General features: G+C 67.5%; 47 protein-coding genes and 1 pseudogene (1 of these 48 running past the window's edge). 25 read left to right on the top strand and 23 right to left on the bottom strand.

The genetic code is table 11. The annotated features are described in order from the left end of the window. The 7 genes from ACE3Q2_RS03365 to ACE3Q2_RS03335 form a co-directional block, all read right to left on the bottom strand. On the bottom strand, window positions 1-792 hold the 5' portion of the coding sequence (locus tag ACE3Q2_RS03365) for a TonB-dependent receptor plug domain-containing protein (protein ID WP_374472768.1). 1,863 nt of this gene lie to the left of the window's left edge; 792 of the gene's 2,655 nt are visible here — the first part of the coding sequence; its start codon is at window positions 790-792; its stop codon lies beyond the left edge, outside the window. Between the two features lie 222 nt (window positions 793-1,014). Beyond that, on the bottom strand, window positions 1,015-1,932 hold the full coding sequence (locus ACE3Q2_RS03360) for a DUF4097 domain-containing protein (RefSeq protein WP_374472766.1): 918 nt from the start codon (window positions 1,930-1,932) through the stop codon (window positions 1,015-1,017). Window positions 1,933-1,971: 39 nt separating this feature from the next. Next, window positions 1,972-2,430, bottom strand: coding sequence for a hypothetical protein (locus ACE3Q2_RS03355; RefSeq protein WP_374472764.1), 459 nt, complete (start codon window positions 2,428-2,430; stop codon window positions 1,972-1,974). After that, a complete protein-coding gene (locus ACE3Q2_RS03350) occupies window positions 2,423-3,001 on the bottom strand; it encodes an RNA polymerase sigma factor (RefSeq protein ID WP_374472762.1) in 579 nt (192 codons plus the stop codon). Before ACE3Q2_RS03350 ends, ACE3Q2_RS03355 begins: the two co-directional genes overlap by 8 nt. Before the next feature lie 47 nt (window positions 3,002-3,048). Beyond that, window positions 3,049-3,948, bottom strand: a complete 900-nt coding sequence (locus ACE3Q2_RS03345) for a histone deacetylase (RefSeq protein ID WP_374472760.1) — start codon at window positions 3,946-3,948, stop codon at window positions 3,049-3,051. Between the two features lie 23 nt (window positions 3,949-3,971). After that, window positions 3,972-5,717: a phosphoenolpyruvate carboxykinase (GTP) gene (locus ACE3Q2_RS03340; protein WP_374472758.1), complete on the bottom strand. Its 1,746-nt coding sequence runs from the start codon at window positions 5,715-5,717 to the stop codon at window positions 3,972-3,974. Window positions 5,718-5,843: 126 nt separating this feature from the next. Beyond that, window positions 5,844-6,428 carry a TetR/AcrR family transcriptional regulator gene (locus ACE3Q2_RS03335; protein ID WP_231696698.1) on the bottom strand — a complete coding sequence of 195 codons (585 nt, stop codon included), beginning with the start codon at window positions 6,426-6,428 and terminating at the stop codon, window positions 5,844-5,846. An 88-nt stretch (window positions 6,429-6,516) separates the two neighbouring features. Between ACE3Q2_RS03335 and ACE3Q2_RS03330 the strand changes: the two genes are divergently transcribed. The 3 genes from ACE3Q2_RS03330 to ACE3Q2_RS03320 are packed head-to-tail and all read left to right on the top strand — an operon-like array spanning window position 6,517 to window position 10,429. Then, complete coding sequence (locus ACE3Q2_RS03330; protein WP_231696699.1) at window positions 6,517-7,416, top strand: alpha/beta fold hydrolase; 900 nt, start codon at window positions 6,517-6,519, stop codon at window positions 7,414-7,416. Continuing rightward, a complete protein-coding gene (locus ACE3Q2_RS03325) occupies window positions 7,413-9,890 on the top strand; it encodes an acyl-CoA dehydrogenase (protein ID WP_374472755.1) in 2,478 nt (825 codons plus the stop codon). The genes ACE3Q2_RS03330 and ACE3Q2_RS03325 overlap by 4 nt, the downstream gene beginning before the upstream one ends. 53 nt (window positions 9,891-9,943) lie before the next feature. After that, on the top strand, window positions 9,944-10,429 hold the full coding sequence (locus ACE3Q2_RS03320; RefSeq protein WP_231696701.1) for a hotdog fold domain-containing protein: 486 nt from the start codon (window positions 9,944-9,946) through the stop codon (window positions 10,427-10,429). Here the strand turns inward: ACE3Q2_RS03320 and ACE3Q2_RS03315 are convergent. From ACE3Q2_RS03315 to ACE3Q2_RS03300, 4 genes are all read right to left on the bottom strand, one after another. After that, the gene (locus ACE3Q2_RS03315) at window positions 10,420-10,770 is read right to left on the bottom strand and encodes a DUF1304 domain-containing protein (RefSeq protein WP_374472752.1); all 351 of its coding nucleotides are present in this window, start codon (window positions 10,768-10,770) and stop codon (window positions 10,420-10,422) included. The genes ACE3Q2_RS03320 and ACE3Q2_RS03315 overlap by 10 nt on opposite strands. 10 nt (window positions 10,771-10,780) lie before the next feature. After that, window positions 10,781-11,617 (bottom strand): S-formylglutathione hydrolase, encoded by an 837-nt coding sequence (gene fghA, locus ACE3Q2_RS03310; protein ID WP_374472818.1) that lies wholly within the window; start codon window positions 11,615-11,617, stop codon window positions 10,781-10,783. A 5-nt stretch (window positions 11,618-11,622) separates the two neighbouring features. Continuing rightward, the gene (locus ACE3Q2_RS03305) at window positions 11,623-12,732 is read right to left on the bottom strand and encodes an S-(hydroxymethyl)glutathione dehydrogenase/class III alcohol dehydrogenase (protein ID WP_231696703.1); all 1,110 of its coding nucleotides are present in this window, start codon (window positions 12,730-12,732) and stop codon (window positions 11,623-11,625) included. 94 nt (window positions 12,733-12,826) lie between these two features. Beyond that, on the bottom strand, window positions 12,827-14,161 hold the full coding sequence (locus tag ACE3Q2_RS03300) for an NTP/NDP exchange transporter (protein ID WP_374472750.1): 1,335 nt from the start codon (window positions 14,159-14,161) through the stop codon (window positions 12,827-12,829). A 166-nt stretch (window positions 14,162-14,327) separates the two neighbouring features. Between ACE3Q2_RS03300 and ACE3Q2_RS03295 the strand changes: the two genes are divergently transcribed. After that, entirely contained in the window at window positions 14,328-15,923 is a 1,596-nt protein-coding gene (locus tag ACE3Q2_RS03295) for a GMC family oxidoreductase (RefSeq protein ID WP_231696706.1), read from the top strand. Window positions 15,924-15,935: 12 nt separating this feature from the next. Here ACE3Q2_RS03295 and ACE3Q2_RS03290 read toward each other — a convergent pair whose 3' ends face one another. Together ACE3Q2_RS03290 and ACE3Q2_RS03285 are read right to left on the bottom strand one after the other, a co-directional pair. Continuing rightward, window positions 15,936-17,852: a M48 family metallopeptidase gene (locus ACE3Q2_RS03290; RefSeq protein ID WP_374472747.1), complete on the bottom strand. Its 1,917-nt coding sequence runs from the start codon at window positions 17,850-17,852 to the stop codon at window positions 15,936-15,938. 2 nt (window positions 17,853-17,854) lie between these two features. Further along, window positions 17,855-18,439 carry a LemA family protein gene (locus ACE3Q2_RS03285; RefSeq protein ID WP_374472745.1) on the bottom strand — a complete coding sequence of 195 codons (585 nt, stop codon included), beginning with the start codon at window positions 18,437-18,439 and terminating at the stop codon, window positions 17,855-17,857. 82 nt (window positions 18,440-18,521) lie between these two features. Here ACE3Q2_RS03285 and ACE3Q2_RS03280 point away from each other — a divergent pair, with 82 nt between their 5' ends. After that, window positions 18,522-19,736, top strand: a complete 1,215-nt coding sequence (locus ACE3Q2_RS03280) for a serine hydrolase domain-containing protein (protein ID WP_374472743.1) — start codon at window positions 18,522-18,524, stop codon at window positions 19,734-19,736. 144 nt (window positions 19,737-19,880) lie between these two features. On the opposite strand, the gene ACE3Q2_RS03275 is transcribed toward ACE3Q2_RS03280, so the two are convergent. From ACE3Q2_RS03275 to ACE3Q2_RS03245, 7 genes are all read right to left on the bottom strand, one after another. Further along, complete coding sequence (locus tag ACE3Q2_RS03275) at window positions 19,881-20,216, bottom strand: hypothetical protein (protein ID WP_374472820.1); 336 nt, start codon at window positions 20,214-20,216, stop codon at window positions 19,881-19,883. 818 nt (window positions 20,217-21,034) lie between these two features. After that, complete coding sequence (gcvH, locus tag ACE3Q2_RS03270) at window positions 21,035-21,430, bottom strand: glycine cleavage system protein GcvH (protein ID WP_231696710.1); 396 nt, start codon at window positions 21,428-21,430, stop codon at window positions 21,035-21,037. 84 nt (window positions 21,431-21,514) lie between these two features. Next, window positions 21,515-22,606, bottom strand: coding sequence for a glycine cleavage system aminomethyltransferase GcvT (gcvT, locus tag ACE3Q2_RS03265; RefSeq protein ID WP_231696711.1), 1,092 nt, complete (start codon window positions 22,604-22,606; stop codon window positions 21,515-21,517). Between the two features lie 98 nt (window positions 22,607-22,704). After that, complete coding sequence (locus ACE3Q2_RS03260) at window positions 22,705-24,309, bottom strand: ABC transporter permease (RefSeq protein ID WP_374472740.1); 1,605 nt, start codon at window positions 24,307-24,309, stop codon at window positions 22,705-22,707. Between the two features lie 5 nt (window positions 24,310-24,314). Next, window positions 24,315-25,307 carry an extracellular solute-binding protein gene (locus tag ACE3Q2_RS03255; RefSeq protein ID WP_231696713.1) on the bottom strand — a complete coding sequence of 331 codons (993 nt, stop codon included), beginning with the start codon at window positions 25,305-25,307 and terminating at the stop codon, window positions 24,315-24,317. Window positions 25,308-25,391: 84 nt separating this feature from the next. Continuing rightward, window positions 25,392-25,823: an NfeD family protein gene (locus ACE3Q2_RS03250; protein WP_231696714.1), complete on the bottom strand. Its 432-nt coding sequence runs from the start codon at window positions 25,821-25,823 to the stop codon at window positions 25,392-25,394. A gap of 3 nt (window positions 25,824-25,826) precedes the next feature. Then, complete coding sequence (locus ACE3Q2_RS03245; protein ID WP_231696715.1) at window positions 25,827-26,786, bottom strand: SPFH domain-containing protein; 960 nt, start codon at window positions 26,784-26,786, stop codon at window positions 25,827-25,829. Window positions 26,787-26,929: 143 nt separating this feature from the next. Between ACE3Q2_RS03245 and ACE3Q2_RS03240 the strand changes: the two genes are divergently transcribed. The 19 genes and pseudogenes from ACE3Q2_RS03240 (at window position 26,930) to ACE3Q2_RS03150 (ending at window position 49,191) form a co-directional block, all read left to right on the top strand. Next, window positions 26,930-29,131 carry a TonB-dependent receptor family protein gene (locus ACE3Q2_RS03240; protein ID WP_374472737.1) on the top strand — a complete coding sequence of 734 codons (2,202 nt, stop codon included), beginning with the start codon at window positions 26,930-26,932 and terminating at the stop codon, window positions 29,129-29,131. 92 nt (window positions 29,132-29,223) lie between these two features. After that, the gene (locus ACE3Q2_RS03235) at window positions 29,224-29,796 is read left to right on the top strand and encodes an RNA polymerase sigma factor (protein WP_374472735.1); all 573 of its coding nucleotides are present in this window, start codon (window positions 29,224-29,226) and stop codon (window positions 29,794-29,796) included. Continuing rightward, window positions 29,789-30,352 carry a hypothetical protein gene (locus tag ACE3Q2_RS03230; RefSeq protein ID WP_374472733.1) on the top strand — a complete coding sequence of 188 codons (564 nt, stop codon included), beginning with the start codon at window positions 29,789-29,791 and terminating at the stop codon, window positions 30,350-30,352. The genes ACE3Q2_RS03235 and ACE3Q2_RS03230 overlap by 8 nt, the downstream gene beginning before the upstream one ends. A 23-nt stretch (window positions 30,353-30,375) precedes the next feature. Further along, window positions 30,376-31,617 carry a PDZ domain-containing protein gene (locus tag ACE3Q2_RS03225; RefSeq protein ID WP_231696719.1) on the top strand — a complete coding sequence of 414 codons (1,242 nt, stop codon included), beginning with the start codon at window positions 30,376-30,378 and terminating at the stop codon, window positions 31,615-31,617. Window positions 31,618-31,691: 74 nt separating this feature from the next. Further along, window positions 31,692-32,711, top strand: a complete 1,020-nt coding sequence (locus tag ACE3Q2_RS03220) for a hypothetical protein (protein WP_231696720.1) — start codon at window positions 31,692-31,694, stop codon at window positions 32,709-32,711. Next, window positions 32,708-33,688 carry a hypothetical protein gene (locus tag ACE3Q2_RS03215; RefSeq protein ID WP_374472731.1) on the top strand — a complete coding sequence of 327 codons (981 nt, stop codon included), beginning with the start codon at window positions 32,708-32,710 and terminating at the stop codon, window positions 33,686-33,688. Before ACE3Q2_RS03220 ends, ACE3Q2_RS03215 begins: the two co-directional genes overlap by 4 nt. A gap of 23 nt (window positions 33,689-33,711) precedes the next feature. After that, window positions 33,712-34,581, top strand: coding sequence for a hypothetical protein (locus ACE3Q2_RS03210; protein WP_231696722.1), 870 nt, complete (start codon window positions 33,712-33,714; stop codon window positions 34,579-34,581). Then, complete coding sequence (locus tag ACE3Q2_RS03205; RefSeq protein ID WP_374472729.1) at window positions 34,578-35,561, top strand: hypothetical protein; 984 nt, start codon at window positions 34,578-34,580, stop codon at window positions 35,559-35,561. The genes ACE3Q2_RS03210 and ACE3Q2_RS03205 overlap by 4 nt, the downstream gene beginning before the upstream one ends. 198 nt (window positions 35,562-35,759) lie before the next feature. Further along, window positions 35,760-36,326 (top strand): TMEM165/GDT1 family protein, encoded by a 567-nt coding sequence (locus tag ACE3Q2_RS03200; RefSeq protein WP_374472727.1) that lies wholly within the window; start codon window positions 35,760-35,762, stop codon window positions 36,324-36,326. A gap of 59 nt (window positions 36,327-36,385) precedes the next feature. Next, window positions 36,386-37,522 (top strand): diguanylate cyclase, encoded by a 1,137-nt coding sequence (locus ACE3Q2_RS03195; protein ID WP_374472725.1) that lies wholly within the window; start codon window positions 36,386-36,388, stop codon window positions 37,520-37,522. A 63-nt stretch (window positions 37,523-37,585) separates the two neighbouring features. Continuing rightward, a complete protein-coding gene (locus ACE3Q2_RS03190) occupies window positions 37,586-38,878 on the top strand; it encodes a NupC/NupG family nucleoside CNT transporter (protein WP_374472723.1) in 1,293 nt (430 codons plus the stop codon). A gap of 91 nt (window positions 38,879-38,969) precedes the next feature. Beyond that, complete coding sequence (locus tag ACE3Q2_RS03185) at window positions 38,970-39,935, top strand: ribokinase (protein ID WP_231696727.1); 966 nt, start codon at window positions 38,970-38,972, stop codon at window positions 39,933-39,935. 67 nt (window positions 39,936-40,002) lie between these two features. Then, window positions 40,003-42,114 carry a TonB-dependent receptor gene (locus ACE3Q2_RS03180; protein ID WP_374472720.1) on the top strand — a complete coding sequence of 704 codons (2,112 nt, stop codon included), beginning with the start codon at window positions 40,003-40,005 and terminating at the stop codon, window positions 42,112-42,114. Between the two features lie 8 nt (window positions 42,115-42,122). Next, complete coding sequence (locus tag ACE3Q2_RS03175; protein ID WP_231696728.1) at window positions 42,123-43,217, top strand: PepSY-associated TM helix domain-containing protein; 1,095 nt, start codon at window positions 42,123-42,125, stop codon at window positions 43,215-43,217. Between the two features lie 32 nt (window positions 43,218-43,249). Further along, window positions 43,250-43,555, top strand: a pseudogene (locus tag ACE3Q2_RS03170) (tRNA-dihydrouridine synthase); the annotation flags it as partial. 157 nt (window positions 43,556-43,712) lie between these two features. After that, complete coding sequence (locus tag ACE3Q2_RS03165) at window positions 43,713-44,999, top strand: site-specific integrase (protein WP_374472718.1); 1,287 nt, start codon at window positions 43,713-43,715, stop codon at window positions 44,997-44,999. Beyond that, a complete protein-coding gene (locus tag ACE3Q2_RS03160; RefSeq protein WP_374472716.1) occupies window positions 44,992-46,710 on the top strand; it encodes a hypothetical protein in 1,719 nt (572 codons plus the stop codon). Before ACE3Q2_RS03165 ends, ACE3Q2_RS03160 begins: the two co-directional genes overlap by 8 nt. After that, a complete protein-coding gene (locus ACE3Q2_RS03155) occupies window positions 46,710-48,767 on the top strand; it encodes a hypothetical protein (protein ID WP_374472714.1) in 2,058 nt (685 codons plus the stop codon). Before ACE3Q2_RS03160 ends, ACE3Q2_RS03155 begins: the two co-directional genes overlap by 1 nt. 1 nt (window position 48,768) lies before the next feature. After that, window positions 48,769-49,191 (top strand): hypothetical protein, encoded by a 423-nt coding sequence (locus ACE3Q2_RS03150; RefSeq protein WP_374472712.1) that lies wholly within the window; start codon window positions 48,769-48,771, stop codon window positions 49,189-49,191. 162 nt (window positions 49,192-49,353) lie between these two features. Here ACE3Q2_RS03150 and dusB read toward each other — a convergent pair whose 3' ends face one another. Further along, the gene (gene dusB / locus ACE3Q2_RS03145) at window positions 49,354-50,352 is read right to left on the bottom strand and encodes a tRNA dihydrouridine synthase DusB (protein ID WP_374472710.1); all 999 of its coding nucleotides are present in this window, start codon (window positions 50,350-50,352) and stop codon (window positions 49,354-49,356) included. A gap of 254 nt (window positions 50,353-50,606) precedes the next feature. Continuing rightward, complete coding sequence (locus ACE3Q2_RS03140) at window positions 50,607-53,273, bottom strand: TrlF family AAA-like ATPase (RefSeq protein WP_374472708.1); 2,667 nt, start codon at window positions 53,271-53,273, stop codon at window positions 50,607-50,609. Window positions 53,274-53,621: 348 nt separating this feature from the next. On the opposite strand from ACE3Q2_RS03140, the gene ACE3Q2_RS03135 reads away from it, so the two are divergent. Then, window positions 53,622-56,270: a hypothetical protein gene (locus ACE3Q2_RS03135; RefSeq protein WP_374472706.1), complete on the top strand. Its 2,649-nt coding sequence runs from the start codon at window positions 53,622-53,624 to the stop codon at window positions 56,268-56,270. A gap of 295 nt (window positions 56,271-56,565) precedes the next feature. On the opposite strand, the gene ACE3Q2_RS03130 is transcribed toward ACE3Q2_RS03135, so the two are convergent. Next, window positions 56,566-56,826, bottom strand: coding sequence for a helix-turn-helix domain-containing protein (locus ACE3Q2_RS03130; RefSeq protein WP_374472704.1), 261 nt, complete (start codon window positions 56,824-56,826; stop codon window positions 56,566-56,568). Window positions 56,827-57,671: the final 845 nt, after the last annotated feature.

The following is a 57,671-nucleotide window of genomic DNA, read 5'->3' as shown; positions in this document are numbered from 1 at the left end:
CACAGCTCCCGTGGTCGGATTCGTGCGAACAGAACCGTCCGGATTGTAGGCCCAACGCAGGTAGTTGTTGCCGTAGGTCGAGATGCCGAGGGTGCCGCCACCGATCTGGTCACGGGTGAACACCATGCCGCGCTTCGAACCCGAGGCGCCACCGATCACGCGGGTGCGGTCGGAGGACGAGCCGAACACGACGGACATGTCTTCCAGGTCGCCGCCCTTGACTTCGGTCGAACCGATGCCGTAGCGGAGCTCGGCGCCGTTGAAGTCCTTGCGGGTGATGACGTTGACCACGCCGCCGATGGCGTCGGAGCCGTACACGGCCGAGGCGCCGTCGGACAGGATCTCGATGCGCTCGACGGCAGCCAGCGGGATGGCGTTGAGGTCGGTGCCCGACGAAGCGGACATCGGGTTGGTCGGGGCGCGGCGGCCGTCGATCAGCACCAGGGTGCGGCCCGAACCCAGGCCACGCAGGTCGATGGTGGCCAGCGACTGGGCCGACGAACCGGACTGCGGGCGGAAGTTACCGAACGACGCGAACGTCGAGTCGCGCAGCACGTCGGCGACGGAAACGTCACCCGAGGCGTCGATCTGGGCGCGGTCGATGACGATGACCGGAACGGCACCCTCGATCTCGGCGCGCTTCAGGCGCGAACCAGTGACCTCGATGGTCTCGAGGGTGGCGGCGTCGTCTTCCGACTCCTGCGCGAAGGCGGGAACCGCCGCGAAGGTGGAAGCGGCGCCGGCGAGGAGCGCGAAACGGATCGCGCCGGACAGCTGATTGAAATTAGACATTTACTCTCTCTCCAACGTCAGAGTGATGGTGACTCTAGAGTTCGGGACATAAAGCCTAGAGGCGACTTTCGTCATTGAAGGACGCCTTGGCTCCCGGAGCATAACGCAATCTTTACGGCCCGCAAACTGGGTTAAGGCGGCGTATAGGCAAAACTGCGACCCAGTAAGCGGAAAGCCCGGGGCGATTGCTCGCCCCGGGCTTGATAAATCTTTTTATTTCAATTACTTGCCGCCGACGCTGATCCTCACGTTGCCGGAGAAGGACTCCAGCTTGACCAGCCCGTCCCCCTGCCCCAACCGTGCCTGGAGGGACTTGCCGGGGCCGTATTTTTCGGTTTTGACCTCCCCGACTGGGCTGCTGATGCCCCCGCTGAAGGTCTCGACCTCGATCCGGGCCGAGGCCTCGGCCGGCAGGGCCACCCGGATGCCGCCACTGACCGAGTCGGCGCGGAGGCTGCCCCCGGGTGCCAGGCCGGCGGCCACCCCCAGGTCGCCCGAGACCGAGCTCAGGGTCAGCGAGCCGACCGGGCCGAGTTCCAGGTCGGCGTCGCCGGAGACCGTGTCGATCCGGACCCGGCCACCCAGGCGCCCCGCCACGCGGATGTCACCGCTGACCGAATCCACGCCGATGTCGTCGCTCTCGACCTCGGCGTCCACCGATCCGCTGACGTTGTCGAAGCGCGCCTCGCCCACCCGGGCGCCGCGCACCCGAACGTCGCCGCTGACGCTGTCCACGGCCAGCCGCGGGCCGCGCACGCCGGTCACGTCGACGCCGGCGCTGACCGTGTCCACCGACACCGAGGCCGAGGCGGGCACGCTGATTTCCAGCAGGGTGGGCTCGGAGCGGTCGCCGCCTCCGAACCAGCCGCCGTTGTTGCTCGGGTACTTCACCTTGATGTCGAGCTCGTCGCCGTCGGCATCGATTGTGAACTTCTCCACGCCCTCGCCCAGGGTGCCGGTGATGCGCACCTCGGGCCGGTCCCAGGCCCGCACGACCACCTCGCCCTTGAGGTTTTCGATGCTGACCTCGCCGCCGGCGGGCAGCGGGCGGGTTTCGTTGATGGGGGTGCCGGCGAAGGCCGGGGCGGAGGCCAGCAGGGTGACCAGCAGGGCGGCCAGCGGGATGGGGCGGGGGAACATGGAAACTCTCCTTATATAAGGACGTCGGGGGCGCCGGCCTCAGCCGAGCACCGCCCGCTGGGTCAGGGCCAGGCGGCGCGTGTAGGTGCGCTTGAGCTGGTCGAGCAGGCGCACCGAACCGGGCTGCTCGGACAGGGCTTCGCGGATCTGTTCGGCGCTGTCGTCGAGCGTGGCCAGCGCGGGCGCCAGCGGCGCCGGCATCGGCGCGCCGTCGAATTCGCGCAGGGCGGCCTGGTATTCGCGGGTGAGCGCTTCGGCCTCCCGCTGCACCAGCTCGGCTTCCAGCCCGGGCGCCGGGGCATCGGGGCCGCGCAGGGTGAAGGCGACGCCCACCGCCAGGCACAGGCAGGCGGCCATCGCCAGCAGCACCGGCCAAGGCCGGCGGCGGCGCGGGGCCGGCGCCTGCAGGCGCGCGGCGATACCGGGCCAGAGGTCGCGCGGCGGGTCGAGTTCGCGGGGCAGCTGGCGCAGCTGCCAGCGCAGTTCGTTCTCATCCATGGTCTTCTCCCAGGCGCGTGCGCAGGAGCTGGCGCGCGCGATGCAGTTGGGCCTTCGAGCTTCCGACCGCCATGCCCAGCTCGGCGGCGATTTCCTCGTGTTTCCAGCCTTCGATGTCGTGCAGCACGAGCACGGCACGGGCCCGCGGCGGCAGCGTGGCCACGGCGCGCTCGAGGTCGAGGCCGAGCGCGGTGCGGTGGCCGGCACTGTCGGGCGTGGAATGGGACTCCAGCGCCTCGTCGTCGGTTTCCAGGGCCTGGCCGCCGCGGCGCGAGCGCAGTTCCATCAGCGCGGTGTTCACCGCCAGCCGGTGCAGCCAGGTGCCGAAGGCGCTTTCGAAGCGGAAGGCCGGCAGCGCCTGCCAGGCGCGCACGAAGGCTTCCTGCAGCAGGTCCTCGGCGCGGGCCTCGTGCCCGCACAGGCGCCAGAGCACGGCGTACACGCGGCGCGAATGCTTGCGGTAGAGCTGCTCGAAGGCGCCGGTGTCGCCGGCGCCGGCGGCGCGCACCAGGGCGTAGTCCTCCTCGCGCGGCGGCGGGGCGGCGACGAGGCTGGCGGTGGGCTCGGACATGGCGAGGGTCAGCATACCCACTGGGATGCCGACGCAGGCCCCGGGGTTTAAAGCGCCGGCGCCCCCGCGGCGCGGCGCCAGTGCGCGGCGGCCTGGCGCACGGTGGCCTCGTGGATGTCCACGATGTCTTCCACGTCCGGGGCGTAGCCGCCGGCCATGCACACCGCCAGCGGCAGGCCGTGCCGGTGGCAGGCCTCGAGCACCTGGCGGTCGCGTTCGGCCAGGCCGGGCTTGCTCAGGGCCAGGTAGCCCAGGCGGTCGCCCTGGAAGGGGTCGGCGCCGGCAAGGTAGACGACGGCGTCGGCGCGGGCGCGCTCGATGGCCTGCGGCAGGTACGCGGCCAGGGCATCAAGGTAGGCGGCGTCGCCGGTGCCGTCGGGCAGGGCCACGTCGAGGTCGGAGGCCGGCTTCACCGCGGGGTAGTTGCGGGCGGCGTGCACCGAGAAGGTGAACACGGACTCGTCGCCGGCGCAGATCTCGGCGGTGCCGTTGCCCTGGTGCACGTCCAGGTCCACCACCAGCACGCGGCGCGCCAGGCCATGCGCCTGCACGTGGCGGGCCGCCACCGCGGCGTCGTTGAACACGCAGTAGCCGCCGCCGCGCGCGGGCCCGGCGTGGTGGGTGCCACCGGCCAGGTTCACCGCCACGCCCTCGCCTTCCAGCGCGGCGCGCAGCGCCATGATCGTGCCGCCGGACGAGCGCCGCGAGCGCTCCACCATGGCCGCCGACCAGGGGAAGCCGATGCGGCGCATCATCGCCGCGTCGGCGCTGCCTTCGGCCATGGCGCGCACGTAGCCGGGCTCATGCGCGCGCAGCAGGTCCTCGTCGGTGGCGGCCGGCGGCTCGCGCAGGCGGATGCCGAGCGCGGGGGCCATCGCCGCCACGCGCTCGTGCAGCCGCGCGTACTTCGCCATCGGGAAGGCGTGGCCTTCCGGCAAGGGCAGCACGAAGTGGTGGCAGTAGAACGCCTTCAGAGCTGGGCGGCGATCCGGGCGCGCTCGGCCTTGAGGACGTCCGGCGTGCGGTCGCCGAATTCCTCGAGGTACTCGCCGATGCTTTCCATCTCGGCCTTCCAGCCGGCGCGGTCGAGCGTGAGCAGCTGCTCGAGCGTGGCGGCGTCCATGCCCAGGCCCTCGGTGTTGAGGTCGGCCGGCAGCGGCAGGTTGCCCACCGGCGTTTCCACCGCGTGCGCCTGGCCGGTGACGCGCTTGAGCATCCACTCGAGCACGCGCATGTTGTCGCCGAAGCCGGGCCACATGAACTTGCCGTCGGCGTCCTTGCGGAACCAGTTCACCTGGAAGATCTTCGGCAGCTTCGCGCCCGGCTTGTCGAACGACAGCCAGTGCGCGAAGTAGTCGCCGAAGTTGTAGCCGGCAAAGGGCTTCATGGCCATGGAGTCGCGGCGCACCACGCCGACGGCGCCGGTGGCGGCGGCGGTGGTTTCCGAGGCCATGGAGGCGCCGACCAGCACGCCGTGGGTCCAGTCGCGCGCCTCGAGCACCAGCGGCACCAGCGAGGCGCGGCGGCCGCCGAAGATGATGGCGCTCAGCGGCACGCCCTGCGGGTCCTCGGCCTTGGCGGTGTAGCTCGGGCACTGCCTGGCGCTCACGGTGAAGCGCGAGTTCGGGTGCGCGGCGGGGCCCACGGCCTTGTCGTAGTCGCGGCCCTGCCAGTCCTTGGCCGGCGTGCCCGAGGTCATGCCTTCCCACCACGGCTGGCCGTCGGCGGTGACGCCGGTGTTGGTGAAGATGGCATCGTGGTCGAGCATGGCCATCGCGTTGGCGTTGGTCTTCTCGCTGGTGCCCGGGGCCACGCCGAAGAAGCCGGCCTCCGGGTTGATGGCGTACAGGCGGCCGTCGGCGCCCGGGTGCATCCAGCAGATGTCGTCGCCCACGGTCCACACCTTCCAGCCGTCGCGGCGGTAGCCTTCCGGCGGGATCAGCATGGCCAGGTTGGTCTTGCCGCAGGCGCTGGGGAAGGCCGCGGCGACGTAGTGGGTTTCGCCCTGCGGGTTCTCGATGCCCACGATGAGCATGTGCTCGGCCAGCCAGCCCTCGGTGCGCGCCTGGTAGCTGGCGATGCGCAGCGCGTGGCACTTCTTGCCCAGCAGCGCGTTGCCGCCGTAGCCCGAGCCGTAGCTCTGGATCGAGAGCTCTTCCGGGAAATGCATGATGAAGCGGCGGTTCGGGTCGAGCTCGCCGATCGAGTGCAGGCCCTTCACGAACGAACCCTCGCGCTCGATGCGCGCCAACGCGCCGGCGCCCATGCGGGTCATGATGCGCATGTTGGCCACCACGTACGGGCTGTCGGTGATCTCGACGCCGCAGCGCGACAGCGGCGAATCGATGGGGCCCATGCAGTAGGGCACCACGTACATCGTGCGGCCACGCATGCAGCCGGCGTAGAGCGCGTCCATCTCGCGGTGCGCTTCCACCGGGTCCATCCAGTTGTTGTTCGGGCCGGCGTCGGCCGGGTGGCGCGTGCACACGAAGGTGAGGTGCTCGACGCGCGCCACGTCCGACGGGCTGGAGCGGTGCAGGTAGCAGTTCGGGTGGGTCTGCTCGTTGAGCTTGACCAGGTCGCCGGTGGCGAGCATCAGTTCGACGAGGCGGGCGTTCTCGGCGTCGGAGCCATCGCACCAGTGGATCGCGTCGGGCTGGGTGAGCTGGGCGACCGAGGCGACCCAATCATTGAGGCTGGCAAGCTGGCTGGACATGGCGAACGGGGCTCCTGGCGGGGCCTATCAAGGGAAAACCGGGAGGCGGCGCACGGCGCCGGCCTATGCCTGCGTATTCTAACGGCTTGATGACAGCCTGTCCCCCGAAAAACCCTCGTGAAAGGGCTATTCCGGGATCAGCGTGGCCATCACGTGGCCCACGTACGCCTCGAATTCGTCGTGGTGCAGGCGCGGCTGGCCGAGCTGCAGGGAAAGCTGCAGGAAACCCACGTAGGCCGCGTAGGTGAGGCGCGCGCGGTTCTGCGCGTCCAGGCGCGGCAGGCCGGCCTGGCGGAAGCTGGCCGTAAGGTAGTCGAGGCGGCGCTGCGAGACGCGGTGCAGCACTGGCTGCACGACCGGGTGGTCGAGCGCCTTGAGCAGTTCGCTGTAGATGATGTGCGGCTTGAGCTCGTGCGCCACCAGCTGGAACAGCGCCTTCAGGCGCGCGCGCGGCTCGGGCACGGCCTCGAGCTGGCCGAACACGGTTTCCTGCTCCATCACTTCCCAGCGCTCCAGCGCGGCGACGAGCAGGGCTTCGCGCGAGGGGAAGTGCCAGTAGAAGCTTCCCTTGGTCACGCCGAGCCGGCGCGCCAGCGGCTCCACCGCCACGGCCGCCAGGCCCTGCTCGGCGATCACGTCGAGCGCGGCGAGCGCCCAGTCCTCCGCGCTCAGGCGGGAGGGGCGGTCGTTCTTGGGGGCGGGGTTTACCATACGGTGGGCAAGTCTACGGGATGGAGCGATCATGCACCATACGGATTGGTATTGACAGGGGCGAAAATCGCAGCCCATACTCGGCCGTATGGTCATCCTCGCCCAAGAACGCGCCGTGCCCGCGCCGCAGCCCCTGCCGGTGGAGGCCGCCGACGGCCTGCGCCTGGCCGCGGCGCACATGCCGGGTTCCGGCCCGGGGCTGCTGCTGGCGCATGGCTTCGGCCAGACCCGCCAGGCCTGGGCCGGCACCCAGCGTCGCCTGGCCGAGGCCGGCCACGCCAGCCTGGCCTGGGACGTGCGCGGCCACGGCCAGTCCGGCCGCAACCCGGCACACCTGCCCTACGCCGGCGAGCAGTTCGTGTCCGACGTGGGCACGGTGGCCCGGGTGCTGGGCCCGGCGCCCATCCTGGTCGGCGCCTCCATGGGCGGCCTCACCGGCCTGATGGCGCAGGCGCGCGACCGCGCGTTCTCGGCGCTGGTGCTGGTGGACATCACCCCGCGCTGGGAAGCCGCCGGCGTCGAGCGCATCCTCGGCTTCATGACCGCGCACCCCGACGGCTTCGACTCCTACGAGCACGCCGCGGCCGAAATCGCCGCCTACCTGCCGCACCGCCGCGAGCGCAAGACGCCGGGCCAGCTGGCGCACCTGCTGCAGCGGCGCGACGACGGCCGCCTGGCCTGGCACTGGGACCCGCGCCTGCTGAGCGAATTCATCCCCGGCACCGACGCCCTGCAGGAACCGATCGAACAGGCCTGCCGCGAACTCGACGTGCCGGTGCTGCTGGTCAGCGGCGGCCGCAGCGACCTGGTCACCGACCGCACGGTCGAACACTTCCTGGAACTGGCGCCGCACGCGCGCCATGTCCGGCTGCCACACGCCACCCACATGGTGGCCGGCGACGACAACGACGCTTTCACCGACACCCTGCTGCAGTTCCTTTGCGACCTGGCCGCCCCCCACGCGGCCGCCCACGGAGACACCCGATGAGCATCCTCGCCCCCTTCCTCGCGCTGCTGCTGGCGACCCTGCTGGTGGCCTACCACCGCTGGAGCCTGGCGGTCTTCACCGCGCTCTCCGCCACGCTGCTGGTGGCCGTCGCGCTGGCCGGCGCCAACATGACCGCCACCACCGTGGCCGCCGTGCTGCTGGCCGTGGTGACGCTGCCGCTGCTCGTCACGCCGCTGCGCCAGGCGGTCATCACCCGCAGCCTGCTGCGCATCTACACCAAGATGCTGCCCAAGCTCTCGGACACCGAGAAGACCGCGCTCGACGCCGGCACGGTGGGCTTCGAGGGCGAACTGTTCTCGGGCATGCCGAAGTGGGAAACCCTGCTGGCCCAGCCCAAGCCGGAACTCACCGCCGAGGAGCAGGCCTTCCTGGACGGCCCGGTCGAGCAGGCCTGCCGCATGACCAACGACTGGGACGTCACCCACGTCCGCAACGACCTGCCGCCGGAACTGTGGGAGTTCCTGAAGAAGAACAAGTTCTTCGGCATGATCATCCCGAAGGAGTACGGCGGCCTGGGCTTCTCGGCGCTGGCGCACCACAAGGTGATCCAGAAGCTGGCCTCGGTCTCGGCCACGCTCAGCTCCACCGTCGGCGTGCCCAACTCGCTGGGCCCCGCCGAGTTGCTGCTGCACTACGGCACCCAGGAACAGAAGGACCACTACCTGCCGCGCCTGGCCGACGGCCGCGAGGTGCCCTGCTTCGCCCTGACCGGCCCCAGCGCCGGCTCCGACGCCACCTCCCTGCCCGACTTCGGCATCGTCTGCGAAGGCGAGTGGAACGGCGCGCGCGTGCTGGGCGTGAAGCTCACCTTCGACAAGCGCTACATCACGCTGGCGCCCGTGGCCACGGTGATCGGCCTGGCCTTCCGCCTGCATGACCCGGACAAGCTGCTGGGCGACCAGAGCGACCGCGGCATCACCCTGGCGCTGATCCCGCGCGACACCCCCGGGCTCGAGATCGGCCGCCGCCACTTCCCGCTCAACTGCGCCTTCCAGAACGGCCCGGTGCGCGGCCAGGAAGTGTTCCTGCCGCTCAGCCAGCTGATCGGCGGCGAGGACTACATCGGCCATGGCTGGCGCATGCTGGTCGAGTGCCTGAGCGTGGGCCGCGCCATCACCCTGCCCTCCACCTCGGCCGGTGCGTCGAAGCTGGCGGCCGTGGTCACCGGCGCGTACGCGCGCATCCGCAAGCAGTTCGGCCTGTCGATCGGCCGCTTCGAGGGCGTCGAGGAAGCGCTGGCGCGCATCGCCGGCAACGCCTATGCCTGCGCCGCGCTGTCGCAGGCCACCGCCGCCGCCGTCGACCGCGGCGAGAAGCCGGCCGTGCCCTCAGCCATCGCCAAGTACCACGCCACCGAACTGGCCCGCGAAGTGGCGCGCGACGCCATGGACATCCACGGCGGCAAGGGCGTCATCCTCGGCCCCATGAACTACCTGGGCCGCGGCTGGCAGGCGGCGCCGATCTCGATCACCGTCGAGGGCGCCAACATCATGACCCGCACCCTGATGATCTTCGGCCAGGGCGCCATCCGCTGCCATCCGTGGGTGCTGAAGGAAATGCAGGCGGCGCAGAACCCCGACCAGGCCGCCGGCCTGCGCGAGTTCGACCACAGCCTGTTCGGCCACATCGGCTTCGCCATCTCCAACGCCGTGCGCAGCTGGGTGCTGGGCCTGGTGGGCGCGCGCATCGGCAACGTGCCGGGCGACGCCTACACCCGCCGTTACTACCGCAAGCTCAACCGCTACTCGGCCAACCTGGCCCTGGTGGCCGACGTCTCCATGCTCACCCTGGGCGGCAAGCTCAAGTTCAAGGAGAAGATCTCGGGCCGCTACGCCGACGTGCTGAGCCAGCTCTACATCGCCAGCGCCATGCTCAAGCGCTACGAGGACGAGGGCCGCCCTGCGGCCGAGCAGCCGCTGCTGGCCTACGCCTTCCACGACGCCGCGCACAAGATCGAACTGGCGCTGTCGGGCGCGCTGCGCAACTTCCCCATCCGCCCGGTGGGCTGGCTGATGTGGATGCTGGTGTTCCCGTGGGGCCGCCGCGCCCAGCTGCCGTCCGACCGCCTGGGCCGCCGCGCCGCCGCGCTGCTGATGTCGCCCTCCGACGCGCGCGACCGCATGGCCTCGGGCGTGTTCCTGACGCCCTGCGAGAACAACCCGGCCGGCCGCATCAACAGCTACCTGCCGAAGGTGATCCTGGCCGAGCCGGTGGAGCGCAAGTTCATCAAGGCGCTCAAGAACAGCGACATCGAGGCGCTCGACTTCGCCTCGCAGCTGGCCGAGGGCGTGGCCGAGGGCTGGATCACCGCCGAAGAGAAGGCCCAGCTCGAGGAGCTGCGCGCCCTCACCTGGGACGCGATCAGCGTGGACGACTTCGACCCGTTCGACCTGCAGGCGGCTTCGCTGCACATGGACAAGCCGAAGTCCGCCCAGGCCACGCGCGCGGCCTGAGCCACACCACCCGCGGGGGGCTTCGGCCCCCCGCCTCGTTTCCGGGAAACCCCATGTCCGACACCCCGCTGCTCCGCCTGTACCGCAAGTTCACCCGCTGGCCCGCGGGGCACTGGCTGTTCAGCCGCGCCGTGTGCTTCAAGGCGCCCTACTTCGGGACCGTTTCGCCGCGCTTCACGGTGCTGGAGAACGGGCGCTGCGAGGCCACCATCCCGCACAGGCGGAGCATGCAGAACCACCTGGGCACGGTGCACGCGATCGCGCTGTGCAACCTGGCCGAGCTGGTGGGCGGCGTGATGACCGACGCCTCGCTGCCCAAGGGCATGCGCTGGATCCCCAAGGGCATGACGGTGCAGTACCTGAAGAAGGCCGTCGGCACGCAGCGTGGCGTGGCCACGCCGCTCGTGCCCATCGTGGCTTCGGAAGCCGGCTACGACCTGCCCGTGAACGTGGACGTGTTCGACCCCGCCGGCGAGAAGGTCTTCAACGCCGTCATCACCATGTGGGTCAGCCCGAAGCCGGGCCGCGATCAGAAATAGTGCACCGCGATGGCGGCGAGGATGGCCGGCAGCGCCTGCACGTACAGGATGCTGCGCTTCACCGTGGCGGCGCCGAACAGGCCCGCCACCACCACGCAGCCCAGGAAGAACAGGCAGATGCCGCGGTCGCCCAGCCACAGGCCCCAGAGCAGGCCGGCGGCCAGGAAGCCGTTGTAGAGGCCCTGGTTCATCGCCAGCTTCGCCGAATCCCTGGCCACCTGCGGGTCGAGCCGGAACACCTTGCGGCCCAGCGGCCGGGTCCAGAAGAACATCTCCAGCACCAGGAAGCCCAGGTGCAGCAGGGCGACCAGGGCGGTCAGCGCGATCGCGACAGGTGACATGGGGCCTCCGTCAGTCGGCCAGCCGCGCGGCGTGGTGCCGCAGGTGGTCCTCGATGAAGCTGGCGATGAAATAGTACCCGTGGTCGTAGCCCGCGTGCCGGCGCAGCACCAGGTCCTGCCCGGCCTCGGCGCAGGCGGCCTCGAAGCGCTCGGGCTGCAGTTGGGTGGCGAGGAATTTGTCGTCCAGGCCCTGGTCCACCAGGATCGTGCCGCCGAAGGGCCGGCGCTTCACCAGCTCGCAGGCGTCGTGCTCGGCCCAGGCGCGGTGGTGTTCGCCCAGGTAGCGCGAGAACGCCTTCTGGCCCCAGGGCACCTGGCTGGGCGCCATGATGGGTGCGAAGGCCGACAGGCTCTGGTAGCGCTCCGGGTGCCGCAGCGCCAGCACCAGCGCGCCGTGGCCGCCCATGGAATGGCCGAAGAGGCCGGCGCGGCCCGGGTCGGCCGGGAAATGCTGCAGGATCACGGCCGGCAGTTCGTGCACCACGTGCGTTTCCATCCGGAAGCGCGAGCTCCACGGCGCCTCGGTGGCGTCGAGGTAGAAGCCCGCCGCCTCGCCGAACTCCCAGTCGCCGGTGGCGCCTTCGATGCCGGTGCCGCGCGGGCTGGTGTCGGGCATCACCAGCATCAGGCCCAGTTCGGCGGCCACGCGCTGGGCGCCGGCCTTCATGGTGGCCGTCTCCTCGCTGCAGGTCAGGCCGGCCAGGAAATACAGCACCGGCACCTTGCGCGAACGCGCCTGCGGCGGCTGGAACACCGCGAAGCGCATGTCGCCGCCGCAGGCCTCCGAGGCCATGCGGTAGAACCCCTGCACGCCGCCGAAGCAGCCGTGCTCGGAGAGCAGCTCGATCGCCATCAGTAAACCACCACGCTGCGGATGGACTCGCCGCGGTGCATCAGGTCGAAGGCGTCGTTGATCTTCTCCAGCGGCATCGTGTGGGTGATCAGCGAATCGATGTCGATCTTGCCCTCCATGTACCAGTCCACGATCTTCGGCACGTCGGTGCGGCCGCGGGCGCCGCCGAAGGCGCTGCCGCGCCAGTTGCGGCCGGTGACCAGCTGGAAGGGCCGCGTGCTGATCTCGGCGCCGGCCGGGGCCACGCCGATGATGACGCTGGTGCCCCAGCCCTTGTGCGCGCATTCGAGCGCCTGGCGCATCACCTGGGTGTTGCCGATGCATTCGAAGGTGTAGTCGGCGCCGCCCTTGGTGAGCGACACCAGGTAGGGCACCAGGTCGCCTTCCACGTCCTTCGGGTTGACGAAGTGGGTCATGCCGAACTTGCGCGCCATGGCCTCGCGGCCGGGGTTGAGGTCGACGCCCACGATCATGTCGGCGCCGGCCAGGCGCGCGCCCTGGATGACGTTCAGGCCGATGCCGCCCAGGCCGAACACCACCACCTTCGAGCCCACTTCCACCTTGGCGGTGAAGATGACCGCGCCGATGCCGGTGGTGACGCCGCAGCCGATGTAGCAGACCTTGTCGAAGGGCGCGTCCTCGCGGATCTTCGCCAGCGCGATCTCCGGCACCACGGTGTAGTTGGCGAAGGTGGAGGTGCCCATGTAGTGCAGCACCGGCTTGCCGTCCAGGCTGAAGCGGCTGGAGCCGTCGGGCATCAGGCCCTGGCCCTGGGTGCTGCGGATGGACTGGCAGAGGTTGGTCTTGGGGTTGAGGCAGTACTCGCACTCGCGGCACTCGGGCGTGTAGAGCGGGATGACGTGGTCGCCCTTCTTCAGCGACTTCACGCCCGGGCCCACGTCCACCACCACGCCGGCGCCCTCGTGGCCCAGGATGGCCGGGAACAGGCCCTCCGGGTCGGCGCCCGAGAGCGTGAACTGGTCGGTGTGGCAGACGCCGGTGGCCTTGATCTCGACCAGCACCTCGCCGAAGCGCGGGCCCTCGAGGTCGACGGTTTCGATGCTCAGCGGCGCTCCGGCCTTGTGCGCGACGGCGGCTTTGACTTTCATGGGGCGAATCTCCCGGGGAACAGGCCCACAGGGTAACGCCAGCGGGCCCGGCCCGCGTGCCCGCCGCGCGAAGGCAGCGTTGCGCCGGCCGGCCTCAGGGCGGCGCGGCGGGCAGCTTGGCCTGTTCGCGGATCAGGCGCCACGCGCCGAAAGTCATGGCCGCGGCCACCAGCATGCCGGCGCCGAACACCACGCTCGAGCCGAAGGCGGCCAGGAACTTGTGCGACCAGACGAAGAACAGGTCGCCGCCGCGGTACACGGCTGTGTCGATGACCGCCTTGCCCTTGTAGCGGATCTCGCGGTCCACCCGCGTGTAGATCGTTTCGCGCGCCGGCTTGGCCAGCGAGAACTCGCCGGCGCGCGTGGCCACCTGCACCACGGCCACCAGCAGCGGCAGCGGCGAGGCGGTGAGCGCCGCGAAGCCCAGCAGGATGGCCACCGCCGGGATCAGCAGCACCGGCGCCACGCCGAAGCGCACCAGCAGCGGGCGGGTCAGGAACACCTGCACCAGGATCGTGACCAGGTTGATGGCCAGGTCGATGTTGGCGTAGTAGGCCGTGCGCGCCTCGTCGCCTGGGTAGAAGGCCCGGGCGATGGCCGCCTGCTCGTTGTAGAGCAGCGTGCCCACGCCCACGCCGAAGAACATGATCACCGCCATGGCCTGCAGCAGCGGCTGCTCGCGCAGCAGGCGCAAGCCGGCCAGCACGCTGCCGCCCATGGCCTGGTCGTTGCCCGCGCGGCCGCGCTCGAGCTCGCGCAGGCGCGCCCAGCGGCCCAGGCGCACGATGCACACCACCGCCAGCGCCAGCAGCGCGGCCGACACCAGCAGCAGGTTGGCCACGCCCACCTGGTTCACCAGCACGCGGGTGATCAGCGGCCCGGTGAAGCCGCCGATGGTGCCGCCGGCGGCGATGAAGCCATAGAGCCGGCGCGCCTCGATGTCGCTGTAGATGTCGGCCATGAAGCTCCAGAACACCGACACCGCGAACAGGTTGAACACCGCCACCCAGATGAAGAACACCGCGCCGCGGCCCGGCACCTCGCGCCCGAACAGAACGTAGAATCCCAGCAGGCAGGCGATGAACAGCAGGTACAGCACCGGCAGGAACACCCGGCGCGGGAACCGGCTCACCAGGGCGCCGTAGGCCGGCTGCAGCAGCAGCATCATCAGGAAGGTGCCGGTGAAGAGCACCTGCAGGGTCAGTTCGCCCAGGGCCACGCCGCGCGCCGCCGCCCACTCGACCAGGGCCGGCGGGAACACGGCCTGCACGTCGCCGGAGGCGCCCATGGCGTCGCGCACCGGCCGCAGCACGTAGTAGCCGGTGAGCAGGAAGAAGAAGTACAGGAACGACCACAGCAGCGGCGGGAACTCCCGCAGCGCGCCGCGCAGGTGGTCGAAGCGGCCGGCGGTGGACGGGGCCTGGGTCATCGGGGTTCCGGTGAGGGTGCGCGCACGATAGCCAACCCGGCCGGCCGCCGCCAGCCGCGCGCACAGTGAACCTGTTCACGGTTAGCGAAACCGGGCGCGCGCCCTGAGTGTTTGCTCTAGATGCGGGGCCTAGCCTCGGTCGGTCAACGAAAAAGAAGCCGAACGCGTGTACGACTACATCATCGTGGGTGCGGGATCCGCCGGCTGCGTGCTCGCCAACCGGCTCAGCGAGGACCCGGATTGCCGCGTCCTGCTGCTCGAGGCCGGCCCCAGCGACTGGCACCCCTTCATCCACATGCCCGCGGGCCTGGCCAAGCTGGTCGGCAAGAAGGGCGTGAACTGGGACTACAGCACCGCGCCCGAGCCCACGCTCGACGGCCGCCAGCTGTGGTGGCCGCGCGGCAAGGTGCTGGGCGGTTCGAGCTCGATCAACGCCATGTGCTACATCCGCGGCCACGCCCGCGACTACGACGAATGGGCCCGGATGGGCGCCGAAGGCTGGCAGTGGTCGAACGCCCTGCCCTACTTCCGCCGCAGCGAAGGCAACGAGCGCGGCGCCAGCGAACTGCACGGCGGCGACGGCCCGCTGGGCGTGTCCGACCCGCGCCACCGCAACCCGCTGTCGGAAGTGTTCCTGCAGGCCGCGCGCGAAGCTGGCCACGCCGCCAGCGACGACTTCAACGGCGCCCGCCAGGACGGCTTCGGCTGGTACCAGACCACCACCCGCGACGGCGCCCGCAGCTCCAGCGCCCGCGCCTACCTGGCGCCGGTGCGGCACCGTCCCAACCTCAAGGTGGTCACCAAGGCCACCGCCAGCCGCGTCACCTTCGACAAGGGCCGCGCCACCGGCGTGGTGTACGCGGTGAACGGCCGCGGCGCCTACTGCGAGGGCGCCAGCCGGGAAGTGATCCTGTGCGGCGGCGCCATCAACTCGCCGCAGCTGCTGATGCTCTCGGGCATCGGCCCGGCCGCGCACCTGCGCCAGCACGGCATCGACGTCATCGCCGACCTGCCGGGCGTGGGCGGCAACCTGCACGACCACCTCGACATCTGCACCCTGCAGCGCTGCACGCAGGGCCTGAGCTACGACCGCCTCAGCGACGCCGCCGTGGCCTTCCAGTACTACCTGATGGGCCGCAAGGGCCCGGGCAGCAGCAACATCGCCGAAGCCGGCGGTTTCCTGCGCAGCCACCTGGCCGAGGACGAGCGCCCGGACCTGCAGTTCCACTTCGTGCCGGCCCAGCTCGACGACCACGGCCGCAACCGCCTGCCCGGCAACGGCTACACCCTGCACGCCTGCGGCCTGCGCCCACGCAGCCGCGGCCGGCTGTCGCTGGTGAGCGCCAGCGCCGCCGACAAGCCGCGCATCGAGGCGGCCTACCTCAGCGACCCGGAAGGCTTCGACATGAAGGTCATGCTGGAAGCGCTGCGCATCTCGCGCGAGATCCTGGCGCAGCCGGCCTTCGCCCCCTACCGCGGCGAGGAACTGTTCCCCGGGGCGCGCGTGCAAGACGAGGCCGACCTGGTCGCCTTCATCCGCCGCAAGGCCGAGTCCATCTACCACCCGGTGGGCACCTGCCGGATGGGCGACCCGAAGGACGCCGGCACCGTGGTCGACCCGAAGCTGCGCGTGAAGGGCGTGGACGGCCTGCGCGTGGTGGACGCCTCGGTGATGCCGCGGCTGGTGGGTGGCAACACCAACGCGCCCACCATGATGATCGCCGAGCGCGCCGCCGACCTGATCCGCGGCCTGGCGGCCTGAACCGCGCGGGGCTCAGCCCCGCTGTTCCAGCATCGGCGGCAGCGGGCAGTGCAGCGAGGCGCAGACCGCGCGCAGCAGCTCGGCTTCCGACACGCTGAGCCGGCCGTCGTGGCTGACCGCGGCCACCAGGCCCTCGAGCAGCAGCTCCTTGCCCATCGGCTCGAGTTCGTCGAGCACCGGCCAGGCTTCGTCGAGCGCGCGCAGCGGTTCGGCCGGCGGCTGGTAGGGCGCGTCCAGGCGCGGGAACACCCGCGCCATGCCGGCGAGGTAGGCGCGCCGGGCCGAGGTGGGGTCGGCATGGCCGGCCTGCGCCAGCACCGCCATCAGCGCGACGGCGTGCGGCGCGCAGCGCGACAGGTGGCGGTGGCCGGGCACCCAGGCGCCGGCGGGGTCGAGCGCGTCGCGCACCTGCACCCGCAGCAGCCGGCCCAGGCAGTATTCGAACAGGCTCACCTGGCCGTCGGCGTGGGTGAGCGCGAAGCAGCCGTCCATGAAGCGCTCGAGCTCGGGCCGCGGCCGCTTGCGCAGCGCCGGCATGGCCATGGCCGCCAGCGGCAGGTGCAGCAGGCGCGGCAGCTCGGACAGGCGGTCGGCGTAGTCGAGCGCCTGGCGCGCCACGCGTTCGTCGTTGCGGGCGGCCAGCTCGAACTGCTGGCGTTCGCGCACCGGGCCCGGCGCGGCCATCAGCAGGCCGTACAGCAGCGGCACCGCTTCCTCGCGCTCGTGCGCGGCGCGGCGCAGCACTTCCGGCATGGCCTCCACCAGGGCGCCGGCGCGCACGTAGTCGTCGGCGCGCGGCGCGCCCACCTGGGCCACCACGGCGGGCGGGGTCACCTGCACCTCGGCGCTTTCCTCCGGCAGCGGCGGCGGCGCGGGGCTGGCCAGGCCGAGCGCCAGGTCCTCGTCCAGGCCCGAGGGCGGGTGCATCTGCCAGCGCGCCACCAGGTCGGGCACCGCCGACGCCTTGAACGAGGGCTCCAGCGCCTGGATGCGCGTCAGCAGCGGCGGGTGGGTGGCGAACAGCGACGAATAGCCCACGCCGTCGCCGAACAGCATGTGCGCCACTTCCTCGGCGTCGCGGCTGGCCAGCTTCGAACCGTCGGGCAGGCCGGCGATCTTCTTGAGCGCGCCGGCCAGGCCCTTGGTCTGGCGGGTGAACTGCACCGCCGAGGCGTCGGCCAGGAATTCGCGCTGGCGGCTCACGCCGGCCTTGATCAGGCGGCCGAAGAAAAGGCCGACGTAACCCACCACCATCAGCCCCAGCGCCGCCAGCAGCACCGGCCCGGCGCCCTTCGAATTGCGGCTGCCGCGGCCGCCGTGCTGCAGGATCTTCCGGCCCACCACCGCCAGCACCAGGATGCCGAACAGCACGCCCATCAGGCGGATGTTGAGCCGCATGTCGCCATTGAGCACGTGGCTGAACTCGTGGGCGATGACACCCTGCAGCTCGTCGCGGTTGAGCTTGTCGAGCGCGCCGCGGGTGACGGCCACCGCGGCGTCGCTGGGCGCGTAGCCGGCCGCGAAGGCGTTGATGCCCGCCTCCTTCTCCAGCACGAACACCTGCGGCACCGGCACGCCCGAGGCAATGGCGATCTCCTCCACCACGTTGCGCAGGCGCCGGTAGTGGAAGTCGTGGGTGTCCTCGGGCACCGGGGTGCCGCCGAGCTGGGTGGCCACCGCGGCGCCGCCCTGGCGCAGGCTGGAGATGCGGTAGAGCGAACCCAGGCCGATGATCGACAGCGTCAGCAGCGTGGCCATCACCAGCCCCGCGCCGGTGGAGCCCGGCGCTGACACGCCTGACAGGCCGCCGAAGGCCAGCAGGAAGAACAGGTCCACCGCCACCACGATCGCCACCACGGCGAGCGTGAACAGCAGCACCAGCCGGCGCGACTGGCGCCGGGCCTGGTCCTGGCGCGCGAAGAAGTTCAAGCCTAGAAGGAAACCTTGGGCGCCTCGCGCTTGGCCGGCTCGGTGATCTCGAGCAGGGCCGCGTGGGCGAAGTTGAACATGCCGGCGACGATGTTCGACGGGAACACCTCGCGCTTGTTGTTGTAGGCCATCACGCTGTCGTTGTAGGCCTGGCGCGCGAAGGCGATGCGGTTCTCGGTCGAGGTCATTTCCTCGGTGAGCTGCATCATGTTCTGGTTGGCCTTGAGGTCCGGGTAGGCCTCGGCCACCACCATCAGCCGCGACAGGGCGCCGGCCAGGCCGCTCTCGGCGCTGCCGAGCTGGGCCATGGCGGCGTCGTCGCCCGGGCGCGACTTGGCGGCGGCCAGGCCGCTCACGGCGGCAGCGCGGGCCTGGATGACGGCCTCGAGCGTCTCGCGCTCGTGCTTGAGGTAGCCCTTGGCCACCTCCACCAGGTTCGGGATCAGGTCGTAGCGGCGGGTCAGCTGCACGTCGATCTGCGCGAACGCGTTCTTGAAGGCGTTTCGGGCGGTGACCAGGCCGTTGTACATGCCCACGCCCCAGAACGCGAACGCGGCCGCGGCGGCGACCAGCACTAGCAGAGTCATTGCCATTTCCTTGCTCCCCCGGTTGCGGCCGCTGCGCACCCACCGCGCTAGAATGGCCGTGTTCGCCAAGCATACGTCGCCCATGCCACGCACGAAAGCCGCTTCCCTTCCCCTGCTCGCCCTGCCGCTGCTCGCGCTGGCCGGCCTCGCCTGCGCCACCGCCGCCCGGGCCGCCGACGACTTCAGCGTCGAGGCGCGGGAGATGGAGCGGCTGGCGGAGCAGGTGGTCACCCGCGCGCGCATCCCCGGCCTGGCCATGGCCATCGTCGAGGACGGCAAGGTCATTTCACTGCGCGGCTACGGCGTGGTGGACAGCAAGCTGCGCGAACCGGTGACGCCCGACACGGCCTTCCGCGTCGCCTCGCTGTCCAAGGCCTTCGCCGGCACCCTCAGCTCGCTGCTGGTCAGCGAGGGCGCGATGAGCTGGGACAGCCCCATCGTCAACCAGTTGCCCGCCTTCACCCTGCGCGACGGCGCGGCGGCGCAGAAGATCACCGTGCGCCAGGTGCTCAGCCACCAGGTGGGCCTGGCCTACAACACCTACGACCGCGACCTCGAGGCCAACCAGCCCTACCCGCTGCTGGCCGAGAAGCTCTCCGAGGCGCCGCTCACCTGCAGCCCGGGCGAGTGCTACGCCTACCAGAACATCGCCTTCAGCCTGGTCGGCGACATGGTGTTCGCGGCCACCGGCGACTTCTACGCCCACCAGGTCGAGAAGCGCCTGTTCCACCCGCTGGGCATGTACGGCGCCACCTTCGGCCGCGAAGGCCTGGAGGCCAGCCCGAGCTGGGCGCGTCCGCACGTGCGCAGCGGCGGCACCTGGGTGCCGGTGCGGCCGAAGGAAACCTACTACCGCATCCCGCCGGCGGCCGGCGTCAACGCCTCGGTGCGCGACATGGCGAACTGGCTGGTGGCGCAGATGGGCCACCGCCCCGACGTGCTGCCGCCCGAAGTGCTCAACGAGATCCAGACCCCGCAGGTGGCGACGCCGGGCGAGGTGCGCGGCAGCGGCTGGCGCCGCGACCGGCTGCGCAACGCCTGGTACGGCCTGGGCTGGCGCATCTACGACTACGCCGGGCACACCCTGGTCTTCCACGGCGGCGCCGTGCAGGGTTACCGCGCGCTGGCCGCCTTCCTGCCCGACCGCGACATCGGCGTGGTGATCCTCTGGAACAGCGAGAGCGCCATGCCCACCGGCCTGCTGCCGACCACGCTGGACAAGGCCCTGGGCCTGCCGGCCCGCGACTGGCTCGGCCCGATGCAGGCGCCGGTGCGGCGCGGCGCCCGCCGCCGCTGATCCCCGCGCGCGGCGCGGGTTTCCAAACCCCACAAAAGCGAACGCCGGCATTGAGCCGGCGTCTGCGTGCCTTTGGAAAGTCTCCCTCCCCGCCTGGGCAACACGGGGAGAGAGTCCAGACTTACTACTTTTGGTTGTGGCGCCTTACAGCGCCGGGGCAACCGGGGCGGCCGGCATGGCAGCCGGCTTCTTGGCGGCCGGCTTGCGCGCGGCCTTCTTCTTGGCAGCCGGCTTCTTGGCAGCCTTCTTGGCCGCCGGCTTCTTGGCAGCCTTCTTGGCAGCCTTCTTCTTGGCCGGCTTCTTGGCAGCCGACTTCTTGGCCGCCGGCTTCTTGGCGACCTTCTTGGCCGCCTTCTTGGCAGCCTTCTTGGCGGTCTTCTTGACAGCCTTCTTCGCGGCCTTCTTGGCCGGCTTCTTGGCGACCTTCTTCGCAGCCTTCTTGGCCGGCTTCTTGGCAACCTTCTTGGCGGCCTTCTTCACGACCTTCTTGACGGCCTTGGCGGCCTTCTTCACGGTCTTCTTCGCGGCCTTCTTGGCCGGTTTCTTCGCAGCTTTCTTCGTAGCCATGGTCAACTCCTCGTCAGTTGGCTTTTGGACTGCCCAGTCACAAAGGCACCGCCACGGGACGATTCCCGGGGCGTACCGCCGTCGCGCTCATGGCGCGGCGGGCGGATTTGGGCCGGCGCGGGGCGGCGCCGGAAACGGAAACGCCCGGACCGTAAGCGGCCCGGGCGTCGGAAATTCGCTGCTTGCGGAAGGAAGATTTCGATTTCGCGGAGGGATGTTGGCCCTGATCCACCGTGATGACTTCCGGGGTGGAGTTGGGTGTCGTGGCTCGCGTTGTCGACTCGTTCCTGATCACTCGCTTCCGCAGTTGATGTCTGCTGGGCGAAAGCTAATCACGGGATTTCGCCCTGTCAACAACTTCGCAAAAAAAAATTCAAGGGCTGGCCGGGACTTGCGCCTGCGACGACCGCGCGCGAGCGGGTCGTCGTTACCACTTCGACGCGCGTCGGAAAAACACGCACGAAAAAAAACATCGGAAAAATGGCTCTCCGATTACAAACGCGTTGCGGCGCGCGACGTCGCGACCGAGTTTCCGGAAGCCCGCCGGGACGCTTCCCGCGGGCGCCTGGCGGGCGCTCGCGGGGGCGAAAAAAAATGCCGGCCGGAACCGTTTTGCGCACCGCAAAAAGCGAAAGTGCGCGAAACCGGGACGGCGTCGCGCACTTTCGGGTGCCGGAAAAAGCACCGGCCGCACGTGGCGGCCGGTGGCTTCGAACGCTGGGGCGAGGGCCTCAGTGGCCTTCGTCCTCGAGCAGCTGGGCGTAGTCGTCGGGCGACAGCAGCTCCTTGAGCTGCTCCGGCTCGGACGGCTCGACCACGAAGATCCAGCCTTCGCCGAAGGCGTCCTCGTTGATGGTCTCGGGCTTGTCGGACAGCGCCGAGTTCACCTCGACCACCTTGCCGGAAACCGGGGAATAGACGTCGGAGGCGGCCTTGACCGACTCGACCACCGCGGTGGCGGCGCCCTGCTCGACGCTGTCGCCGACGTTGGGCAGCTCGACGTAGACCAGGTCGCCGAGCAGGCCCTGGGCATGGTCGGAAATGCCGACGGTGACGCGGCCGTTGTCTTCGACTCGGGCCCACTCGTGGGACTTGAGGAACTTCAGGTCGCCGGGAATCTCGCTCATGTTTGGGGCCTCGGGATCGGTGGTGCGAACAGGGGTGGGGTTAGTTTAAACGCGGCCGGGGCGCCGTGGCACCCGGCCGTCGGCTCAGGCCAGCACGCCCGGCTGGGCGGCGCCGTCGCGCACGAACGGGTACTTCACCACGCGCACCGGCAGGCGCTTGCCGCGGATGTCGACCTCGACCGCGCCGACCTCGCCGGCCGGCACGCGCGCCAGCGCGATGGCCTTGCCCAGGGTGGGCGAGAAGGTGCCCGAGAGGATCTCGCCCTCGCCGCTGGCGCAGAACACCGCCTGGCCGTGGCGCAGCACGCCCTTCTCGTCGAGCACCAGGCCGATCATCTGGCGCGCGGCGCCGGCGGCCTTCTGCGCCTCGAGCGCGGCGCGGCCTGTGAAGTCGCGGCCCTCGTCGAGCGCGACCGTCCAGGCCAGGCCGGCTTCATACGGCGTGGCCGACTCGTCCATGTCCTGGCCGTACAGCGCCATGCCCGCCTCCAGGCGCAGCGTGTCGCGCGCGCCCAGGCCGGCCGGCTTCACGCCGACGGCCAGCAGGCGGTTCCAGAAATCCACGGCCTGCGCCTCGGGCACCATCACCTCGAAGCCGTCCTCGCCGGTGTAGCCGGTGCGGGCGACGAACAGGCCGTCGGCCTCGCAGGCCACGAACTTGCCCAGCTTGCCGGCGGCCTGCGCGGCCTCGGGGCTGAGCAGTTCGAGCACCTTGGCGCGGGCGTTCGGGCCCTGCACCGCGACGATGGCCAGGTCGCGGCGCTCGGTGATGGCCACGCCGAACGGGGCCGCCTGCGCGGTGATCCAGGCCAGGTCCTTGTCGCGGGTGGCGGCGTTCACCACCAGGCGGAAGAAGTCTTCGGACAGGTAATAGATGATCAGGTCGTCGATGACGCCGCCCTTTTCGTCGAGCATGCAGGCGTACAGGGCCTTGCCCTTCACCTTGAGCTTGTCGACCGAGTTGGCCACCAGCTTGCGCAGGAAGGGGCGCACCTGGGCGCCGTGCAGGTCGAGGATGGTCATGTGCGAGACGTCGAACATGCCGGCGTCGCGGCGTACCTGGTGGTGCTCCTCGATCTGCGAGCCGTAGTTGATCGGCATGTCCCAGCCGCCGAAGTCCACCATCTTGGCGCCCAGCGCCCGGTGGGTGTCGTTGAAGACCGTCTTCTTGCTCATCGCCCTGCCCTGGTGGCCCGGAAAAGACCCCCATTATCGCAAGAAGAAAGGGGGTCAGGTTCACTTCCTGCGCCGAAGCTTCCCCAGCATCAGCGCGATCATCGCGCAGGAAGTGAACCTGACCCCCTTTCTTCTTGCCGCACCAGCCACCAGACGGGGAGCAGGCCGACCAGGCACAGCCAAAGCGCCGGCCAGCCCGCCTGCGCCCACAGGCCTTCGCTGGTGTAGCCGTGGATCTTCACGGCCAGGGTGTCCCAGCCGAAGGGGCGAAGCATGAGCGTGGCGGGCAGTTCCTTCACCACTTCCACCAGCACCAGCAGCAGGGCCGCCACCAGGCCCGGGCGCAGCAGCGGCAGCGCGACGAGGCGCAGGCGCTGACAGCGCGGCGCGCCGAGCAGCCGCGCCGATTCCAGCAGCGAAGGCCGCAGCGCCTGGAACGCGGTTTCGGTGGCCTCGTGGCCCACGCGCAGGAAGCGCGCGCACAGCGCCAGCAGCACTCCGGCCAGCGACGAACTCAGCGCCAGCGCCGGCAGCGCCTGCTCGGTCGCCACCAGCAGCCACATCGCGCCCACCGCCAGCACCGTGCCCGGCACCGCATAACCCAGGCCCCCGACGAAGCCGGCGGCGCGCACCACGCGGTCGCCGCCGCTGCGCCGCGCCAGCCCGGCGAAGGCCAGCGACAGCAGCAGCACGCCCACCGCCGCCATGGCTGCCAGCAGCGCGGTGTTGAGCGCCGCCTCGCCGACCTCGGGCAACTGCGCGCGCGACTGCCAGGACCAGGCCAGCAGCTGCGCCACCGGCACGCCGAAGCCGAGCATCACCACCGCCAGCGCCGGCAGCGCCACCGCCCAGCCGCGCCAGCCGCGCAGCACGCGCCGCGGCGGCGGCACCAGCTGCGGGCCGGCGTGGCGGCCGCGGCCACGGCCGAGGCGTTCGAGCACCAGCACCAGCACCACCACGCCCACCAGGCCGAAGGCCAGCTGCGCCGCCGCCGGCAGCGAGTACAGGCCGAACCAGGTCTTGTAGACGGCGGTGGCCAGGGTATCCACGCCCAGGATGCTGACCGCGCCGAAATCGGCCAGCGCCTCGAGCAGCACCAGGCTCAGGCCCGCCACCCAGGCCGGGCGCGCCATCGGCAGCACCGCGCGGAAGAAGGCCGCCACCGGGCCGTGGCCGAGCGAACGCGCGGCGTCCATGGCCGCGCTGCCCTGGCGCAGGAAGGCCGCGCGCACCACCAGGAAGACATAGGGATAGAGCACCAGCGCCAGCACCGCCGCCGCGCCGGGCACGCTGCGCAGCTCGGGGAAGCCCGCGGGCGAACCGCCCAGCGCGCGCCATGCGGTCTGCAGCGGCCCGGCGTAATCGGCCAGGCCGACATAGACGAAGGCCACCACGTAACCCGGCAGCGCCAGCGGCAGCACCAGCGCCCAGTCGAGGAAACGCCGGCCGGGGAATTCAAAGCGCGCGCTGGCCCAGGCGAAACCCACGCCCGGCACCAGCGCGAACACGGCCAGCAGGGCCAGCAAGGCCAGCGTGTTGCGCGTGGCCAGCGGCAGCACCTGTTCGAACAGGTGCGGCCACACTTCCGGCTGCGGCGTGGCGAACGCACTCGCCAGCCACAGCACCGGCAGCAGCAGCGGCGCGGCCACCACCCACGCCAGCGCGCGGGGCCAGCGGGCGCGCGCCGAAGCGGCCGGGCTCATCCGGCTCAACGCCAGCCGGCGCGGTCCATCAGGCGCACGGCCTCGGCCTGTCGCTGGCCGGCCACCGACACGTTCACCGCGTCGCCGCGGAACGGGCCCCAGGCCGCGACCACCGGGTCGAGCGCCACGCCCGGGCTGGCCGGGATTTCGAAGTTCACGCTGGCGAAGTCGGCCTGCACCGCGGGCGAGGCCAGCCACTCCAGGAAGGCCTGGGCGGCGGCCTTGTTCTTCGAGGCGGCCACGATGCCCGCGCCCGAGATGTTCACGTGTGCGCCGGCGCCGGCCTGGTCGGCCCAGAACACCTGCACCGGGAAGCCGGGCTCGTCGTGCTGCAGGCGGCCCAGGTAATACGTGTTGATGATGCCCACGTCGCACTGGCCGGCGGCGATGGCCTTGGCCAGCAGCGTGTCGTCGGCAAACGGCGCGGTGGCCAGGTTCGCCACCCAGCCGCGCACCACCTGTTCGGTGCGCTCGGCGCCCAGGCGCTCGATCATGGTGGCCACCAGCGACTGGTTGTAGACCTTCTTCGACGAACGCAGGCACAGCCGGCCCTTCCATTGCGGCGCGGCCAGGGCCTCGTAGCTCGAGAGCTCGGCCGGCTTCACGCGCTCGGTGGAGTGCACGAGGGTGCGGGCGCGCTGCGACAGCGCGAACCAGCGACCCTGCGGGTCGCGCAGGTTGGCCGGGATGGCTGCCTCGAGCTTGGCGGAACGGGTGGGCGCGAGCAGGCCGCGTTCGGCCGCCTGCCAGAGGTTGCCGGCGTCCACGGCCATGAAAATGTCGGCGCGGGTGTTGGCGCCTTCGGCGGCGATGCGCTCGATCAGCACCGGCGCGCCGTCGGACAGCAGGCGCACGGTGGTGCCGGTTTCCTTTTCGTAGCGTTCGAACAGCGGCTTGACCAGCGGCTCGCGGCGTTCGGTGTAGACGACCAGTTCCGCGGCCTGGGCCAGCGGCGCAAGCAGGCTGGCAAGCAGCAGGGCGATCAACGTGCGCGACATGGGCGGCTCCTTGGAGGGACCCGCCAAATGATAATGATTCTCACTAGGAACACAAGGCGCGGCGGGCCGCCGCGCCCCGTGTTTTCACTCGACGTCGCGCACCTGCAGCGACATGTTGTTCGCCGACACCACCTTCACGCGCGTGCCGGCCGGCAGGTCGGGGCCCTCGGCGGTCCAGAAGGCGTCGCCGATCTTCAGGCGGCCTCGGCCGTCGACGATGGCCGACTCCAGGTGGAACACCTGCCCCACCAGCTGTTCGCCGCGGCGGTTGAGCAGCGGCTGCTCGCCCGGGCCTTCCTTGCCGCGGAAGAACTTCACGTACACGCCGATGAAGCCGAACGAGAGCAGCACGAAGGCGATGGCCTGCCACACCGGCGCCAGGTCGAGCACCAGCAGCAGCAGGAACACCGCCGCCGCCGCGAAGCCCAGCCAGAGCAGGAACACGCCGGGCGCCAGCGTCTCGGCCGCGATCAGCAGCAGGGCCAGGCCCGCCCACACGATCAGTTCGGTGCGCATGGCTCAGCCCCCGATGCGCGGCGGCGTCGGCGCGCGCGGCGCGGCGCCGGCCGAGGGCTGCAGGCCCAGGCTTTCCTTGGCCAGCTCGGCGATGCCGCCCAGCGAGCCGATGATGCCGCTCGACTCCATCGGCATCATCACGAACTTCTGGTTCGGCGCCTCGGCCAGGGCCTTGAAGGCCTCGATGTACTTCTGCGCCACGAAGTAGTTGATGGCCTGCACGTTGCCCTTGGAAATGGCCTCGGACACCATGCGCGTCGCGTTCGCCTCGGCCTCGGCCAGGCGCTCGCGCGCCTCGGCGTCGCGGAAGGCGGCCTCGCGCTTGCCCTCGGCCTCCAGGATGGCCGCCTGCTTGTCGCCCTCGGCGCGCAGGATCTCGGCGGCGCGCTGGCCCTCGGCTTCCAGGATGTTGGCGCGCTTCTCGCGCTCGGCCTTCATCTGCCGGGCCATGGAATCGACCAGGTCGCGCGGCGGCTGGATGTCCTTGAGCTCGATGCGGTTGACCTTGATGCCCCAGGGATGGGTGGCCACGTCCACCACGCTGAGCAGCTTGGCGTTGATCTCGTCGCGCTTGGACAGCGACTCGTCCAGGTCGAGCGAACCGATCGAGGTACGGATGTTGGTCATCACCAGGGCGATGGTGGCCTGCTCGAGGTTGGCCACCTCGTAGGCCGCCTTCGCGGCGTCGAGCACCTGGAAGAAGATCACGCCGTCCACCTTCACCACGGCGTTGTCGCGGGTGATCACGTCCTGGGAGGGCACGTCGAGCACCTGCTCCATCATGTTCACCTTGCGGCCAACGGCCTGGATGATAGGCACCAGGAAGTGCAGGCCCGGCGACATGGTGTGGGTGTACTTGCCGAAGCGCTCGACGGTCCATTCGTAGCCCTGCGGCACCATGCGCACGGTCTTGACGAGGACGATCACGCCTGCGATCAGGATGATGATGGTCAGGATTTCCATGGCTCCACTCCCCTGGGGTCAACCCGCAGTCTAAGGCCAAGCCGGACCTCCGCGGTGCTAACGTTATTGCGAATCATTCTCGCCCGCAGTAACATTTGCCCCGCCCGCCGGCCCGCGCCGGCACCACCCCGGTAACAACAAGAATGTCCCCCCTGCTCCGCGCCGCCATCCTGCTGGCCCTGCTGCCGGCCGCACCTGCCTTCGCCGACGGCGAAACCGCCATCCACCCCGGTGAATCCCTGGTGCGGCTCGACCGCGTGAACGTCTTCGGCAGCCGCCATGAAGTGGCGAAGACCGCCGGCTCGGCGCACTACCTGGATGCGGCGACGCTGGAGAAGTTCAACTACCGCGACGTCAACCGCGTGCTGCGCCAGGTGCCCGGCGTGTACCTGGTGGAGGAGGAAGGCTTCGGCCTGCGCCCGAACATCGGCATCCGTGGCTCCGGCACCGACCGCAACAACCGCATCACGGTGATGGAAGACGGCGTGCTGATCGCGCCGGCACCCTACGCCGCGCCCGCCGCCTACTACTTCCCCACCATGGCGCGCATGCACGCGGTGGAAGTGAAGAAGGGCGCGGCCTCGGTGCAGGCCGGCCCGCGCACCACCGGCGGCGCGCTCAACCTGCTCTCCACGCCCATCCCCACCGAAACCAAGGGCGAGTTCGACCTGGCCCTGGGCGAAAACGGCACCCTGCTCAGCCACGGCTGGATCGGCTCGATGGGCGAGCGCTTCGGCGGCCTGGTCGAGGGCGTGCGCCAGGAGACGAGCGGCTTTAAGCGCATCGACGGCGGCGGCGACGCCGGCTACGAGCTCAACGACTTCGTGGCCAAGCTGCGCTGGACCAGCGCACCCGACGCGGCCCGCTACCAGCAGCTCGACCTCAAGCTCGGCCGCAACACCCAGGACAGCAACGAAACCTACCTGGGCCTGACCGAAGACGACTTCGCCGCCAGCCCGAACCGCCGCTACGCCGCCTCGCGCCTGGACAACATCCAGACCCGGCACCAGCTGTTCGAACTGCGCCACCTCGTCGAGCTGTCCGACCGCGTCGACCTGACCACGGTCGCCTACCGCACCGAGTTCCAGCGCAACTGGTACAAGCTCAACGACGTGCAGGGCGTGTCCATCGCCAGCATCCTCGACAACCCCGAAACCTACGCCAGCCAGTACGCCTGGCTCACCGGCGCCACCAGCCCGGTGAACGCCCTGCGCCTGCGCAACAACAACCGCAGCTACTACGCCCAGGGCCTGCAGGGCGTGCTGGGCGTGGACTTCGACACCGGCGCGGCCCGCCACGACCTCGAGTTCGGCCTGCGCCTGCACCGCGACCAGGAAGACCGCTACCAGGACGACGACCGCTACCAGATGGTGGCGGGCGAACTGGTGCGCACCACCAACGGCGCGCCCGGCACCCAGGAAAACCGCGTCGGCGACGCCGAGGCGCTGTCGCTGTACGTGCAGGACACCATCGAATGGGGCCGCTGGATCCTGACCCCGGGCCTGCGCTACGAGCGCATCGACCTCACCCGCACCAGCTATTCCACCGCCACCGGCCTGCGCGACGTGGTGCTGTCCACGGTGGAAACGCAGGTGGACGAAATCATCCCGGGCCTGGGCGCCACCTACCTGCTCAGCGACGAGCTCACCGTGTTCGCCAGCGTGCACCGCGGCTTCAACCCGCCGGGCCCGGCCTCGGGCTCGGAGTCGGAAAAGAGCGTGAACGCCGAGTTCGGCCTGCGTTACGGCCGCGACGCGCTCTCGGCCGAGCTGGTCGGCTTCGTCAACGACTACTCGAACCTGGTGGGCACCTGCACCGCCTCCACCGGCGGCAACTGCACCATCGGCGACCAGTTCGACGGCGGCGAAGCCCGCATCAGCGGCCTCGAGGCCAGCCTGTCCTACGACTTCGGCGGCAATGGCCCGCTGTCGGTCCCGGTGTCGCTGGCCTACACCTTCACCAACGCCGAGTTCCGCAACAGCTTCAGCTCCGGCTTCGAGGAGTGGGGCGACGTGGCCAGCGGCGACAAGCTGCCCTACCTGCCCGAGCACCTGCTGCACCTGGAAGCCGGCCTGCAGGGCGAGCGCTGGCGCCTGGGCCTGGCGGCCAACTACCTCGACGCCATGCGCACCGTGGCGGGCCGCGGCGCCATTCCGGCCGGCAAAGGCACCGATTCGGCCTGGGTCTGGGACCTGAGCGCCGGCTACCGGGTGAACGCGCGCCTGGAGCTGTACGGCCGCGTCGAGAACCTGGCCGACGAAACCTACGTGGTGGCCCGCCGGCCCGCCGGCCTGCGCCCGGGCCAGCCCCGCGCCACCGTGCTGGGCCTGCGCTACCAGTTCTGAGCCACGGACCCGGCGAGGAACGGTAAGGCCGGGGGCAACCCCGGCCTTTTTTCTGTGCGACGCTTTTGCCTCCCGGCGCATCCAAGACCGATGTGAGCCATCCCTCCTCCTTCGCCATCGACCTTCCGGACAGCCTTGTCCGGCGCGCCCAGCGGGGCGAGGCGAGCGCGTTCGAGCAGATCTACCGCCGCTTCGAGCGGCCGGTGTTCACCCTGGCGCTGCGCCTCACCGGCGAGCGCGAGGAAGCGCAGGACGTGCTGCAGGACACCATGCTCAAGCTGTTCGACCGCGTGGGCGAATTCCGCGGCGAGTCGCCGTTCTGGGGCTGGCTGCGGCAGATCGCCGTGAACGAGGCGCTGATGCGCCTGCGCAAGCGCAACCGCCTGCCCGCCACCGAGGACGCCGACGAGGCCGAACTCGAGTGCCACGACGTGCTCCTGCCCCCGGCCGCCGCCGACGCCGCCCTGCTCGGCCAGGCGCTGGCGAAGCTGCCCGACGCCACCCGCAGCGTGCTCTGGCTCTACCACGCCGAGGGCTACACCCATGACGAGATCGCCGGCCTGATGGGCAAGACCGCCAGCTTCTCGAAATCGCAGCTCGCACGCGGCACCCGCCGCCTGCGCGACCTGCTCAGGATCGATTCGGAGGTACCTTCCCATGCCTGACGACGCCCGCCTTCCCCCGCGCGAGCTCACCGTGGCCGAAGCCTTCGCCCGGCTGCCGCAGGAAACGCCCGACCGCAGCGCCTGGCCGGTGCTGGCCGCACGCCTGGCCGCCACCGAAGACCGCCCGCGCGGCCCACGCTGGCCGTTCGCGCTGGCCGCCGCCGCGGCCGCCGTGCTGGCCCTGGCCCTGGTGCTGCCGCGCGAACCGGCGCCGCCCGCCGGCGACGGCGGCACCGCCGCCACGCCGCCGGCCGCGGGCGCCACCGACGTCCAGGCGCTGATGGCCGAGTCAGCCCGGCTCGAAGCGATGCTGGCGAACCTTTCGGACAATGAACCCGGGTCCGCCAGCGCCCTTCTGCTGGGCCTGGAATTCGAGGACCGCGTGCGCGAACTCGACGCCGCCCTCGCCTCGCCCGACGCCAGCGACGAACAGCGTGCCGCCCTCTGGCAACAGCGCGTGGCCGTGCTGCGCGACTACGCCGCCCTGCAGGGCACCGCGCAGTGGGTCGCCGCCCAGGGCGGCCACTACGACGGCGCCCTGGTCGCCACCTTCTGACCCTCCCCCACCGAGGAACACCCATGAAACTCCGCCTTGTTTCCCTGATGGTCGCCGCCGCGCTGGCGTCGGCCGCGCATGCCCAGGCCACCGCGCCCGCGGCGGCGCCGAAAGCCGATGAAGCCGCGCAGCGCGCCGAACTCGAGCGTGCCCGCGCCGAGCTGGCGAAGAGCGCCCGCCGCGTCGCCGAACTCAGCCGCGAGCTGGGCGTGGACCCGCGCCGCATCGAAGTGCAGCGCCTGCGTGAAGCCGCGCACCGCCCCGGCCTGGGCATCGTGATGAGCCCCAACCCCGACGCGCCCGGCGTGCGCATCGCCGCGGTGACGCCCGACGGCCCGGCCGCCCAGGCCGGCCTGCGCAGCGGCGACGTGGTGACCGGCATCGACGGCAAGGCCCTCACCGCCCGCGGCGCCGACGCGGTGGAACAGGCCCGCGGCCTGCTGGGCAACCTCTCGAAGGACCAGAAGGTGCGGCTCGGCTACCGTCGCGACGGCAAGGCCGCCGAGGCCACCGTGACCGCGCGCGACATCAGCCGCGTGATGGTGTTTTCGGAGGGCGGCGGAGATTTCCAGATCCAGTTCGACGGAAAGCGCTTCGATCCCGCCGAGATGGGCGAACTGGCAAAGCTCCCCGAGATGCGCGAACTGGCGCAGCTGCGCGCGCAGCCGCTGATCCACGAGGGCCTGGAGCGCGAAATCCTGCGCATGACCGCCGCGCCCTGCGCGCCGGGCGACGAGGCCTGCCGCGCGCCCCTGCTCAGCCAGGCCTTCCGCTGGAGCGGCCTGAACCTGGCTTCGGTGGACGCGAAGCTGGGCCGCTACTTCGGCACCGACCACGGCGTGCTGGTGCTGGGCACCGGCAAGGGCCTGGAGGCGCTGGAGCCGGGCGACGTGATCCAGCGCATCGACGGCGACGCCGTGGCCACGCCGCGCGAAGCCATGTCGGCGCTGCGCGGCCAGGACGTGGGCGAGAAGGTGCGCGTGGAGCTGCTGCGCGACCGCAAGACGCGCAGCCTGGAAGTGACCGTGCCCGAGGCGCCGGCGATGCGCTGGTTCGCCCCGCCGCCGCCGGCACCGCCCGCACCGCCCGCACCGCCTGCGCCCCCGGCACCGCCCGCCCCGGGCGTGCGCGGCGTGGCGCCCCCGCCGCCGGCTCCGCCCACGCCGCCGACGCCCCCGAGCCCGCCGGAGCCCGATGACGTCACCGTCGTGCACGCCGACGGCATCGTCACCCGCATCGCCACCGCACCGCGCCGCGTGGACTGACGAGAAATCTTCCGGGTTGAAGCCGGGCGCGGGATCGGGGTCTACTGGCCCTCCCCCGCGCCCTTCCCGGATTGATGCGAACTTCTTTCCGCGTTGCCCTCCTGGTCCTGTGCGCTTCCCTGCTCGCCGCGGCCACGTGGCGCTGGGTACAGGCTGAGGGCGATCCGGCCGCAGCCGCCTCCGCCGAAGGCGACGAGCCCTCTGCGGCAACACCCGCCGAACCCCACGACCTGGCACGGCCACTGCCGCCGCGGCCTGCCACGCCCTCGGCTGGAGACACAGAAGCGCCGCTTCCGCCTGATATCGCCGCCCTGGTGGCGCGCGCGGATGCCGGCGACGCCCGCGCCGCGTGCACCCTGGGCACCCGACTGCTCCCCTGCGCCTACGCTGATTTCTGGAGCGACGACATGCTCGCCGCCATTCGCGAGCAGGAGGCCAGCGCCGAGGCCAGCGGCAATATTGCCCGCGCCAACGACGCGGCGGGCCAGTTGCTGCGGGGAACCTCGATCCGGCGCCACTGCGATCCGTATCCGGCCCACCTGAAGGAGCGCGCCAACGACTACCTGCGCCAGGCCGCGCTGGCCGGTGAGCCTGAGGCGATCGTCCGCTATTCCTCGGGCCAGGCCCTGGCCCGACGGGCGACGCAGCAACATGCCTTCCTGCGATCGCCGTCGTTCGACGCCTGGCGTTCCGACGCGCTTGCGCTGGTCGAATCCCTGCAGCGCTCGGGGCAGCCAGAGGCCGTCCTGGTCCGGCTTTTCGCCATCAACGACGGAAGCCACCTGGGCCTGATCATGCCGCCCGACCCCGTGCAGGATGAAGCCTACCGGCAGCTTGCGCGCCTTTTGTTCGGTGAACAGGAAGCACTGCGCCAACACGGAGCGCCGCCCGGCCTGACGACGGAGCAGCAGCAGGCGGCCGCACAAATGGCGAAAGCCTGGCACCGCGAACAGTTCTCGGGGAGACGATTCAGACTCGAGGACCACCTGTCGGCACTCTCCACACCGCTGGCGAATGACGTGCCCGAGGGCTGGCCGCGTCCCTCGGAGGACGCGACCTCCTGCTTCAGGGGCGACGAAGGCGCCGGGCCATGAACCGCCGCAGCTTCCGCCATGCATTCCTGGCCACGGCGCTGGCCGCGGCCAGCGTGGCCGTCTGGTGGCAACAAGGCAGGCCGGACCCGGCGCCCGTACCCGCCGTTGCCGCGCCCGTCGACGACACGCCGCGCGGCCGCGACGCTGGCGAAAGCCCTGGGCCAGCGTCCACGGCCGCCGCCGCGATGCGCGGACCCACTCCCCTGCCTCCGCAGGACGCGCCCCTCGCGCAAATCCTCCCGGACCTGCACGCCCGGGCGAATGCCGGCGATCGCCGCGCCGCCTGCCGGCTGGGCATGGAACTACTGCGCTGCCAGCACCTGGGCACGTGGGATGCCTTGATATCGCGATTCAAAAAGGGCGACGCCGAGGCCGAATACGAAGCAGAAGGCAACCTCGCAGCGGCCAACGCCGTCGCCGAGGAGAGGCTCTGGCGCATCGAGCGCATCCAGCAATGCCGTGGCGTACCGGAGAAAATGCGCAGCCAAGGCGCTTACTACCTGCGCCAGGCCGCCCTCGCCGGCGACCCGCACGCCATGCTGGCCTATGCCGAAGGCCAGCACTGGTCACCGGATGGCCGCGGTATCGCCCTCGGCCCCGAATTCGATCGTTGGCGCCAGGAGGCGCCTGGCATGATCCATGCCGCGCTGCGTGCCGGGAATCCAACGGCAGCTTTCACGCTGCAGTGGAGTTATTTCGACGACCTCGGCTTCCTCTCGGCGATGATCCCGGACGACACCTACCGCGGCTACGTGTACCACCTGCTTGCGGTGCGGCTGTTCGGGCACCGCGAGAACCAGAGGCTGGCGCGGGACATGGATGCCGCCTCGATGGAACGCGCACGCCAGGAGGCGATCCAGTTGCACGAACGCTATTTCAAGAACCGGCGCTTCCCGTCTTCCATGGCACTGCGGTATCCGCCGCACATCCGATCAAGGGCCGAGGGGGCCCCGGCGTTCTGCGAGGACTCGAATTGAACGTACGGCGAACAGTCTTCCTATTGCTCCCGCTCGCGGCTCTGGTCGCCGGCTATGCGTGGTTCGTCCGCAGCCCGGCCGACGCGCCCGCCCATGCTGAAGAACCAGCGCTGCCCGGCCTCACCGGCCTGCCCGTCGAGCCCTCGGCCAAACCCACGCGCACCGTGCCGCGCTTCGACCCCAACGGCGTGCCGCGCCCGGTGGAGCCGCTGCCGCCGCTGGCCGAGCTCGCCGCCCGCGCCGATGGCGGCGATGCGCGCGCGGCCTGCCAGCTGGCGGCGGAGATGACCGAGTGCGATGAAGCGCGGCTCACGTCGCGCGGCACCGTGCATCCGCGCTGCCAGGCGCTGCGCGACGAGTACGGCGGTCGCCATTTCCGCTACCTGCGCCAAGCCGCGTTCGCCGGCGAACCCGAGGCCATGCTTCGTTACGGCAAGGGCGAAGGTTTCGGCGGGGTGACGGGGGAGAGCTACGCCTTCCTCACCTCCCCGGACTTCGACACCTGGCGGCGTGAGGCGCCGGCCATGCTGCAGGCGGTATTCGAGGCCGGATACCCGGAGGCGGCGCTGCACCTGATGCTGGCGCAGGAGCCCATGTTCGGCGGCCACCTCGCCGCACTGCTGCCACCGGACCCGCTGCGTGAGCGCGCCCGCATGGAACTGCTGGTGCTGTTCGCCGGCCGGCATTCCGAGGCAGCGAAGATCGCGGCAAGCCTGCCCCGCGTGGATCCGGCACTGCAGCAGGAAGCGCAGGCGCTGGCACGCCGCTGGCACCTTGAGTATTTCCGTGGCCTGGAGATCGACCCCGAGACCGAGCGCACGAACCACGCCATGCCGCTGATGCGCGACAGCGGCCAGGCCTGCAGCCAGCCCATCCCGGAGCTGAGGAAATGAGCCGCGCCAAGCGCGCGACCGGCCTGGCCCTGGCGGCCCTCCTGCTCCTCGGGGCAGGCTGGTGGTTTTGGCCCGTGCCCGCCAGTCGCGCCATCGTGGAGGAGCAGGACGCCGAAGTGAACGTCCAACCGGCGACACCTTCGCCCGAGGGCGCGCCAACGCCGGCCCACACCCCGACGCTGCGCGCCGATGCGCCGTCCTCCGCGCTCCCCGCTGAATCCCTTCCGCTGTCCCAGCGGCTGGCCGAACTGCAGCGCTGGTCCGACGCCGGCCATCCCGAAGCCAGCTGCCGCCTCGCCATCGAACGCATGCGCTGCCGCATGCTGCGTGCGCGCCCCGAGAAGCCGGGGCCCTCGGCTCGCGAGGAAAGGCTCGAGGAAGAGGGCAATCTCGAGGCCGCCAACGCCGAAGCCGAGGCGCAGCTGCTGCGCCTTGAGCAGGCGGCCGCCTGCCGCGAAGCCAACCCGGGCAACGAGGTCGGCGCGCTCGCCCTGCTGGCGCCCGCGGCGGCCGCCGGCCATGCACCGTCGCAGGTGCTGTACTTCTCCATCGGCAAGCAGTTCCGCTTCCAGCGCGGCATCTACCAGCACCCGGGCTTCGACGCCTGGCGGCGCGACGCCGCGCGGCATCTTTACGCGGCGGCGCAGGCGGGCGAACCCGAAGCGGCGTCGGCCCTGGCGCGCGCCCTCGGCAATGACTCCGACCTGGGCGACGGGCTCGTCCCGGACGACCCGCGGGCGGCCTATGTGCAGCGGGTCCTGGCCGACCGCCTGTTCGGCCGCGAAACGCATCCTTCCTGGGCCCGGCGGGCTGGCATCGGCGAGCCCGAACGCAGGCGCCTGGAGGCTGAAGCGGCGCGCCTGCACCAGGAGCGCTTCGCTGGCCGACGCTTCCGCGACCGCCAGCTCGACGCCTCGGCGCCCCACCGCCTGCCGGCGCTCAGCGCCTCGGATTTCTGCGGCCCGCCGATCCCGCTATAATCGCCGCGCTTTCCCTGACTTCGGGGAGTAGCCCGGCCCCCTCGGGGCTTCCGCGCGTCAACACACTTGGCAACCGCCATGGTGCGCGGGCAAGGCGAAGGCCTTGCGGGCAAGACCGGAGGCAGACGCGTCGCTCACCCGGGCCGGGTGGCGGGGCGTCGGCCTTCCCTTGCCCCACACCCGGCCCCGGAGCTTTCCTTGGACGCACTGTTCGTTTCCACCCTCGCCGTCGCCATCGCCGAAATCGGCGACAAGACCCAACTGCTCGCGCTGGTGCTGGCGGCCCGCTATCGCAAGCCCTGGCCCATCGTGGCCGGCATCCTGGTGGCCACCGTGCTCAACCACGGCCTGGCCGGCTGGCTGGGCGCGCTGGTGACCGGCTGGGTCAGCCCGGACGTCCTGCGCTGGGGCGTGGTGGTGTCCTTCCTGGCCGTGGCCACCTGGGCACTGGTGCCCGACAAGCTCGAAGAAGACGAGGCGAAGACGCCGAAGTACGGCGCCTTCCTGGCCACCCTGGTGGCCTTCTTCCTGGTCGAGATCGGCGACAAGACCCAGGTCGCCACCATCGTGCTGGCGGCGCAGTACTCGCCGCTGTGGCAGGTGGTGGCCGGCACCACGCTGGGCATGGCCCTCGCCAACGTGCCGGTGGTGCTGCTGGGCGCGCGCTTCGCCGCGAAGCTGCCGCTCAAGGCCGCGCGTTACGCCGCGGCGGCGCTGTTCGCCGGCCTGGGCCTGTGGGTGGCCTTCCAGGGCTTGCCCGCCTGACAGCACGCGGCGGGGCGAAGTATCCTCGCCGCATCCGTCCCCAGGCCACGACCCCCGGCGTGAGTACCCTGAGAGAAACATTGGACGACCTCGCGGCTGCATTGCGCGAACGTCCCGACGACCTGCTGCTGGAAATCGGCGCGGGCGGCGAACTGCTGGTCGCCCGCCTGCGCCTGCTGGTGGCGGGCCTGCTCCTGCTGCTGCCCCTGCTCAACGCGTTCACCGACGGCCAGCTGTCCGACAGCCTGGCGGGCCTGGCGGGCGCGGTCGGCGTGGCGCTCTTCAGCTGGGTGTGGCTGCGCATGGCGCAACGCAAGCGCCGCCCGGCCTGGCTGCCCATGGTCTCGTCGGCCTTCGACGTGAGCCTGGTGAGCTTCGTGCTGGTGCTGCTGGGCCTGCTGTCCTCGCCGGTGGCCACGCTCAACAGCACGGTGGTGTGGGGCTGCTACTTCCTGGCCATCTTCGCCACCGCGCTGCGCCAGGACCTGCGGGTCACGCTGTTCGCCGGTTCGCTGGCGGTGGCGCAGTCGGCCCTGCTCTGGCTGGCCGTGCTGGCGCTGGCCGACGGGCCGCTGGTGTCGGCCGACTACGGCGCCGTGCACGCCTCCTCGCAGCTGCAGCGGCTGGTGCTGCTGCTGGCCGCCACGCTGGTGACGGCGGTCATCGTCTTCCGCGCCCAGCGCCTGACCCAGTGGTCGAGCACCGACGGCCTGACCGGCCTGCACAACCGCAGCTACCTCAACACCCAGGTGCCCTCGAAGGTGGAATCGGCCCGGCGCGAGGGCCGCACGCTCACCCTGGCCCTGGTGGACCTGGACCACTTCCGCCACATCAACGCCGAACTCGGCCACCTGGCCGGCGACCGCGCCCTGCGCCACGCCGTGGCGGTGCTGCGCCGGGAACTGGGCCGCGAGGAGCCGATGATCCGCGTCGGCGGCGAGGAGTTCGTGCTCATGCTGCCCCTGCCCATCGGCGCCGCCTGGGAGCGCATGGAAGCCCTGCGGCGCAAGCTCGAGGCCTCGCCCTTCCTGCCCGAGCCCGACGTGGAGCCGCGCAAGCTCACCCTCAGCGCCGGCCTGGCCTGCTGCCCGCAGGACGCCAACGACCTGTCGGGCCTGATGAAACGGGCCGACCAGCGCCTGCGCGTGGCCAAGGCCGGGGGCCGCAACCGCGTGGTGGCCCGCGAGGGCGACTGAACCCGCATTGCCCGGGCGGGGCGCGGTGAACTACCCTGCCGCATCTTCCCGGGGTCTCATTCCATGGTCACCAGCATCCTGTTCGGCCTGTTCGGCCTGTCGGTCCTGATCGGCATCGCCTGGCTCTTCTCCAACAACAAGGGGGCGGTCGACTGGCGGCTGGTGCTCACCGGCATCACCCTGCAGATCGGCTTCGCGGCCCTGGTGCTGCTGGTGCCGGGTGGCCGCGAGGTGTTCGACTGGCTGGGCCACGGCTTCGTGAAGATCCTCGAGTTCGTGTCCGCCGGCTCGAACTTCATCTTCGGCAGCCTGATGGACACCTCGAAGTTCGGCTTCATCTTCGCCTTCCAGGTGCTGCCCACCATCATCTTCTTCGCCGCGCTGATGGGCGTTATGTACCACCTGGGCGTGATGCAGGCCATCGTGCGCGCCATGGCCTGGGCCATCACCAAGGTGATGAAGGTGTCGGGCGCGGAAACCACCAGCGTCTGCGCCAGCGTGTTCATCGGCCAGACCGAGGCGCCGCTGACCGTGCGCCCCTACATCCCGCGCATGACCGAGTCCGAGCTGATCACCATGATGATCGGCGGCATGGCGCACATCGCCGGCGGCGTGCTGGCGGCCTACGTGGGCATGCTCGGCGGCGGCGACCCGGAGCAGCAGGCCTTTTACGCCAAGCACCTGCTGGCCGCGTCCATCATGGCCGCGCCCGCCACCCTGGTGGTGGCCAAGCTGCTCATCCCGGAAACCGGCACCCCGCTCACCCGCGGCACGGTGAAGATGGAAGTCGAGAAGACCTCCAGCAACATCATCGACGCCGCCGCCGCCGGCGCCGCCGACGGCCTGCGCCTGGCGCTGAACATCGGCGCGATGCTGCTGGCCTTCATCGCGCTCATCGCGCTGATCAACGCGCCGCTCACCTGGCTCGGCGACGTCACCGGCGTGGCCGGCATGCTGGGCAAGCCCACCGACCTGGCCACCATCTTCGGCTACGTGCTGGCGCCGATCGCCTGGGTGATCGGCGTGCCCTGGCAGGACGCCACCACGGTGGGTTCGCTGATCGGCCAGAAGATCGTGATCAACGAGTTCGTGGCCTACCTGCAGCTGGCCGACATCGTCAACGGCCGCGTGGACGGCGTCGAGCTCACCGAGAAGGGCCGCCTTATCGCCACGTACGCGCTGTGCGGCTTCGCCAACTTCAGCTCCATCGCCATCCAGATCGGCGGCATCGGCGGCCTGGCCCCCGAGCGTCGCCAGGACCTGGCCAAGTTCGGCCTGCGCGCCGTGCTGGGCGGCACCTTGGCCACCTTCATGACCGCCACCATCGCCGGCGTGCTCACCACCCTGGGTGCCTGAGCGAAACCTGTGGGAGGGCCTTCAGGCCCGACTGTCTGGTCGGGCCTGAAGGCCCTCCTACAACAAGCAGGCTGAGTGCAGGAGCGTTCCGATGGGAACCGTCATCGTCATCGGCTCGTACAACCAGGACCACGTCTGGTCCGTCGACGACCTGCCCGCGCCCGGCGCCACGCGCCTGGGCCGCTACGCCAGCGGCCCCGGCGGCAAGGGCTTCAACCAGGCCGTGGCCGCGGCCCGAGCCGGCGCCCGCACCGGCTTCGTGACCGCGCTGGGCGAAGACGCCGCGGCGGACACCGCGCGCAGCCTGGCGCTGGCCGAGGGCATCGTGGTGCACGCCGAAGTGCACGCCGAACTGCCCTCGGGCACCGCCGGCATCTTCGTGGACGCCGCCGGCCGCAACGTCATCGTGGTGGCGCCCGGCGCGAACGCGGCGCTCACGCCCGCCTTCGTGGCGGCGCTGGACCCGGCCTTCGCCGGCGCCGGCGTGGTGCTGGCGCAGCTGGAAGTGGCGCCCGAAGCCGTGCACGAGGGCCTGCGCCACGCCCGCGCGGCGAACGCGCTGGCCATCCTAAACCCGGCACCCGCGAACGCCTTCACCACCGACGCCCTGCTGCGCCAGGCCGACGTGCTGACCCCGAACGAAACCGAATTCGCCGCCCTGCTGCAGCGCCACCGCGGCATCGCCTGCGATGCCGACGCGCTCGCCGCGCAGGACGACGCCGCCCTGCACGCGCTGTGCCGCGAACTGGCGCCCTGGGCCACCGTGGTGGTGACGCTGGGCGCGAGCGGTGTGTTCGTGTCGCATCCGGACGAGTTGCCGCGCGGCGACACCGCCGGCGCCTACCGCCTGCGCCCGGAAGCCGTGCAGGCCGTGGACACCACCGGCGCCGGCGACGCCTTCAGCGGCGCCCTGGCCGCGGCCCTGGCCGCCGCGCCGGAAGCCCCCTTCGCCGATGCCGTGCGCTTCGCCAACCGCTATGCCGCGCTGTCCACCGAGCGCCCCGGCGCCGCGCTGGCCATGCCGCATCGGGCCGAGGTGGACGAACGTTTCGGGTGAATCCCGCAGTTGTAGTTGCGAATCATTCTTATTATCATGCGCGGCAGTTCCCCGATGGACCGCCCGCATGCCCCGTTTTTCCCTGCTCTCCCTCGCAGTGCTCGGCGCCCTCGCCCTGCCCGCCGCCGCCCAGGATGAGCTGACCGTCCTCGACGAAGTCACCGTCTCCGCCAGCACCAGCCGCCTGCCCTGGTCGGAGGCCGCGCTGCCGAACACCATCACCGTCATCGACCGCGCCCAGCTCGAGCAGCAGCTGGCGCTCACCAACGACCTGTCGCAGGTGCTGGCCAACCTGATCCCGGCCTTCGCGCCCTCGCGCCAGAAGATGACCAGCTTCGGCGAGTCGCTGCGCGGCCGGCAGCCGCTGTACATGGTCGACGGCGTGCCGCAGTCCACCCCGCTGCGCGACGGCTCGCGCGACGCCCACACCATCGACCCGGCCATGGTCGAGCGCATCGAGGTCATCCACGGCGCCAACGCGCTGCAGGGCCTGGGCGCTTCCGGCGGCATCATCAACATCATCACCAAGCGCGCGCCGCGCGAGGATGGCGAAAGCTGGCAGGACGTTTCGCTGGGCGCCAGCACCGCCCTGCCCACCGAGGACGACGCCACCGGCACCCGCGCCTCGTGGCTGTTCGGCACCCGCCGCGGCGCGCTGGATTTCGTCGGCGGCGCCTCGCACGCCACCGAGGGCCTGCACTACGACGGCGACGGCCGCGCGCTGGCCGCGAACGGCGTGCAGGGCGACCTGATGGACTCCGAGTCGACCAACCTGTTCGCCAAGCTCGGCGTCGACCTCGGCGGCGACCGCCGCCTGCAGTTCACCGCCAGCCATTACGCCCTCGACGGCAACGGCGACTACGTGTCGGTGCCCGGCTCGATCGCCACCGGCACGCCAGCCACCTCGGTGCGCGGCGACCTGCCGCTGGACCCGCCGCGCAACCGCTCCACCCAGGTCGCCGCCGACTACACCGACCGCGACATCGCCGGCGGCTACCTGCAGGCGCAGCTCTACTGGGTGGATTTCGCCGCCCGCTACGGCTCCAGCCCCTGGGTGAATTTCTTCGGAAACGAACCAGGTTCAATTTGGCAGGACCAGTCGCAGAACGTCTCGGAGAAGTTCGGCGGCAAGTTCAGCTGGTCGCGCGCCGACCTGTTCGGGCTGCCGCTGCAGGCCACGCTGGGCCTCGACCTGGCCCGGGACACGACCTACCAGGAACTGCTGGAGGCCGGCCTGGACTGGGTGCCGGAGACCACCTATCGCTCCACCTCGCCCTTCGTGCAGCTGCAGTACACGCTGGGCGACCTGAGCCTGGTGGGCGGCCTGCGCCACGAGCGCGGCGAACTGCAGGTGGACGACTACACCACGCTGCCGGTCTACGGCACGCAGCAGGTGGAAGGCGGCAACCCGGAAACCCGTGAAACCCTGCCCAACGCCGGCTTCGTCTGGCAGGCCACCGATGCACTGGCTTTCTACGGCTCCTACGCCGAGGGCTACACGGTGGCCGACATCGGCCGCGTGCTGCGCGCCATCAACCGCCCGGGCCAGTCGGTGGAAAACCTGGTGGACCTTTCGCCGGTGGTGGCCGACAACCGCGAACTCGGCCTCGACTACGACGACGGCCGCTGGACCGCGCACCTGGCCGCATACTGGTCCGACTCCGACCTCGGTTCGCTGCTGGTCTACGACCCGGTGGCCGACAACTACAACGTGAGCCGGCAGAAAACCGAGATCCGCGGCATCGAGGGCAACGTGGCCCTGCGCTTCGGCCGCGGCGACCGCGTGGGCCTGGCCTACGCGCAAACCGAAGGCCGCTACGACCGCAACCAGGACGGCGCCGTGGACACCGACCTCGAGGGCATCAACATCAGCCCCGACCGCGCCACGCTGTTCTGGGAGCGTGCGTGGACCGACGGCGTCGCCACCCGCCTGCAGGCCAGCCACGCCTTCGACCGCGACTTCGAGCGCTTCGGCAGCCGCGTCGCCACGTTCGACGGCTACACCACGCTCGACCTGCAGGCGCGCGTCGCCCTGCCGGTGGGCACGCTGTCGGTGGGCCTGGAGAACCTGCTGGGCGAGCAGTACCTCACCTACTACTCGCAGACCACGCCCTCGAACGACGACTACGTCGCCGGCCGCGGCCGCGTGCTGAGCCTGGCCTGGTCGCACCGCTTCTGAGCCCGGCGATGGCCGACGCCAGCCCGCCGGCGGCAGCGCCCGGTCGCCTGAAGCGGCGCCTGCGGGCGCTGCTGGCCTGGCTGCACCTGTGGCTGGGGCTGGTCGTGGGCACGCTGTTCGCGCTGGTGTCGCTGGCGGGTTCGGTGCTGGTGTTCCACACCGAACTGCTGCTGGCGACGCAGCCGCGCCTGGCCGCGTTTTCCCCGTCGGCGAGCGGCGAAGTGATGGCCCGCCTGCTCGCCGACGGGGCCCCGCGCGGCCTCACCGCGCTCGACCTGCCGCGCGAAGGCCTGCCGGTCTGGCAGGCCTATTTCGCCGACGGCAGCCGCGCCTACCACGCGCCCACCGATGGCGGACTGCTGCTGGTGCGCAGCCACGACAGCGACTGGCTGATGTGGCTGCACCACTGGCACGTGGAGCTGCTGGGCGGCGCCGTGGGCAAGGAGGTGCTGGGCGTCGCCGGCTGGATCGCCTTCGGGCTGCTGCTCAGCGGCCTGTACCTGTGGTGGCCGAAGGCCGGCAAGGCGCTGTCGCAGCTGCGCTGGCACGCCGGGCCGCCGGCGCGGCGCTGGCTGAGCTGGCACCGCAGCAGCGGCGTGCTGATGCTGCCGCTGCTGGGGCTGGCCACGCTGACCGGCCTGGGCATGGTGTATTCCGCCGGCTTCCGCACGGTGCTGGTGGCCGCGCTGGGCGCGAACCCGCCACCGGTGGCCACCGCGGCCACCGGTGCGGCCGCGCGCATGGACTGGTCGAACGCGCTGGCAACGGCGCAGGCCGCGCTCCCCGGCGGCCGCATCGCCCGCGTGGCACCGCCGGCGCCGGGCGCCGCGATGCTGGCCTTCCGCGGCCAGGCGGCCGGCGAATGGCACCCGGTGGGCCGCAGCGTGGTGGCCGTGTCGTTCGACGGCCGCGAAACCCTGCTGCGGTACGACGCCACCGCCGACCGCCCCGGCGCCCGGCTTTCCAACGCCATCTACCCGCTGCACGTCGCCGCGGTGGGCGGCCTGCCGATGAAACTGGCCCAGGTCGTCGCCGGCCTGCTGCCCTCCTTCCTGCTGGTCACCGGTTTCCTGTTCTGGCGCCGGCGCCGGACCCGCCGCTGAGCCCGCGCGGGCCGCCGGCTACAATGGCGGCCATGTTCATCGGTCCCCACCGCATCGCCCCCCGCGTGGTGCTGGCCCCCATGGCCGGCGTCACCGACAAGCCCTTCCGCATGCTGTGCAAGCAGCTGGGCGCGGGCCTGTGCGTGTCGGAGATGACCACGTCGGACCCGCGCTTCTGGAACACCGCCAAGTCCGTGCACCGCATGGACCACGCCGGCGAACCGGACCCCATCAGCGTGCAGATCGCCGGCACGGTGCCGGAGGTGATGGCCGAGGCCGCGCGCCACAACGTCGGGCACGGCGCCCAGCTGATCGACATCAACATGGGCTGCCCGGCCACGGGTTAGATTACGGCATGGACATGCTATAGTGCATGTTCCATGGCATGGACATGGCTGGACCGCCCCCCCAGCCTTCCGAGCGGTGCTGGGAATCCACCCAGCAAAGCAGTTGCTACGCACCGGCGTCCCGAAACAGGCGCTCAGGAAGCATCCGATGGCGACGCTTGAGTCCATTTTCTATACGCCGCACCGGGCAATAGTCGAAGGCCAGAAGGTGCGATGGGAGCCCATTGGTACCGGAAACGTAATTCGGGCCCTGCCACAGATTCACTGGAGCGACGGAAGACCTTGGCGCGAGGCGAATCTCTGGGCGCTTGAAAACGCTGCCAGCCGAGACGTCGATATCAAGACCGTCCAGGCAAACATGACCTCAATTCACGCCTATGCCAAATGGCTTGAGCGAACGAATACGGACTGGTGGTATTTCCCACAACGAAAAGCCGACCGTTGCCTCGTTCGTTACCGAGGCGCACTAATTGAGGCGAGGGACGCCGGGGAAATTGCCCCATCTACAGCCTCACAGCGCATGCGCGTTGCAATTCGCTTCTACCGGTGGCTGAGGGCAAACGGATTGTTCTCACCTGAATGGCCCATGTGGCAGGAACGCATTATTGGACTGCACCTGACGGACCCAGTTGGGTTCGATCGGACGCTCATGGTAACCACGACGGACCTAAGCATTCGAAATCGCCCGGCCCGGGGCGAACGTCTTGAGGATGGTCTGCTGCCAATAGCCGCGAAACACCGCGATGAACTGCTGGGCTTTGCACGAACGCATGCCTCCGAAGAGCTCTTCCTCATCCTAACCTTGGGCTTCTTTACCGGGATGCGCCTCCAGACCCTGACCGCGCTCACAATCCAGAGTGTTGAGCGGGCCATCCCTGACCCATCGACGCCTGAGCTGTATCGGATAGCGGTAGGCCCAGGAGCGAGTCCACCTGTGGCCACCAAGTTCGGCATTACAGGCGACATCTGGATAACAAAGGCCCATCTCGAAGCGCTTCGCGAATACTGTTTCAGCACGCGACGCCTCACGCGCCAGGCTCTCGCATCACCAGAGCATCGCAACCTCATCTTCCTAACACGCTTTGGCAATCCCTACGCACAGCGCGGCAGCGACAAGAGCGTTGCGGTGAACACCGAACTCCACTCACTGAGGAAGGCCGCCCTACTAGAGGGCATGACGTTCATGCGTGGCTTTCGTTTCCACCAGTCCCGATGCACGTTCGCGACAGAACTGGCGCGTCTACTCATTTCCGTCGGCGCTGGTGCGAACGCAATTGCTATCGTCAAAGACGCGCTTCTGCATAAAGATGAAGCGACTTCACTCAAGTACATTAAATTCGTGGAGAGATCCCCACTTAAGGAGGAGGCAGCTAACGCCTTCACGCAAGCTTTCCTTGGCATAACTACTGATCGCGCGCAAATAGCATATGCCTGAACTGCGAATTCCTGATCTCAAATTCCCACTGATGGCCCATAACGGGAATTCCCGGTGGGATCTCAGTTCCCTTCTCTATCGCGGCGGCGCGGGCGCCAAGATCACAAAGGTCGCTGAGCTAATCGCGAACGGATCCCTTGGTGATCCGGTTTCGGAGCGCCTTCCGCTTGTAATACGAATACACGAAGAAATTGAGGCAGACCTCCAAGGCGGGGGAAGCTGGGAAACTGCATACCACAACATCTGGAACGCACGAAGGTTCTTCGCATGGGCAGACAGGACTGGTAACGCCATAACACCGGAGCTGGCGGAAAGCACGTTCCTCGAATATGCGGAGCATCTCTTGCATAGAGTGCAGGTAAAAAGAGATCTCGCGCAGTCTGGCGCTTACCAAATGGCGAACCAGATATCAGCACTCCTTGGGCGCGCACTAGGATTAGAAACCTCACTGCTTGTCCGAACGCGCATAAACAAAACCGGCAGGAAAAAGCGTGCACTTGGCACTCAGGCGGACAAGCAGGATCTCGCAGAAACGTTTGCTTTCGGCCAAACGCTTCTCGACATTACTGATGCATTGACGATAGAAACGATCCAAGGACCCCTGCCCGTTACTATCCAGTTCCGATCAGGACATTCGATGGATGAATGGTGCTACCTTGATCCGCCCGAGAAAGTCAAAGCCCTAGGCAGCGCGAACGTGCCTCCACGGCATCGCAAAGTATCATTGGCCCGAAGGGCCGCTTGGTCGGCAGACACCTCACATCGAACGCGACACCCACTCATCAACCTCCGAACTGAGGCGGAGCTACTGATATTTATTGCCCAGACTGGAATGAATCTGGCGCAAGCGCAGGCCCTACGGATGGGGCAATTCCGATATCAAAGCCACCTTGACGGCTATCGGGTGTATCGAATCTACAAGAGCCGCAGGAGCGGCGAGGTCGAGTTCGAGATCTACAGCGAGTACAGACCACTGTTTGAACGCTACCTAGCCTGGCGCGCTGCCACCTTCCCTCACGATCAAGCAGGACTCCTGTTCCCATATGCAAACCCTCCCGGGCGAACTCGGAGACCCTCGGCGACGAGGGAATTTGGCGCCGTATCGGATAGGTGCAAGAAGCTCAATATTCGATTCATCAGACCACAGAAGCTTCGCTGCACACGCATCAACTGGTTGATGCGTCGATCACGCGACGCCGAACTCACGGCCGAGATGAATCAACATACCCAAGAGACGCTGCTCCGGGTCTATGAACAGCCTCACCACCAAGCAGCAGCCGTAGAGGTGAGCAGGTTTCACGCCCTGATGGACCCATCAATCGCGATGCCAGGACCTGGCATCTGTATTGAAGCAGTACCAAAGGCACTATCAAGCGCTCCGCCACAATCGCCTCCCCCTGATTGCATAAGCCCAGCCGGATGCCTGTTTTGCCAACACCAGCGAGACATCGACAGCGAAGATCATGTGTGGTCACTAGCGACTTACAGACACTACAAGTCACTTGAACTGGCACGCTACCGACCCTCGGCAAAAAGTGAACACGCCCACCCAGCGAAAGCTGCCGTGGACCGCATAACATCCAAACTGATCAGCCTTGAATCGAGCAGCGAGCTGAGGGCGATGTGGGTTCAGGAATCAATTGAACGCATCCGTGAAGAGCATTACCACCCAAAGTGGGAAGGCTTCATTGCATTACTGGATATGCGCTGATGAAAATCAACCTAGCCCACCTTTCACTTTCGATTGATTCACCGCTCGTCAATCCGACGACGAAGAACTATCGACCACCATCGTGGCCTCCTCCCGCTGACTTCCCTATCGTCATTGACGCCGACGGCACGGTGATAAGTCGATATGGCGATTCAAAATGGGAGCTGTGGCCCTGGGCTGGACGTCCACTCACACTGAACTTTGGTGATGGACAGCGATCAAGTAGTCGGGCCCGAACCCTCTCCCGCCAAAATGCTGAATTGCTTCGAAGGGTTGCCGCTTGGTGGATATATGGAACCCGAAGCACGCGAGAACCTCGGACGCTGTGCAACAGACTCACTCAGCTCGTCCCTTTGTTTACGTTGTGCACAGAAGAAGGAATCTCGGTAGATCGACTCTCGCGCCATCCAAGTGTCATCGACCGAATTCCTGGCGTGCTTGCACCATCCACTGCCAATGACGCATTTGCATTACTGCATACGCTCTTTGAACAGCGGGATATGCTTGGCATCACGATCCTTGACCGTGAAGGGCTTCGGCGCCTCGAATCGGCGTTGCCAAGCTACGAGCCTCGGCAAACCCCATACATTCCACCACGCATATGGATGTACCAACTTAATAGACTTCGGGCGTTTCTCGATGATTTCGTGTCGCATCAAGACGCTATCGAAGATTGCTTCAACTTCTGCCTGACAGCGTACGCTACAAACGCTGGCTCTCTTGCCGAAGCATGTCGGCGAAGACTGATACCCGCGAGAATGCCGTTCCATACACCTCGTACAGTGACGGGCGCACGAACTGGCGCGAAGTTTCACGGTCTTTTCTCCGAAACCGCGCGGCGGCTCGGCGTTTATGATCTCCTAGCGCGCTGGCTACTGCGACCAGGCCAATCCTTAGACGACCCCGGGAGGGGCGTGTCGCTACTTGGAACCTATTTCAATGTAGTTGAGCAGGTTGGAATTGCATACCTGCTCAATCTGTCTATGATGCGCGCGGAAGAGGCGATGTCCCTCCGGGCAGACTGCCTAATTCAGGAGCACGACGAGCGCTTCGGTCAGATCTTTCTGCTAGCAGGTCCGACGACTAAAACAATCAAAGACAGCGACGCGCGGTGGGTCACATCGCCATCAGCGAGAATAGCTGTTGATATGATGAGCGTCGTTGCTCGTCTGAGGATGCTCGCGGCAGAGGCAAACCCAAACGTACCAACCGTAGAGTCGGACATTTCAAATCCCTACTTGGTTCTTCGCTCCTATGAGCCATGGAGCAACTGCAAAGGGGTTCGTCTCCCCTTGACGGTAAGACCAAGCGCAACCTCATACAAGGATCTAGTGCGCGCCTGCCCTAATCTCTTTGACGAGGAAGAACTTCGGATTACCGAGTCTGACTTTAATTTCGCAAGACTCATAACGCCCACGCTTGATTGCGATGCCTTCGGCGTTGGTAAAGTCTGGCAATTTGCATGGCATCAGCTGCGTCGCACGGGCGCCGTAAACATGCAGGCATCTGGCTTGGTATCGGACGCGTCGATTCAGTACCAGCTGAAACACGCATCGCGTGCAATGTCTCTTTACTATGGGCAAGGATACTCTCGTGTGCGCCTCAACAGAAAAGCCAATAACGAGTACATCCGTACGATGTACGAGGTTCTGGGCAAGGAGGTGGCGCAGCTATTCTCTCAACGCTTCGTTAGCCCGTACGGTGAACAACGCAAAGCGGACATCCTGAGGCTGGTTAACCCAAAGGAAAGTGGGAAGCTGACTGCAGCTGCGAAAGCCGGCACGATCTCCTGGCGCGAAACGCTACTAGGCGGCTGTACTAAGATTGGCCCATGTGAGTACGGGGGCGTGGACAACATCGCTCGCTGTGGAGGCGGGGATGGGAAGGCGCCCTGTGCAGATGCGCTTTTCGATCGCAGCAAGGCCCCAGCCATCCGCCGGCTAGACCAGCTAATAGCATCTCGCCTGATTGAGGCCCCTGAGGGTTCGCCCTACGCGGAGTCTCTCAAGGCCCAGCAGATCTCCGTTAGAAACGCACTACATGCCATCGAGAGCTAACATGAATCGCACCGCACCGCGCGCAGAGGACGAGTTTCGCGAAGCGTTCATTCGCCTGACGCGCAATAGACCGGAACGAATGCCGAAGGGAACACCTGTCTCGCAAAATAACGTTGCCAGGGAAGCAGGCTGCGATCCCTCTGCGTTGAGGAAATCCCGCTACCCAAGTCTTATCGCCGAAATTCAGCAATGGCGCGATGATAAGGCGCCAGATGCCTCTCCCTCCAACCGCCAGACCACGCTGGCGCAGCGTGCGCGCAATAGATCGTTAAGGGAGAAGCTGGAACTCATGAAGCTTCAACGGGACCATGCACTTTCGCTTCTTGTGGAAGCTGATGCGAAGATTCATGAGCTAACTATTGAGAACTCAAGACTTCGGGCCCTAAATCCCGTGAGCAAGGTGGTCAACATAAGGAACAAGTGAACGGCTAATGCGTAGGACGCTTCAGCACCTAGCTAACTGGCGATCGGTACAACTTTGCTTGGAGATCCGCACCCAGTGGCGACCCGTTTACGAGGAGCGCAAATCCCCGGCACCCGTCCCACGGCTACAGGATTCGACGCTCGCCAAATCAATTGATTCTTCTCACGCGGCTTGGGTTTTCGCAGCGACTTCGCCCTCTCCTAGCGCAGCGAAGTACTCAGCCGCAAGTCGAAGTTGGTCGCCTGCGGTCTGCGCCCGATTCACTACCTCTCTGAATGCGATGTTCTCTGGTCGCCCTTTGGCATACCAGCCCAGGTGCTTTCTCGCGATACGCACCCCTGCTTCTTCGCCGTAGAAGGCGTGGAGTCCCGCGATATGCCCGAGCAGAATCTCACCAGCATCTCTCGCTGTCGGCTCGGGGAGAATCTCACCGGTTCTCATGTAGTGCGATATTTCACGAAAGATCCACGGCCGACCCTGAGCGGCCCGACCGATCATCAGCGCGTCGGCGCCGGTCTTATGCAGCACATCGCGTGCCTTTAAAGGACTGTCAATATCGCCATTTGCCACAACAGGAATTCGAACGGCTTGCTTAATCGCAGCGACCGTTTCGAACTCAGCGATGCCCGAGTACTGCATATCACGTGTGCGCCCGTGCACGGCAAGCGCTTTGATGCCCGCGTCTTCAGCAATTTTCGCAATTGCGACGCCATTCTTATTGGCAGCACTCCAACCTGTCCGTATTTTTAAAGTGACTGGAACGTCAACCGCCCTTACTACGGCAGCCAGAATTCTCCCAACTAACGGCTCATCCTGAAGGAGAGCGGAGCCTGCCCAAACATTGCAGACCTTCTTGGCCGGACACCCCATGTTGATGTCAATTATTTGAGCCCCATGATCAACGTTGTAACGCGCCGCGTCAGCAAGAACTGTCGGATCCGCTCCAGCGATCTGGACTCCAACCGGCTCTGATTCGCCAACATGGTCCATCCTCCACTGACTTTTCTTTGTCTTCCAAAGGCGCGGATCCGATGTAGTCATTTCGGAAACCGCATAACCCGCGCCAAGGCTTCTGCAAAGCAAACGGAAGGGCTTGTCCGTCACGCCGGCCATAGGCGCGAGCACCAGAGCCGGTTCAATTATGTAAGATCCGATGCGCATAGGGTGAGCTTAGTGATCTTCTTCATTCTATCCGATGACGCTGCAAAATCCTTGGACGAATAGTCGCTCGTTTTGACGATACGGCGAATGTCGACATTCGCGATCTCTAAACACTCAGCCGGAAGGGACGAACCGGCGATTCGGACGCTGGCGGGTCTAGCTCTTTGGTACTAGTGCAGGCGTACGTCGACATGACGCTGGGCTCGCCCCCTCGACCTGCGCGACCTACCAACTTGTGCATGCGCGAATCCAGGCTAGAACCCGTACCGCACCCGGCGATCCTCAAAAGCCTCACGCCCACCTTCCAGGAGCTCTTTCACCTCAACGGCCACCTTGGCTACATCAATCGAGCCCATATGGTCCGATTCCAGACGAATACGACCCCGCTCGGCCTCTCCATCAGCATCAATCGCGACAATCTGTTCTGCGTCGCCTAACACCGGGATGTTTGCGTTATGTGTTGCGAAGATTAGCTGCCTACGGCGCTTTTCATTTCGCACCATCGGTACAACCGTCTTTGATACGAAGCGGTTATCAAGGTTGTCCTCTGGCTGGTCGAGGATGAGCGGGCTATCCGAATCAAGCATAAGTAGGTACAGGAGCGCTGTTGCCTTCTGCCCGACCGAAAGATCGTCGAGCTCCTTCCACTGAGCCGGCCCCTTCGGCGGCGCGATGTTGAACTCTATGCGCGTCACTGGCAGAAGGTCTGTCTGTTCAAGTGCCATAAAAAAGTCCTCGCCCGCCGCACAAAGTTTTGCTGCTTGCATCGCAGGAAAACTGAACTCACGCACGACCGCATCAGGACCCTCTCGACATGCGGCTGCGAGCAATCCGACATCTAAACTTGGCGTGGCTTCTAGGGCGGCCTGAGCTTCGGCAAGGCGTCCGCCGATGCCCCGTACAAGAGCCGTCAGATTCCGCCTATCCATTCCGCGAACGACAGTAACGCGCAGGCCGTCTTCCAGGGCCTTGGATACGCGCTTTGCTGTGGTTTCCAACCGCTTTATCCTACAGTCCGCAAGTTCGCGAGATCGTGCAAGGTCGGCTTGGCGCTTACTACGAATGTTTTCCGTCTGCTGCTCTAGTCTTTCGATCTGACCGGATAGCGGTTTCAGCCTTGCGGCCTGTTCACGAAGCCTGATGAAGTCTGCACCATCGATCTTTTCCTTTTGAAGCTCTCTTAATGTCGCTTCAAACCGTCCCGCTACATTTTCCTTTGCTGCAGCAACAACCGCGGACGCTGTGTCGATCTCTACCAGCGCCGTGGACAATGCCGACTCTATCTGCTCGACAACGGAACCAACGACCTCATCTACTCCTAGCAAAGTAGCGTGCAGAGCGTTAATTGAATCTGGCGCAGCTGCAGCGTAGAGACTATCACCCTCAAACTCTCCCTTCGGAATCGGAACTTCCCGCTTTAGCGACTCGACAAGGCCGAAGATCGGCTGAAGTCGCTCCCTAGCTAAGGTAATTAGGCCTTCTGACCTAACCACAGCAGACTGCTCAGCAAGTCGCTCCTCGGCTCCGGACTCTTTGTATCGCTCGAGAGTCGTCAACATCCCGGAAAGCGGCGCTTGACGCTCCCGTAGAGCATCGATCTCGCTCGCAATAGCTGTAATTCTTTGACGCGAGTCCCTGAGTCGATTAGCAACTTGAACCTCCTCCTCATCGAGGGAGCGATCGGCCTCGACATATCGACCAAACAACTCCGTTAGCTTCATCTTATCGCGCGCCAATTCCGCCAGCTCGCTTTGTCCATACACGCTGACCGCACCCAACAGATCGTGCACGCGCAAGGAGCTTTCGTCACCGTACTCGTCGAAGACCTTTGCGTCTTGAGAAACCACACGCTCTATCCGGTATCGTCGCCTATCAGGTCTGTACGTTTGGACATGAAGCGTAATCTTTGTGCCACTGCACGCAACCTTTTCGATAATTGATTTGTGCGCCTTCACTGCCTCCGCTCCGAGAGGCGTCACGCCTAGCGCATAGCGCAGGCACTCAACTAGCGCTGATTTGCCCGCGCCGCGCCCGCCGATCAGCACATTCAAACCATCGTTGAAGCGAACCTTGAGGCCCTTCAAGAAGCGCTCACTCTCGACCTCCATACCTAGTATTTCCGGATGAACTTGGGGCTCCGGGTCGGTATTTAGCCGGATACGCGAATCATGATCGAGGAACGCGTGACGCAATCCCTCAATAGTCGGCGTGTCCATCCGTATGAATGTAGTGGATGATGGCGATCCAAGAGCGGCAGGAGAATACACGTCTCCTGCGTTGACGATTGCGACCTTGCGATCCCGCTGATATTCCGGTTCACGATTCTCAAGGATCCTGCGCACGCTTAGTTCCGGAACAGCTGCGAGCGGCCCTGGCAGTGCACAGGCATTGAGCAACGGATGCCTGAACAGGTTTATCCTGGGTTGGCCTGATAGCGTTTGAAATAATCCCCCACTCTGGGTGCAGTGGGCGGCAATCACTTGCGCCCCCCACTTACGCGATTCTTCGAGCAGCTCCTGCGCGTCTTTGTCGCCGGTAGGCGATCCCTCCACTATGCCGTGAATGCCACATGCATGAATATAGCCCTGCACGATGTCCACTGATTTTGAAGGATCGAACAGCACCAAGAAATGAACGCCGTCCTTCGTCACTGCCTCAAACCCGGGAAACACCACGATCCCCGCGTCCTGCAACGCGTTGATCAACGACTCTGCAGGCTTAATTCGATAGTGGTCGGCGACACCGACCACCTCAACATGATTTGCCTTACATGCTTCGGCAATCGCTTTGTTGTAATCGGCTTCGCTTGCGAAGCTGCTCTGCTTGCCGTGGCGAAGCAAGTACTCGTACGGATTCACCTGTAACGCGCACTTGTAGAACCTTGCGCCTCTTGGGAGACCAAGAATATCGTCGTAACTCACGCCCCCTCCCGAACACTCCTCGCACCCTTAAGTGCCCCCATGAGGACGATACATTAGAACGGTTTCGAGACCTAAAGACGTTCCCCGGGTGTACAGGTTCTGCGACCTTGGTGGACTGGGCGCCGGGGCAATGGGCCTACGGACTGGGAGGTTCTAGTCGACGCATGGCCTATAAGTAGCTAGGTTCTCGTTTTCAGCCAGCTTTCAGACCGACTGGTGCGAGCGGCCCCTGCTGGACGGAGCATGAAGGCCTGGCCATGCAGACCCGAGTTGGACCGGGGATCGCTATGACCGCGCAACTGACATAATCGGAAGAGGTCATTACTCGACGACTTAAGTGGACGCCCTATGAGCCAGCCTATCAACGACAAGCTTCGCACTTCCCATGTGCTGCGCCTTATCGAGGGAATTCATGTAATTGGTCCCGATTTTGAACGGTTTGGAGAAATCTTCGTTGAGCAGCTTCTTGGCATTCCGCTAACAAATCGGGGCCTCAACGTCTTGGGCTTCCCTGTTGGCGGCAGCGTTGACACCTTTTCCCCGGACGGATCTTTAGTGGTGGAGTACTCAGCGGAAAAGGACTACTTTTCAGCGGCAATGCCCAAGGCGCTAAAGGATCTGAATCATGCACTGGCGAAGAATCCGGGCGTGAAAAAGATCGTGCTGCTCTCAGCGCAGAAGCGCGTGCGAGCCGCGGAAAGGGATTTTATGGCGCAGATTGATGCTCGCGACGACATGAAGGGCCGCACTGTAGAGGTCTGGAGTGCGGAAGACATCGCGGAGAAGATCGTCGACCATCTGTTGACAAGTGACCGGGCGGTGAGCCTCCTCAGTCCCTACTTGCCAGTGCTTGCGCAGCTGCGTGATGAGCAGGCCGCTACCCTGCAAGTTCCACTGCCTGACGACGGGGCGTTGCACAGGCCCACTATCGAGGCCGCGATCGAGGCAGAGCTTCGAAAGACACCGTGTTTGGTTATCTCCGGACACGGCGGCGCCGGAAAGTCCCAGGCGGCGGCGGCGTTTGCTGGAAGTCGAATCGACGAGTATCACAACCGGCTCTGGCTAAAGGGCGACGACGTCCCCACAATCGAGAGTCTCAGCGCGGTCGCGATGGTCCGGGCCGGCGACAGTCGGAACGTCGCGTACCTGCTTAAGTCCCGCCCCACGCTGCTCATCATCGACGACGTCGGCCCTGAGTTAAAGCTGGATCAACTAGCACCGCTTTGTGGTCCAGGCTCGCACATCATTGTTACCTCGCGGCGCAATGACGGCTATCTCTTACCCGCCTTTGATGAGAATGAGGCCCGTCAGGTCGCGAACCGCGAGACAGCGGAGCCTTGCCCGGACGAGATTTTCCGCCAAATCTGGGACGCCGTGGGAGGACACCCACTCACTTGGGGGCTGATCAACGGCGCAATTCGAAATGGTGCTACCTGGGGCGACATTCGGGAGGACTGCCAGGCCATTGGAGACCTCCCGGACAAATCCAACCGGCTTGCTGATCGATTGCTTGCCCGTGCGCTGCATACCATGGGCAGGGAACTCGCTTTTTTTCATTGGGTCGGAAAGCCCGACTGCGATCGGGACTTTGCGGCAAGAGTTCTACTCCCATTAGGCCTGCGCAAGCTTCGCGATTCTTGCCTCACCACGCAAGATCGGCCTGGCGTGGTGCGGCTTCACGATGTCGTTTTTACAAGCCTGCGCACGTTGGCGGGCCAGCTTCCGGATCTCTCGAGAGAGTTCACGGAGCAGCTTGCGACGTATATCGATGAGGTGGCCACTGCGGAAGACAGCCTCCCGTTCTGGACCGTTTCGCGAAGCCTAGCTCTCCGACTCCGGGAAGCCATCGCCGGCGGCGACCGACGGTCGCAGTTTGTTTACGCCGTGCTTGAAACCAGTCCGATGCCAGCTCTTGATCTCTCACTCTTCGAAGATCCGCTTGTCATGACTGAACGGGTGCTCGGCGCTGCAGGAAAGGATGTGCCCCCTATTCAAACCATGGCTGTAATTGAAACGATCGAGGCTGGGTATCTCTATCGCAAGGCGCGCGATGGCAAAGAGAAGGCAAAAGAAGTGCTTGCTTCACAGGTGGGGGTGTTCGACCGCCTGCGCGCCGACGATCGTCTCAGCGACAGGCAACGTGCCGAGGTTGAACATCATCGGGGTAAAGCACTTCTCCGGCTGGGCGATAAAGCAGCGGCGATCGCGTGTTTCGAATCTGTGCTAGGTGGCCCGCATCCGCTGAACGAATCGCGCCTCCAGCTCGTTAAGTTGTTTAGCAAGGACGCGTCGAAGTCCGCTGACGTAGAAGCCCTGACCCGCGCCTTACTTGAAGGATTCGGCACCACTGGAGGATCGACAAATTCCGTGTTCATGGCCACGGTAGAGATGCTGCCTTGGCGCGATGACGATTGGCGACACAAGCTCATAGCCGCACATGGTCCGGTCATTGAGTCCACATTGGTTCGATTGACCCAGATCGGCGTTAGTCAGGCCTACAGAACCTTGGCCTCTATCGGGCGATATTGGGTAAGGCGCGGCGATCCCGCGTTTCTTCGCGTTTTCGATGTCGTGCCACCCAGAGAGCCGGACGACGCCGATGAAGATGATGATCTGTTTGCGTATGGTGAGCTGCTGCACGAAGCGAGTCGGCTCAAGGCGGAGCACCGGACTGAGCTGCATTTACGAGCCCTCGCGAGCTATAAAGCCTTAAAGGCTCGCGGTGACTATCAGACGCAGCGGCTCGCTGAGCTACTCATTGAAATGGATCGTCACCAGGAAGCCTTGGAGCTCCTGGAGACCCTGCCCGGAATTGAACGAAGCGATTTCGGCCAATATCGCTTGTCGCGTGCCTACCTTGGACTCGGCAGACTACCCGAGGCAAAAGCCGCCATCGATTCAGCTTTGCGTCTTCTCATGAAGGAGTTCTTTCGCCCTCTGTTTGAGGCTCATGCCGCACAGGTCGACGCGTCACTGGCCGCGAGGGAGGTGCAATGAATGCGACGGGACGTTGGCTGCAGACACCGTTATTCTCCTCGATGCATTCCAAGGAACCAACTCGACCCGCTAAAGCAGGCCTAGCAGGCGGCTAGCCACACGTTCCTTATTCGGTGCACCGTGGCCAACTTTCAACGAATGCTGCTGAGCAGGCGACAGGATCACGGAATGAACCTTTCTGTCGCAGATGCCCGGCTTCGCAGGGAATGTGCAGGTTCAGGGCAGAGAAGCGCGTGTTCTCGGTTAGCCCAGCTCACCGCCAGTTCGCGAAGCTCATTGGAGTCCACTGAACCAACTATCGGCCGCGATTACTTCGTCGGAGCTGGATAATCAGGGACAGAGCCTTCTCCGGCGACAACCCCAGTTTGTCCGCGAGGACGAAGTACTCCATTACATCGAGGCGCCGAGAGCCGCTCTCCACGGCCGAGAGCCGTTGCTGTGGCCAGCCGAGGGCCTTGGCAAGGGATGCCTGCGTCAGCCCGACGTCCTTTCGGATGCGCCGCAACGCGTCAACCAGCTCACGGTACTCCTCGGCATAGATGGTCTTCTTGGCCATTGCGGTCCAGTCCCTCTCTGGGCGGACACGCTAGGGGCTGAACGCAGATACATGAAAATCGTGTATCTTGGGTCTAATATCAGCCTTCGAAACGCCATGAGCCGGGTTGCTGCCCTATGCCTCTTCTATTGGTCCATCCAGGCGTGGACCTTACGCTCGAACTCTATGTTTCCCCGGAGCTGGAGGAGGCGGTTGCTCTTCAATGGGAGCGTGTCCGCAAGCGCACCGTGCGGGACACTTACGTCAAGGCGCTTGAGTATCGGCTTGAAACCCTATTGCGAGACTGCCTGGACTGGGACCTCAAAGCCCCAACCGAGGCCCAAATATCGTATGCAACCCTCTTGGCGGCTAGGCACGGCGTCACCATCCCCGCTGAGGCGAAGAAGTACCGATTCCATATGGCGATGTTTCTCGAGGCGTGGGCGCGAAAGCCTTATCCCGCCAACTCTGGAAGCAGCAGCCAAGAGGCCAGCCTCCGAACCACTTGTCCTCCAGCATCGCCGGACCAAGAAGAACCCACCTCACGCTAGCTCGTAACCATCGTGCTCTACAGATATGACAACGCCTTGACGAGAGCTATACATCCGCCTAGGTCGGTTGCGCGTCACCCTCAACATTGCGCCAGGACATCGGCGCAGCATTCTTATGGCGTTTCAGTTCAACAGCGGGGCGTCACCTGATGAAGCTGGATGAACTCATAGAACAAGCGGTAGAAGACCCTTCCAAAGAGGCGGGGCTGTTTGCATTGCTGCTTGAGACGACCCTGTACGTTCATGCGCCGAAGAAACCAATTGAATCGCCCCGGCTTCTCCGGAGGCCATTTCGTTTGAGTCACGCCGCGATGG

It is taken from the genome of Arenimonas sp. (assembly GCF_041913985.1).
Classification (GTDB): Bacteria; Pseudomonadota; Gammaproteobacteria; order Xanthomonadales; family Xanthomonadaceae; genus Arenimonas.
Note: the sequence above shows the minus strand (reverse complement) of the source record. Positions and strands in the feature narration are given on the sequence as shown.

Coding starts and splice junctions, on each gene's coding strand:
- ACE3Q2_RS03360 (WP_374472766.1), bottom strand. CDS start 1,932: ATGTTCCCCCGCCCCATCCCGCTGGCCGCCCTGCTGGTCACCCTGCTG.
- ACE3Q2_RS03355 (WP_374472764.1), bottom strand. CDS start 2,430: ATGGATGAGAACGAACTGCGCTGGCAGCTGCGCCAGCTGCCCCGCGAA.
- ACE3Q2_RS03350 (WP_374472762.1), bottom strand. CDS start 3,001: ATGTCCGAGCCCACCGCCAGCCTCGTCGCCGCCCCGCCGCCGCGCGAG.
- ACE3Q2_RS03340 (WP_374472758.1), bottom strand. CDS start 5,717: ATGTCCAGCCAGCTTGCCAGCCTCAATGATTGGGTCGCCTCGGTCGCC.
- ACE3Q2_RS03335 (WP_231696698.1), bottom strand. CDS start 6,428: ATGGTAAACCCCGCCCCCAAGAACGACCGCCCCTCCCGCCTGAGCGCG.
- ACE3Q2_RS03330 (WP_231696699.1), top strand. CDS start 6,517: ATGGTCATCCTCGCCCAAGAACGCGCCGTGCCCGCGCCGCAGCCCCTG.
- ACE3Q2_RS03325 (WP_374472755.1), top strand. CDS start 7,413: ATGAGCATCCTCGCCCCCTTCCTCGCGCTGCTGCTGGCGACCCTGCTG.
- ACE3Q2_RS03320 (WP_231696701.1), top strand. CDS start 9,944: ATGTCCGACACCCCGCTGCTCCGCCTGTACCGCAAGTTCACCCGCTGG.
- ACE3Q2_RS03315 (WP_374472752.1), bottom strand. CDS start 10,770: ATGTCACCTGTCGCGATCGCGCTGACCGCCCTGGTCGCCCTGCTGCAC.
- ACE3Q2_RS03305 (WP_231696703.1), bottom strand. CDS start 12,732: ATGAAAGTCAAAGCCGCCGTCGCGCACAAGGCCGGAGCGCCGCTGAGC.
- ACE3Q2_RS03300 (WP_374472750.1), bottom strand. CDS start 14,161: ATGACCCAGGCCCCGTCCACCGCCGGCCGCTTCGACCACCTGCGCGGC.
- ACE3Q2_RS03285 (WP_374472745.1), bottom strand. CDS start 18,439: ATGACTCTGCTAGTGCTGGTCGCCGCCGCGGCCGCGTTCGCGTTCTGG.
- ACE3Q2_RS03280 (WP_374472743.1), top strand. CDS start 18,522: ATGCCACGCACGAAAGCCGCTTCCCTTCCCCTGCTCGCCCTGCCGCTG.
- gcvH (WP_231696710.1), bottom strand. CDS start 21,430: ATGAGCGAGATTCCCGGCGACCTGAAGTTCCTCAAGTCCCACGAGTGG.
- gcvT (WP_231696711.1), bottom strand. CDS start 22,606: ATGAGCAAGAAGACGGTCTTCAACGACACCCACCGGGCGCTGGGCGCC.
- ACE3Q2_RS03260 (WP_374472740.1), bottom strand. CDS start 24,309: ATGAGCCCGGCCGCTTCGGCGCGCGCCCGCTGGCCCCGCGCGCTGGCG.
- ACE3Q2_RS03255 (WP_231696713.1), bottom strand. CDS start 25,307: ATGTCGCGCACGTTGATCGCCCTGCTGCTTGCCAGCCTGCTTGCGCCG.
- ACE3Q2_RS03250 (WP_231696714.1), bottom strand. CDS start 25,823: ATGCGCACCGAACTGATCGTGTGGGCGGGCCTGGCCCTGCTGCTGATC.
- ACE3Q2_RS03245 (WP_231696715.1), bottom strand. CDS start 26,786: ATGGAAATCCTGACCATCATCATCCTGATCGCAGGCGTGATCGTCCTC.
- ACE3Q2_RS03240 (WP_374472737.1), top strand. CDS start 26,930: ATGTCCCCCCTGCTCCGCGCCGCCATCCTGCTGGCCCTGCTGCCGGCC.
- ACE3Q2_RS03230 (WP_374472733.1), top strand. CDS start 29,789: ATGCCTGACGACGCCCGCCTTCCCCCGCGCGAGCTCACCGTGGCCGAA.
- ACE3Q2_RS03225 (WP_231696719.1), top strand. CDS start 30,376: ATGAAACTCCGCCTTGTTTCCCTGATGGTCGCCGCCGCGCTGGCGTCG.
- ACE3Q2_RS03220 (WP_231696720.1), top strand. CDS start 31,692: ATGCGAACTTCTTTCCGCGTTGCCCTCCTGGTCCTGTGCGCTTCCCTG.
- ACE3Q2_RS03215 (WP_374472731.1), top strand. CDS start 32,708: ATGAACCGCCGCAGCTTCCGCCATGCATTCCTGGCCACGGCGCTGGCC.
- ACE3Q2_RS03205 (WP_374472729.1), top strand. CDS start 34,578: ATGAGCCGCGCCAAGCGCGCGACCGGCCTGGCCCTGGCGGCCCTCCTG.
- ACE3Q2_RS03190 (WP_374472723.1), top strand. CDS start 37,586: ATGGTCACCAGCATCCTGTTCGGCCTGTTCGGCCTGTCGGTCCTGATC.
- ACE3Q2_RS03185 (WP_231696727.1), top strand. CDS start 38,970: ATGGGAACCGTCATCGTCATCGGCTCGTACAACCAGGACCACGTCTGG.
- ACE3Q2_RS03180 (WP_374472720.1), top strand. CDS start 40,003: ATGCCCCGTTTTTCCCTGCTCTCCCTCGCAGTGCTCGGCGCCCTCGCC.
- ACE3Q2_RS03175 (WP_231696728.1), top strand. CDS start 42,123: ATGGCCGACGCCAGCCCGCCGGCGGCAGCGCCCGGTCGCCTGAAGCGG.
- ACE3Q2_RS03165 (WP_374472718.1), top strand. CDS start 43,713: ATGGCGACGCTTGAGTCCATTTTCTATACGCCGCACCGGGCAATAGTC.
- ACE3Q2_RS03160 (WP_374472716.1), top strand. CDS start 44,992: ATGCCTGAACTGCGAATTCCTGATCTCAAATTCCCACTGATGGCCCAT.
- ACE3Q2_RS03155 (WP_374472714.1), top strand. CDS start 46,710: ATGAAAATCAACCTAGCCCACCTTTCACTTTCGATTGATTCACCGCTC.
- ACE3Q2_RS03150 (WP_374472712.1), top strand. CDS start 48,769: ATGAATCGCACCGCACCGCGCGCAGAGGACGAGTTTCGCGAAGCGTTC.
- dusB (WP_374472710.1), bottom strand. CDS start 50,352: ATGCGCATCGGATCTTACATAATTGAACCGGCTCTGGTGCTCGCGCCT.
- ACE3Q2_RS03135 (WP_374472706.1), top strand. CDS start 53,622: ATGAGCCAGCCTATCAACGACAAGCTTCGCACTTCCCATGTGCTGCGC.
- ACE3Q2_RS03130 (WP_374472704.1), bottom strand. CDS start 56,826: ATGGCCAAGAAGACCATCTATGCCGAGGAGTACCGTGAGCTGGTTGAC.